Annotated in this window: 55 protein-coding genes (2 of these 55 only partly in view); 26 read left to right on the top strand and 29 right to left on the bottom strand. The window is 71.5% G+C overall.

The window, feature by feature from the left end; genetic code table 11:
- A protein-coding gene (locus IEZ13_RS06665) for a hypothetical protein (RefSeq protein ID WP_183217843.1) crosses the window boundary here: on the bottom strand, positions 1–465 show its 5' portion. The gene continues 132 nt to the left of window position 1, outside the view; the window shows 465 of its 597 coding nt (coding positions 1–465); the start codon lies at positions 463–465; its stop codon lies off the left edge, out of view.
- A 122-nt stretch (positions 466–587) separates the two neighbouring features.
- Between IEZ13_RS06665 and IEZ13_RS06660 the strand changes: the two genes are divergently transcribed.
- From IEZ13_RS06660 to IEZ13_RS06650, 3 genes are read left to right on the top strand one after another with little or no spacing between them, the layout of a single operon-like run.
- On the top strand, positions 588–1,277 hold the full coding sequence (locus IEZ13_RS06660; RefSeq protein WP_183217841.1) for a YbaB/EbfC family nucleoid-associated protein: 690 nt from the start codon (positions 588–590) through the stop codon (positions 1,275–1,277).
- A gap of 20 nt (positions 1,278–1,297) precedes the next feature.
- On the top strand, positions 1,298–1,666 hold the full coding sequence (locus IEZ13_RS06655) for a hypothetical protein (RefSeq protein WP_183217839.1): 369 nt from the start codon (positions 1,298–1,300) through the stop codon (positions 1,664–1,666).
- A 4-nt stretch (positions 1,667–1,670) separates the two neighbouring features.
- A complete protein-coding gene (locus IEZ13_RS06650; RefSeq protein ID WP_183217837.1) occupies positions 1,671–2,459 on the top strand; it encodes a hypothetical protein in 789 nt (262 codons plus the stop codon).
- Positions 2,460–2,516: 57 nt separating this feature from the next.
- On the opposite strand, the gene IEZ13_RS06645 is transcribed toward IEZ13_RS06650, so the two are convergent.
- On the bottom strand, positions 2,517–3,473 hold the full coding sequence (locus tag IEZ13_RS06645) for a sulfite exporter TauE/SafE family protein (RefSeq protein ID WP_183217835.1): 957 nt from the start codon (positions 3,471–3,473) through the stop codon (positions 2,517–2,519).
- Between the two features lie 114 nt (positions 3,474–3,587).
- On the opposite strand from IEZ13_RS06645, the gene IEZ13_RS06640 reads away from it, so the two are divergent.
- Positions 3,588–3,956, top strand: coding sequence for an MmcQ/YjbR family DNA-binding protein (locus IEZ13_RS06640; RefSeq protein ID WP_183217832.1), 369 nt, complete (start codon positions 3,588–3,590; stop codon positions 3,954–3,956).
- Here the strand turns inward: IEZ13_RS06640 and IEZ13_RS06635 are convergent.
- Positions 3,953–4,336, bottom strand: a complete 384-nt coding sequence (locus IEZ13_RS06635; protein WP_183217830.1) for a MerR family transcriptional regulator — start codon at positions 4,334–4,336, stop codon at positions 3,953–3,955. The genes IEZ13_RS06640 and IEZ13_RS06635 overlap by 4 nt on opposite strands.
- Positions 4,337–4,389: 53 nt before the next feature.
- On the opposite strand from IEZ13_RS06635, the gene IEZ13_RS06630 reads away from it, so the two are divergent.
- On the top strand, positions 4,390–4,929 hold the full coding sequence (locus IEZ13_RS06630) for a class I SAM-dependent methyltransferase (protein WP_183217828.1): 540 nt from the start codon (positions 4,390–4,392) through the stop codon (positions 4,927–4,929).
- Here IEZ13_RS06630 and IEZ13_RS06625 read toward each other — a convergent pair.
- Positions 4,905–5,612 (bottom strand): YcnI family copper-binding membrane protein, encoded by a 708-nt coding sequence (locus tag IEZ13_RS06625; RefSeq protein ID WP_183217826.1) that lies wholly within the window; start codon positions 5,610–5,612, stop codon positions 4,905–4,907. The two genes, IEZ13_RS06630 and IEZ13_RS06625, sit on opposite strands and share 25 nt — an antisense overlap.
- A gap of 11 nt (positions 5,613–5,623) precedes the next feature.
- Positions 5,624–6,205 carry a copper resistance CopC family protein gene (locus tag IEZ13_RS06620; protein WP_183217824.1) on the bottom strand — a complete coding sequence of 194 codons (582 nt, stop codon included), beginning with the start codon at positions 6,203–6,205 and terminating at the stop codon, positions 5,624–5,626.
- 122 nt (positions 6,206–6,327) lie between these two features.
- Here IEZ13_RS06620 and IEZ13_RS06615 point away from each other — a divergent pair, with 122 nt between their 5' ends.
- Positions 6,328–7,716, top strand: a complete 1,389-nt coding sequence (locus tag IEZ13_RS06615; protein ID WP_183217822.1) for a PepSY-associated TM helix domain-containing protein — start codon at positions 6,328–6,330, stop codon at positions 7,714–7,716.
- Here IEZ13_RS06615 and IEZ13_RS06610 read toward each other — a convergent pair.
- The 5 genes from IEZ13_RS06610 to IEZ13_RS06590 are packed head-to-tail and all read right to left on the bottom strand — an operon-like array spanning position 7,713 to position 11,886.
- Positions 7,713–8,756 carry a hypothetical protein gene (locus IEZ13_RS06610; protein WP_183217820.1) on the bottom strand — a complete coding sequence of 348 codons (1,044 nt, stop codon included), beginning with the start codon at positions 8,754–8,756 and terminating at the stop codon, positions 7,713–7,715. The genes IEZ13_RS06615 and IEZ13_RS06610 overlap by 4 nt on opposite strands.
- Complete coding sequence (locus tag IEZ13_RS06605) at positions 8,753–9,460, bottom strand: TIGR03943 family putative permease subunit (protein WP_183217818.1); 708 nt, start codon at positions 9,458–9,460, stop codon at positions 8,753–8,755. Before IEZ13_RS06605 ends, IEZ13_RS06610 begins: the two co-directional genes overlap by 4 nt.
- Complete coding sequence (locus IEZ13_RS06600) at positions 9,457–10,434, bottom strand: permease (protein WP_229794519.1); 978 nt, start codon at positions 10,432–10,434, stop codon at positions 9,457–9,459. The genes IEZ13_RS06605 and IEZ13_RS06600 overlap by 4 nt, the downstream gene beginning before the upstream one ends.
- 53 nt (positions 10,435–10,487) lie before the next feature.
- The gene (locus tag IEZ13_RS06595; RefSeq protein WP_183217814.1) at positions 10,488–11,573 is read right to left on the bottom strand and encodes a calcium:cation antiporter; all 1,086 of its coding nucleotides are present in this window, start codon (positions 11,571–11,573) and stop codon (positions 10,488–10,490) included.
- 16 nt (positions 11,574–11,589) lie between these two features.
- Positions 11,590–11,886 carry an Rdx family protein gene (locus IEZ13_RS06590; RefSeq protein ID WP_229794497.1) on the bottom strand — a complete coding sequence of 99 codons (297 nt, stop codon included), beginning with the start codon at positions 11,884–11,886 and terminating at the stop codon, positions 11,590–11,592.
- 69 nt (positions 11,887–11,955) lie between these two features.
- Here IEZ13_RS06590 and IEZ13_RS06585 point away from each other — a divergent pair, with 69 nt between their 5' ends.
- Positions 11,956–12,789, top strand: coding sequence for an SGNH/GDSL hydrolase family protein (locus tag IEZ13_RS06585; RefSeq protein ID WP_183217810.1), 834 nt, complete (start codon positions 11,956–11,958; stop codon positions 12,787–12,789).
- A gap of 154 nt (positions 12,790–12,943) precedes the next feature.
- On the opposite strand, the gene IEZ13_RS06580 is transcribed toward IEZ13_RS06585, so the two are convergent.
- Both IEZ13_RS06580 and IEZ13_RS06575 read right to left on the bottom strand, forming a co-directional pair.
- On the bottom strand, positions 12,944–14,074 hold the full coding sequence (locus IEZ13_RS06580; RefSeq protein WP_183217808.1) for a glycosyltransferase: 1,131 nt from the start codon (positions 14,072–14,074) through the stop codon (positions 12,944–12,946).
- A complete protein-coding gene (locus IEZ13_RS06575) occupies positions 14,064–15,044 on the bottom strand; it encodes a glycosyltransferase family 2 protein (RefSeq protein WP_183217806.1) in 981 nt (326 codons plus the stop codon). Before IEZ13_RS06575 ends, IEZ13_RS06580 begins: the two co-directional genes overlap by 11 nt.
- A gap of 219 nt (positions 15,045–15,263) precedes the next feature.
- On the opposite strand from IEZ13_RS06575, the gene IEZ13_RS06570 reads away from it, so the two are divergent.
- Positions 15,264–17,756 carry an HAD-IC family P-type ATPase gene (locus tag IEZ13_RS06570; protein ID WP_229794496.1) on the top strand — a complete coding sequence of 831 codons (2,493 nt, stop codon included), beginning with the start codon at positions 15,264–15,266 and terminating at the stop codon, positions 17,754–17,756.
- Positions 17,757–17,814: 58 nt separating this feature from the next.
- Here IEZ13_RS06570 and IEZ13_RS06565 read toward each other — a convergent pair whose 3' ends face one another.
- The 3 genes from IEZ13_RS06565 to IEZ13_RS06555 are packed head-to-tail and all read right to left on the bottom strand — an operon-like array spanning position 17,815 to position 20,837.
- Positions 17,815–19,326, bottom strand: a complete 1,512-nt coding sequence (locus tag IEZ13_RS06565; RefSeq protein ID WP_183217803.1) for a CotH kinase family protein — start codon at positions 19,324–19,326, stop codon at positions 17,815–17,817.
- On the bottom strand, positions 19,326–20,003 hold the full coding sequence (locus IEZ13_RS06560; RefSeq protein ID WP_183217801.1) for a DUF4956 domain-containing protein: 678 nt from the start codon (positions 20,001–20,003) through the stop codon (positions 19,326–19,328). The genes IEZ13_RS06565 and IEZ13_RS06560 overlap by 1 nt, the downstream gene beginning before the upstream one ends.
- Before the next feature lie 3 nt (positions 20,004–20,006).
- The gene (locus tag IEZ13_RS06555; protein ID WP_183217798.1) at positions 20,007–20,837 is read right to left on the bottom strand and encodes a polyphosphate polymerase domain-containing protein; all 831 of its coding nucleotides are present in this window, start codon (positions 20,835–20,837) and stop codon (positions 20,007–20,009) included.
- Positions 20,838–21,017: 180 nt separating this feature from the next.
- On the opposite strand from IEZ13_RS06555, the gene IEZ13_RS06550 reads away from it, so the two are divergent.
- Entirely contained in the window at positions 21,018–21,689 is a 672-nt protein-coding gene (locus tag IEZ13_RS06550) for a hypothetical protein (RefSeq protein WP_183217796.1), read from the top strand.
- Between the two features lie 30 nt (positions 21,690–21,719).
- Here the strand turns inward: IEZ13_RS06550 and IEZ13_RS06545 are convergent, their stop codons facing one another.
- Positions 21,720–21,920: a hypothetical protein gene (locus tag IEZ13_RS06545; RefSeq protein WP_372441835.1), complete on the bottom strand. Its 201-nt coding sequence runs from the start codon at positions 21,918–21,920 to the stop codon at positions 21,720–21,722.
- A 221-nt stretch (positions 21,921–22,141) separates the two neighbouring features.
- Positions 22,142–23,002 (bottom strand): ion transporter, encoded by an 861-nt coding sequence (locus tag IEZ13_RS06540; protein ID WP_183217795.1) that lies wholly within the window; start codon positions 23,000–23,002, stop codon positions 22,142–22,144.
- A gap of 288 nt (positions 23,003–23,290) precedes the next feature.
- Between IEZ13_RS06540 and IEZ13_RS06535 the strand changes: the two genes are divergently transcribed.
- On the top strand, positions 23,291–25,795 hold the full coding sequence (locus tag IEZ13_RS06535) for a PAS domain-containing sensor histidine kinase (protein WP_183217793.1): 2,505 nt from the start codon (positions 23,291–23,293) through the stop codon (positions 25,793–25,795).
- On the opposite strand, the gene IEZ13_RS06530 is transcribed toward IEZ13_RS06535, so the two are convergent.
- Both IEZ13_RS06530 and IEZ13_RS06525 read right to left on the bottom strand, forming a co-directional pair.
- Positions 25,792–26,604: a siderophore-interacting protein gene (locus tag IEZ13_RS06530; RefSeq protein ID WP_183217791.1), complete on the bottom strand. Its 813-nt coding sequence runs from the start codon at positions 26,602–26,604 to the stop codon at positions 25,792–25,794. The two genes, IEZ13_RS06535 and IEZ13_RS06530, sit on opposite strands and share 4 nt — an antisense overlap.
- Positions 26,605–26,647: 43 nt before the next feature.
- Positions 26,648–27,094: a cupin domain-containing protein gene (locus IEZ13_RS06525; protein WP_203833673.1), complete on the bottom strand. Its 447-nt coding sequence runs from the start codon at positions 27,092–27,094 to the stop codon at positions 26,648–26,650.
- Between the two features lie 164 nt (positions 27,095–27,258).
- Between IEZ13_RS06525 and IEZ13_RS06520 the strand changes: the two genes are divergently transcribed.
- From IEZ13_RS06520 to IEZ13_RS06490, 7 genes are all read left to right on the top strand, one after another.
- Positions 27,259–28,530 carry a pyridoxal phosphate-dependent aminotransferase gene (locus IEZ13_RS06520; RefSeq protein WP_183217788.1) on the top strand — a complete coding sequence of 424 codons (1,272 nt, stop codon included), beginning with the start codon at positions 27,259–27,261 and terminating at the stop codon, positions 28,528–28,530.
- Positions 28,531–28,635: 105 nt separating this feature from the next.
- Positions 28,636–29,838: a GAF domain-containing sensor histidine kinase gene (locus IEZ13_RS06515; protein WP_229794495.1), complete on the top strand. Its 1,203-nt coding sequence runs from the start codon at positions 28,636–28,638 to the stop codon at positions 29,836–29,838.
- Between the two features lie 138 nt (positions 29,839–29,976).
- Entirely contained in the window at positions 29,977–31,146 is a 1,170-nt protein-coding gene (locus IEZ13_RS06510; RefSeq protein ID WP_183217786.1) for a S8 family peptidase, read from the top strand.
- Between the two features lie 84 nt (positions 31,147–31,230).
- Positions 31,231–32,154, top strand: coding sequence for a 1-phosphofructokinase family hexose kinase (locus tag IEZ13_RS06505; protein WP_229794494.1), 924 nt, complete (start codon positions 31,231–31,233; stop codon positions 32,152–32,154).
- Positions 32,155–32,217: 63 nt separating this feature from the next.
- Positions 32,218–33,585, top strand: coding sequence for a glycosyltransferase family 39 protein (locus tag IEZ13_RS06500; RefSeq protein WP_183217784.1), 1,368 nt, complete (start codon positions 32,218–32,220; stop codon positions 33,583–33,585).
- A 61-nt stretch (positions 33,586–33,646) separates the two neighbouring features.
- The gene (locus IEZ13_RS06495) at positions 33,647–34,177 is read left to right on the top strand and encodes an RNA polymerase sigma factor (protein WP_183217782.1); all 531 of its coding nucleotides are present in this window, start codon (positions 33,647–33,649) and stop codon (positions 34,175–34,177) included.
- Positions 34,174–35,268, top strand: a complete 1,095-nt coding sequence (locus IEZ13_RS06490) for a hypothetical protein (RefSeq protein WP_183217780.1) — start codon at positions 34,174–34,176, stop codon at positions 35,266–35,268. Before IEZ13_RS06495 ends, IEZ13_RS06490 begins: the two co-directional genes overlap by 4 nt.
- A 1-nt stretch (position 35,269) precedes the next feature.
- Here IEZ13_RS06490 and IEZ13_RS06485 read toward each other — a convergent pair whose 3' ends face one another.
- Positions 35,270–35,824 carry a nucleoside/nucleotide kinase family protein gene (locus tag IEZ13_RS06485; protein WP_203833674.1) on the bottom strand — a complete coding sequence of 185 codons (555 nt, stop codon included), beginning with the start codon at positions 35,822–35,824 and terminating at the stop codon, positions 35,270–35,272.
- A gap of 315 nt (positions 35,825–36,139) precedes the next feature.
- Between IEZ13_RS06485 and IEZ13_RS06480 the strand changes: the two genes are divergently transcribed.
- Complete coding sequence (locus IEZ13_RS06480; RefSeq protein WP_183217778.1) at positions 36,140–37,102, top strand: glycosyltransferase family 2 protein; 963 nt, start codon at positions 36,140–36,142, stop codon at positions 37,100–37,102.
- Here the strand turns inward: IEZ13_RS06480 and IEZ13_RS06475 are convergent.
- Positions 37,099–39,363 (bottom strand): FdhF/YdeP family oxidoreductase, encoded by a 2,265-nt coding sequence (locus IEZ13_RS06475; RefSeq protein WP_183217776.1) that lies wholly within the window; start codon positions 39,361–39,363, stop codon positions 37,099–37,101. The genes IEZ13_RS06480 and IEZ13_RS06475 overlap by 4 nt on opposite strands.
- Before the next feature lie 90 nt (positions 39,364–39,453).
- Positions 39,454–40,656, bottom strand: coding sequence for a DUF1444 domain-containing protein (locus tag IEZ13_RS06470; protein ID WP_183217774.1), 1,203 nt, complete (start codon positions 40,654–40,656; stop codon positions 39,454–39,456).
- 120 nt (positions 40,657–40,776) lie between these two features.
- On the opposite strand from IEZ13_RS06470, the gene IEZ13_RS06465 reads away from it, so the two are divergent.
- A complete protein-coding gene (locus IEZ13_RS06465; protein WP_183217772.1) occupies positions 40,777–41,790 on the top strand; it encodes an SDR family NAD(P)-dependent oxidoreductase in 1,014 nt (337 codons plus the stop codon).
- A gap of 4 nt (positions 41,791–41,794) precedes the next feature.
- Here IEZ13_RS06465 and IEZ13_RS06460 read toward each other — a convergent pair whose 3' ends face one another.
- The 5 genes from IEZ13_RS06460 to IEZ13_RS06440 all read right to left on the bottom strand — a co-directional run bounded on the left by IEZ13_RS06460 (position 41,795) and on the right by IEZ13_RS06440 (position 46,580).
- Positions 41,795–42,343 carry a TetR/AcrR family transcriptional regulator gene (locus IEZ13_RS06460; protein WP_183217770.1) on the bottom strand — a complete coding sequence of 183 codons (549 nt, stop codon included), beginning with the start codon at positions 42,341–42,343 and terminating at the stop codon, positions 41,795–41,797.
- Positions 42,344–42,399: 56 nt separating this feature from the next.
- Positions 42,400–42,696 carry a MoaD/ThiS family protein gene (locus IEZ13_RS06455; RefSeq protein ID WP_183217768.1) on the bottom strand — a complete coding sequence of 99 codons (297 nt, stop codon included), beginning with the start codon at positions 42,694–42,696 and terminating at the stop codon, positions 42,400–42,402.
- On the bottom strand, positions 42,693–43,811 hold the full coding sequence (locus IEZ13_RS06450) for a WD40/YVTN/BNR-like repeat-containing protein (RefSeq protein WP_183217766.1): 1,119 nt from the start codon (positions 43,809–43,811) through the stop codon (positions 42,693–42,695). The genes IEZ13_RS06455 and IEZ13_RS06450 overlap by 4 nt, the downstream gene beginning before the upstream one ends.
- A gap of 120 nt (positions 43,812–43,931) precedes the next feature.
- Positions 43,932–44,924: a Ppx/GppA family phosphatase gene (locus tag IEZ13_RS06445; protein ID WP_229794493.1), complete on the bottom strand. Its 993-nt coding sequence runs from the start codon at positions 44,922–44,924 to the stop codon at positions 43,932–43,934.
- Between the two features lie 93 nt (positions 44,925–45,017).
- Positions 45,018–46,580, bottom strand: a complete 1,563-nt coding sequence (locus IEZ13_RS06440; protein WP_183217765.1) for a CocE/NonD family hydrolase — start codon at positions 46,578–46,580, stop codon at positions 45,018–45,020.
- Positions 46,581–46,704: 124 nt separating this feature from the next.
- Here IEZ13_RS06440 and IEZ13_RS06435 point away from each other — a divergent pair, with 124 nt between their 5' ends.
- Complete coding sequence (locus IEZ13_RS06435) at positions 46,705–47,271, top strand: TetR/AcrR family transcriptional regulator (protein ID WP_183217763.1); 567 nt, start codon at positions 46,705–46,707, stop codon at positions 47,269–47,271.
- A 197-nt stretch (positions 47,272–47,468) separates the two neighbouring features.
- Here the strand turns inward: IEZ13_RS06435 and IEZ13_RS06430 are convergent, their stop codons facing one another.
- Positions 47,469–48,482: a DUF2278 family protein gene (locus tag IEZ13_RS06430; RefSeq protein ID WP_183217761.1), complete on the bottom strand. Its 1,014-nt coding sequence runs from the start codon at positions 48,480–48,482 to the stop codon at positions 47,469–47,471.
- 209 nt (positions 48,483–48,691) lie between these two features.
- Between IEZ13_RS06430 and IEZ13_RS06425 the strand changes: the two genes are divergently transcribed.
- From IEZ13_RS06425 to mdlC, 5 genes are all read left to right on the top strand, one after another.
- The gene (locus IEZ13_RS06425) at positions 48,692–49,996 is read left to right on the top strand and encodes a hemolysin family protein (RefSeq protein WP_183217759.1); all 1,305 of its coding nucleotides are present in this window, start codon (positions 48,692–48,694) and stop codon (positions 49,994–49,996) included.
- Positions 49,997–50,163: 167 nt separating this feature from the next.
- Positions 50,164–51,126 (top strand): ABC transporter substrate-binding protein, encoded by a 963-nt coding sequence (locus IEZ13_RS06420; RefSeq protein ID WP_183217757.1) that lies wholly within the window; start codon positions 50,164–50,166, stop codon positions 51,124–51,126.
- Positions 51,123–51,881, top strand: coding sequence for an ABC transporter permease (locus IEZ13_RS06415; protein ID WP_183217755.1), 759 nt, complete (start codon positions 51,123–51,125; stop codon positions 51,879–51,881). The genes IEZ13_RS06420 and IEZ13_RS06415 overlap by 4 nt, the downstream gene beginning before the upstream one ends.
- Positions 51,866–52,618 (top strand): ABC transporter permease, encoded by a 753-nt coding sequence (locus IEZ13_RS06410; RefSeq protein ID WP_203833676.1) that lies wholly within the window; start codon positions 51,866–51,868, stop codon positions 52,616–52,618. The genes IEZ13_RS06415 and IEZ13_RS06410 overlap by 16 nt, the downstream gene beginning before the upstream one ends.
- Positions 52,618–54,183: a benzoylformate decarboxylase gene (gene mdlC, locus IEZ13_RS06405; RefSeq protein WP_183217753.1), complete on the top strand. Its 1,566-nt coding sequence runs from the start codon at positions 52,618–52,620 to the stop codon at positions 54,181–54,183. Before IEZ13_RS06410 ends, mdlC begins: the two co-directional genes overlap by 1 nt.
- Here the strand turns inward: mdlC and IEZ13_RS06400 are convergent.
- On the bottom strand, positions 54,139–54,921 hold the full coding sequence (locus IEZ13_RS06400) for an ABC transporter ATP-binding protein (protein WP_229794492.1): 783 nt from the start codon (positions 54,919–54,921) through the stop codon (positions 54,139–54,141). The two genes, mdlC and IEZ13_RS06400, sit on opposite strands and share 45 nt — an antisense overlap.
- Before the next feature lie 209 nt (positions 54,922–55,130).
- On the opposite strand from IEZ13_RS06400, the gene IEZ13_RS06395 reads away from it, so the two are divergent.
- Positions 55,131–56,098 carry the 5' portion of a serine/threonine-protein kinase gene (locus IEZ13_RS06395; protein WP_183217751.1) on the top strand. Its footprint extends 475 nt past the window's final position, so the window shows 968 of its 1,443 coding nt (coding positions 1–968); the start codon lies at positions 55,131–55,133; its stop codon lies off the right edge, out of view.

Genomic DNA, 56,098 nt, shown 5'->3' with positions numbered 1-56,098 from the left:
ACTGACCATGTCCAGCCTCTCGATCGATACGTCGGGCTCGCCGAATATCTGATCTTTCCGCTGCTCCCCGATCGGGACCAACCGGGCCGCGCTCTCGTCCAACTCGTCCAACGCCTTCTCGTGCGCATCCTGGAGGGCCCCCGGCGTCGTGACCTCCACCGCCACATCCAGGGTCACATCCGCCGCCCCGGCCGTCCGGTACCTGCACGAACTGACGGGTACCGGCACGTCACGGCCTGACGCCGGCTCCTCCGCCCGGGTGGCGACGCCCAGGCGGGCGGCGATCGCCGTGTCCAGAACCGGGCAGCTCTGATTAGCCGCCTCCCATCGGGCACCGCCCTGCAGGCTCGGCAGGACAAGGAACCAGGCCAGGAAACCGCCACAAATAAGGAACAGCGGCAGGAGAGAAATCACGATGATGAAGAGAGGCAAGCCCTGAGATACGGAGCCGGATCGCCGTCGCATCCCGACATTGAATCAGAACGGCACAGCGGCCGTGAGCCGGAGAAAGATCAAAAGCGTATGTCAATGCGTAATGGGCCGGTCATGGTAATTTCCGCGTTGGATGTCATTCGGGGGTGAGGCCGGTGAGCGGCTTGGACGATCTACGGCGATTGCAGGACACTGCCCGGTCGCTCGTTCGCGAACCACGGCCCGCGATCGGCATGGAGGAGACCGGCACGGTGGAGGTGCGGGTCGACGAGACCGGCCGGCTGGACGCCGTGGAGATCCACCGGGACTGGCGCCGTCGATTGTCGCCCGAGGCGGTGGCGCCGGCGGTCCTGGCGGCAGCCGGAGACGCTCTCACGAAGCAGGCAACGGCCTGGGCCGAGGCCATGCAGAGCCCGCCTCCCCCGGTCCGGCCGGCGGCCGGACCGACCGCACCGCCGGTCCGGCCGCGGTTCGAGCAGGCTCCGGACCCCCGCCTGCACGAGCTTCTGTGGACGGTCACCGAGGCCTTCGCCGAGCTCCGCGCCTACACCGAGCACGCGCAGGCCGCCGCCCAGCGCACGACGACCGGCCGGAGCCACTCCGGCCGGGTCACCGTCACCCTGACCGGAAGCCACCTCACCACGGTGGAGATCGACGAGCGCTGGCTGCGGTCGGAAGCCAGTGGCCGGCAGATGGCGGACGAGATCGAGGCGGCCTGTCGGCAGGCCTACCGCGCGATCGCGGCGGACGACGAGGCCGCGGCCGCCGGCACACCGCATCTCAACGAGGTGCGGGAGCTGGCCCGCGACTCACAGAACTTCATCCGCCGTGTGACCGGCGACTGACAGACGAGGAGGTGTCGGGGATGGGAGACATACCCGGTCCCGGCGAGGTGCGGGCCGCGCTCGAGGATCTCGACAGTGACTCCCAGTTCTGGTTCGGCGCCGCCCGGATCGTCGGCGAAACCGCCCGGTCCGCGGAGAGCTTCGGCCTCAGCGGTTTCGAGTTCGGCATCGTCGGCGTCGAGCTCGGTGTCCTCGCCAAGTACGAGGAACTCAGAAGGTTCGTGGCCACCAGTCTCAACGACGGCTACCTCGAGATGGAGAAGCTCTCGCTGGCCCTGCGGAACGCGAGAGACCAGATCGACGAGACCGACCGGGAAGCGGCGACCGGTCTCGGCGCCGTCCTGGGCGAGGCGATCGGCCCGATCCTCAGAAACCCACCAGGGAGGTAGGCAGATGACCGCACCCGGTGCGGGCACGTTCGAGCAGGGATTCCACGCTGCCAACGAGGCGATTTCAAGGGGCATCGAGGACATCCAGAGCAACTTCAAGGTGCTGGAGGAGCGGCTCAATCGAGCCCTCAAGTTCATCTATGTACCGGGAGTCTCCGAGGCCATCATCGCCGGCTTCCGCAAAGCGGCCGAGCTCACCAACGACTTCATGGACCTGCTCCAGAGACTCCTCACAGAACCCGGATATCCGCCCGCGCTGTTCCGCATCGGGGACATGTGGGAGACCGACGTGGGCCAGAAGCTGAGCGAGCTGGGCGCGAAGATGGCGCCGAGCGAGCGTGCCGCCGTCGACAGCTTCTCCGGATCCGCGGCACGGGCCTACGAGCGGTCGGCCGAGGCGCAGCGCCTGGCGACCCAATCGTTCATGCCTCTCTCGACCTCGGTGAAGGGCCAGCTTCACGAACTCGCCCACAGTCAGATCGTGTTCCTTCTCGCCATCGGCGCCGCGGTGGTGACACTCGTCGTGGGGATCGTGGCGGCCGCGGTCTCCGCGGGAACCGGGGTCGGCGCTCCCGCCGCGCCGCCCATCGTCGTCGCCGCGGCGGCCGGGGCGATCACCATGCTGGTGGGCGTCGCGCCGATCCTCTACGACGCGTATTCGCAGTTCGAGATCGCCGTGAACACCTTCAAGTCCGAGTTGGCCGACTCGGAGGGCATGCCGGGAAACAGGTGGCCGAAGGTCGGCGATTCGATCACCGACCCCCGGAGGCCATGGCAGGTGGCCACCGACTGAGCGCATACGAATCGGGTCCCGCCGTGGGGCGGGACCCGGTTTTCGTACGATCGTGGGTCAGGCGTTTGCCGGGGTCTTGTCCTTGTCGTCCGGGGTGTCGCCGGCCGCGGCGATGCCCTCCGCCTCGGCGATGATCTGCGCGTCCTCGGACGAGTGCTTGCGGTACTGCAGCACCGAGTAGACGATCGCCGCCGCCCAGACCACGTAGATCACGCCGTAGACGGCGTAGCGGACGCCGTCGGGGGCGTCGATCCAGTCGCTGCGCAGCAGGGAGCGGGTGTTGGTGAGGATGATGACGCCGCCGACCGCGGCGCCGAGCACCCGCGGCGGGATGTGGCGGACCAGCCAGGCGGCGATCGGCGCGGCGATGACGCCACCGATCAGCAGGGCGAAGGCCCAGCCGTAGTCGATGTTCTCGCTGCCGATGCCGTAGATGAAGCCGATGCTGGCGGCGACGGCGACGAGGAACTCGCTGGTGTCGATCGAGCCGATCGTCTTGCGCGGTTCGAGCCGGCCGCTGGCCAGGATCGCGGGGGTGCCGACCGGGCCCCAGCCTCCGCCGCCGGTGGCGTCGACGAAGCCGCCGACCAGGCCGAGCGGGGTGAGGAACCGCTTGCGCAGCGGCTTGCCGAGCTGGCCCTTGGGCAGGCCCTGGAAGGTGAAGCGCAGGAAGACGTAGAGGCCCAGCGTCAGCAGGATGACCGCCATGAGCGGCGCCGCGACCTCGGTGGAGATGCCGGAGAGGACGACCGCGCCGGCGAAGGCGCCGACCGCGCCCGGGACACCGATCTTGAGGACGACTTTCCAGTCGACGTTGCCGAACCGCCAGTGCGAGAGGCCGGAGACCAGCGTGGTGCCGATCTCGGCGAGGTGCACCGTGGCGGACGCGGCCGCCGGGTTGGTGCCGATCGCGAGGAGGAGGGTGGTCGAGGTGACGCCGTAGGCCATGCCCAGGCTGCCGTCGACCAGCTGAGCGCCGAGCCCGACCAGGGCGAGGAGGATGAGCTTCTGCATGTGCCGACCGCCAGGGGAGGGAGGGTCAATTCCTACTTCTTGGATCGGATAATAGGAGCCTACCTAACCCGTAGGCAAGGCATCCCTTGGGGGCGATGTTGCAGAATGGCCACCGTGAGTGACGCGGATGACGTACGGCGGCTGGCTCTCGCTCTCCCGCAGGTCGAGGAGATCGACAGTGACGGCTTCGACTTCCGGGTCGGCGGGAAGGGTTTCGTCTGGTCATATCCGGAACGTCTACCCGGAAAACCGCGCGTGATCCGTACCGACATCGCGGTGATCTACGTCGGGGACGAGGCCGAGAAGCAGGCGCTGGTGCTCGGCGAGCCGGACATGTTCTTCACCACGCCGGGTTACGACGGCCTGCCGCTCGTCATGGTCCGGTTGGAGCGGGTGTCACCCGATCGGCTGAGCGAGCTGGTGACCGACGCCTGGCGGATGCGCGCCCCCGAGGACGTGGAGGCGGCCTACCGGCCGGGCTAGAGCCGCGCGGCCACCTTCGCCGCGAGGTGCGGGCAGGTGGTGAAGTCGTCGGCGTCGCATTCGGCGGCGTGTTCGACGAGCGCGAGCGCCGCCTCGGCCGCCGCGATGCGCCTGTGGAGGGTCTCGGCGTGGGCCGCGTACAGGTCACGGCGGGACTGCCGGTCGCGGGCGTCGGTGAGCAGCCGCCGGGTCTGCTCCAGGCTGAGGCCGGCCTCCTTGGCGAGCTGGATCAGCACGATCCGGGCGGCGTCCGCCTCGCCGTACAGCCGATGGCCGGCGGTGGACCGCTCCGGGGTGAGCAGGCCCATCTGCTCCCAGTGCCGCAGCACGTGCGTGGGCAGCCCGAACCGGGCGGCCAGATCCCCGATGCTTGACTTCATGTCGACATGAAGATGCAGGGTTCCCGGTGTTGTCAAGCGCATCGGAGGACGCCATGGGCACCCAGATCAGATTCGACCGGCGGGCCAGCGCCGCGTACGACCGGCGGGCCACCCGGCTGCTGCGCGGCTTCTACCGCCGGGTCGCCGGGGAGGTCGCGGCCGTCACCGGACCGGGCGCCGCCGTGCTGGACGTCGGCACCGGGCCCGGCCGCCTGCTGCACGAGCTCGCCGCCCGGCGGCCGGACCTGCGGCTCGCCGGCGCCGACCTGTCACCGGACATGGCGGCGCTGGCCCGCCGCCCGGGCATCCGCGTCGAGGTGGCCGACGTGGCGCGCCTGCCGTGGCCGGACGACAGCCTGGACCTGATCGTGTCGACGCTCAGCGCGCACGAGTGGCCGGATCCGGGGGCGGCCGCCGCCGAACTGTTCCGGGTGCTCAGGCCCGGCGGCCGGATCGTGATCCACGACTTCCGGTTCGCCCGGCTCGGCCGGTTGCGGGACGCCCTCTCCAAGACGACAGCGGGGGTACGGCGTGAGCCGCACCACCCGCTGTCGATCTACACCCGGATTCAGACCGTCGGAAGCTTGGCCTGAGAAGCCTTACGGTAGGCCAGCAGCGACAGAACGATGCCGATCAGGCCCATGATCAGGCCGGCGATGGCGTAGGGCAGCCCGTCGTTGCCCTCCTCCGCCGGGGTGGCTTCGGTGGTGGGCGCCGGGGCGGCCGGGGCGGCGGAGGCGGCGGTCAGCTTGAGGACCGGCGCCGGGCTCTCCGGCTCGGTGCCGTCGGTGGTGGGCTCGTCGATCCAGCGGACGACCGCGCCGTCGGAGTAGTACTGGAGCGCCTTGAAGACCATCTGCTCGGTCTCCGGCAGCGGCCCGAGCGAGACGTCGAACTCCTGGAAGGTGCCCGGCTTGATCTCCGAGCCGGACGCCGCGGTCCAGGTGATCTTGGTGACGGCCTCGCTGATCTCGTGGTCGTGCACCTTCAGCGGGGTGGCCAGCTTCGACTTCTCGGCGACCGCGGTCCAGCCCGGCACCGGCTTGACCGACACCGAACCGACCGGGCTGTCCACCGGCAGGTTGACCTCCAGCTTGGTGGTGGAGGCGGTGTCGCTCTCGTTCGGCACGCGGAACGACACCTTGGCGTACCCGCCCTGGGTCGCGGTGCTCGGGTTGACCGTCACGTGGGCGGCCGCGGGGCCGGCCAGGCCGAGCACGAACGCGGCCGCGACGGCGGTGACGGTGGCGGCACGCCGCAATGCGGTCTGCTTCATCGGGAAACCTCTCATGCCTTGCGGCGACGGATGAACAGGAAGGTGGCGACCGCGGCAAGAGCGACCGCGATGCCGGCGACAAGACCATAGACAGCGGTGTTCGAGGACTCCTCGGCGGCCAGCAGCGGCGGGCTCGCGGCGCTGGTCGTGGTGGCGCTGGCGGTGGGGGCGGGCGCCGCCTCGGAGGGCGCGGCGCTGACCGGCGGCGCCGGGTCGTCGACGGTGAACTCGTACGACCCCTTCACCGGGTGCCCGTCCGTGGAGACCACCTGGTAGGCGACCGTGTAGACCCCGTTGGCCAGGGGCTCGCCGACGGTGACGGTTCCGGTGGCGCCGTTCACCTTCGGCGCCGAGGTGGCCATCTTCGCCCCGCCGGCGTCGCTCACCGTGATCGTGGTGTGGTCCGGGTCCAGCTTCTGCAGGAACCGCAGCCTCACCTCGGCCGGCGACTCCTTCAGCGTGGCGCCCTTGGCCGGGCTGGCCTCGGCCAGCGCGTTGTGCGCCCAGGCCGGAGTGCCGGGCACGAGCACCAGCAGCAGTGCGGCGAGGACGAGCAGCGGCCTCAGGCGAACCCGGGTGGTGACAGTCGACATGCCCGTTAGTCGCCGGATCCCGCGGCCTGGTTCCCGAAGATTTCCTGGGAACTTTCCGGATCCCGCGGTCGACCAACCGGCGACGCTGCCCCACCCCTTCGCCGAATGCCGAGGACAGCCGCATGGCCGTGACCCCCGAACTGACCGAACAGCCGGTTACCCCGCCGGCACCTCCCCGCGAGGCCCGCCGCCCGTCCGCGTTCGGCGCGCTGCTGCTGCGCCTGCACTTCTACGCCGGGGTGCTGGTCGCCCCGTTCCTGGTGGTGGCCGCCCTGACCGGCCTGCTCTACACGGCGACCCCACAGATCGACAGCATCCTGTACGGCGACAAGCTGACCGCCGCAACGACGAGCGGCCCCACCCTCCCGCTGGCCGAGCAGATCGCCGCGGCGCGGGCGAGCCACCCCGACGGCACGATCGCGGCGGTCCAGCCGGCCGAGGGTGACCAGAGCACCCGGGTGGTGTTCGCCCAGCCGGATCTCGGCGAGAACCAGCACACCGTCTACGTCGACCCGCACACCGGCCGGGTCCAGGGACAACTCACCACCTGGTGGGGCTCCACCCCGGTGACCACCTGGCTGGACGATCTGCACCGCAACCTGCACCTCGGCGACCTGGGCCGGCACTACTCGGAGATCGCCGCGAGCTGGCTGTGGGTGCTCACCCTCGGCGGCATCGTGCTGTGGTGGCGGCGCCGCCGCAGCGTCCGCAAGATGCTGGCCCCGGAACTGTCGGCGAAGAAGGGCGTCCGCCGGACCCGGGGCTGGCACGCGGCCACCGGCCTGTGGCTGAGCCTCGGCCTGCTGATCCTCTCGGCGACCGGTCTCACCTGGTCACGCTATGCGGGCGCTTCGTTCGACACGGTGCAGACCGCCTTCGACGCCCAGCGGCCCGGCCTGGAGGTGCCGGGCGTCTCCGCCTCGGCCGGTGGCCACCACGGCGCCGGCAGCGAGGCCCCGGTCGCGATCGACCCGGCGCAGGCCGACACGGTGCTACGGGTGGCCCGGGACAGCGGTCTCACCGGCCCGGTCGAGTTGAGCCTGCCGGAGACCGGGGGCGCCGCCTGGACCGTCGCCGGGATCGACAACACCTGGCCGGTTCGGCTGGACCGGATCGCCGTCGACCCGGCCACCGCGACCGTGGTGGCGCGCAGCGACTTCGCCGACTGGCCGCTGCTGGCGCAACTGTCCAAACTGGGCGTGCAGGCGCACATGGGGATCCTGTTCGGCCCGGTCAATCAGATCCTGCTGGCGGCGCTGGCGATCGGGCTGCTCTGCGTGATCCTGTGGGGTTACCGGATGTGGTGGCAGCGCCGCCCGACCCGGGCCGGCCGTCCGGCCCTGGCCGGCTCCGCACCGGCCCGCGGCGCGTGGCTGGGCCTGCCGGCCTGGGCCATCGCGGCCGGTGTGCCGGTGGTCTTCGCGATCGGCTGGGCGCTGCCCTGGTTCGGCATCCCGCTGGCCGCCTTCCTGCTGGCCGACGCCCTGCTGAGCCTCCGCAGGCGCGCCTAGACCGTACGCAGGTCCAGCGTGTGCCAGACGGCGGCCTCCTGCTGACCGGTCGACCACCAGAGCATCCCGTCCTTGGTGGCGGCCAGGTCGGCGGCGGCCGCCAGGGTCACCGTCCGCCCGGTCGTCAGGTCGTGCACGACGAGGCCGGCCACCCCGGTGAGGTCGGACTCCGGGCCGGGTTCGGAGAGGATCTCGAACCGGTCCAGCACCGCCACGTCGCCCACCGCGGCCTGCGCCTCCGGGCCGGCCATCCGGCGGCGGTCGGCGCCGTCCGGGCGCATCGCGTCCATCCGGGCCAGACCGTCGCCGTTCATCACCATGACCCGGCACCAGACCGGGCTGCACATGGTCCACTCGGCTCCGGAGACCGGCGCCCGCACCTCCTGGCCGGTGGTCATGTTCCGCATCCGGACGGTGCCGGACTGGCTGCCGGTGTCGTCGGTGAGCCAGGGCCAGGCGGACAGCGCCCACTGGCCCTTCTCCTCGCGGATCTCGACCTTGCCGCCGGTCAGCGGGACGGACCGGATCTCGGTGGCCGCGTTGCCCTCGCCGGCCGCCCAGTGCACCCGGCCGCCGGCCACCACCAGGTCGTACTGGTTGCCGTAGAACAGGGTGTTGCCGGTGTCCGCGGTCAGTCTGCGGGGCGCGCCGCCCTCCCGGCGGACCGCCCACACCTCGACCGGCCGGTCGCCGGCCGCCTCGGTCCAGACCATCTCGTCACCGGCGACGGTCAGGCCTTCGAAGCGAGGTTCGTCGGCGGCCGGCAGGCGGCGCAACTCGCGCTCGACGTCACCCTTCACGACCACGAGGTGTACGGCGTCCGCACTCGCCCGCGTGCCGACGACCGTGGTGGCGTCCAGGAACAGCAGCGGCTCGACGGTGAGGCCGGGCAGGTCCGCGCGGGCGGCGTCGGGCCACGCCTGGGCCAGCGAGGGCCGGCCGACCGCGTCCGGGTTGCGGGGCGGCGGCTCCGGGAGGGCGCCGGCCAGCAGGGCGCCGGCCGCGAGCAGGGCCACACCCAGGCCGAGTGCCGTCCTCATTCGTACTGCTGCTTCGGTGGGTCGACCGGTTGCCACTGCTCCACCTCGAGAAACGCGATGTCGGCCTGGTTGACCGGGTCCTTGGCCCGCTTGTCGCCGTACTTCCCGGTGATCCGGAGCCAGGTGCCGGAGGGGACGTCGATGGCCGGGCCGCCGGTGAGGCCCACCTTGATCGGGCGGCCGTCGGCGGCGCAGCAGCTCACCACGATCCGGGCCAGCATCGGTGAGCCGTCCTCGCCGCGGGCGACGAATCCGGTCAGCTGGACGCGGCGGCCGGCCAGGCTGCGGCCGTCCTCGTAGATCGCCCGGGAGGCGTAGTCGATCAGCGCGACCGGGGCCGGGTCCGCGTCGGGCAGCGGCGGGAAGTCGGACTCGGCACTGAGCTGGACCGTGCCGGACTGGACCGCGGTGTACGACCCGAGGGCCGGCGGGGCGACCAGGAGCAGGGCGAACACCGGGAGGACCAGGAGCCAGCCCACCCGCGGCTCGTGGTGGTGTCCATGGTCATCGTCCGGGGACGGGCGGGCGCCGCGGAACTCGTACCAGAGGGTCATGATCGCGGCCGCCACCAGGGCCACGCCGGACGCGATCAGGAACGGTCGCAGGCCCTCCTTCACGTACCGCAGATAGAGGTCGGTGAACGACGCCTTGAGGATCGCGCCGCCGAAGAGGAAGAGGACGACCGCCTGCGCCTGCCGGTTCACAGCAGCACCACGCCCGCCACGACCGCGGCCAGCACCGCCACCGCGAAGGTGGCCGGAGCGAACCGCAGCGCGAACCCGCGCCCGAACACCCCGGCCTGCATCGAGATCAGCTTCAGGTCCACCATCGGGCCGACCACCAGGAACACCAGGCGCGAGGTGAGCGAGAACTGCGACAGCGAGGCGGCGACGAACGCGTCCGCCTCGCTGCAGATCGACAACAGCACCGCGAGGACGGCCAGCGCCAGCACGGACAGCGCCGGGTGGCTCGCCAGCGTCTGGAGCCAGGCCTCCGGGACGATCACGTTGATCGTGGCGGCGGCCGCGGCGCCGAGCACCAGGAATCCGCCGGCGTGCACCACGTCGTGCCGGCAGGCGGCCCAGAACGCCCGGCCCCGGGAGCCGTCCAGGTCGGGCCGGTGCGGCAGCCGGATCCAGTCGGTCTTCCCGAGCCGCAGCCACAGCCAGCCCATCAGCACCGCGACGACCAGGCTGGCCAGGCCGCGGGCCACCACCATCTCCGGGTTGCCGGGGAAGGCGACCGCGGTCGCGGTCAGCACGATCGGGTTGATCGCCGGGGCGGCCAGGAGGAACGCGAGCGCCGCGGCCGGCGTCACCCCACGGCGGATCAGGGACCCCGCGATCGGTACGGCTCCGCACTCGCAGCCGGGCAGCACCACCCCGGCCACGCTCGCCGCCGGGACCGCGAGGGCCGGGTGCCGGGGCAGCGCCTTCGCCCAGAACGAGCGGGGCACGAACACCGCGATGACCGCCGACAGCAGCACCCCGAAGACCAGGAACGGGACGGCCTGCACCAGCACCGAGACGAACACCGTGGTCCAGGTTTGCAGGCGCTCGCCGGAGACCAGGCCGGACAGCCGGCCCCGGAAGATCACCAGCAGGACCAGAACCGCGGCGAGCGCTTCCACCGAGCTGATTCCCCGGTTTCGCCGCTCACCGGCCGGGGCGTCGGCTATCGTCTGGCGCTCCTGCGTTTCGGTCACCGGGGGAATCTACCTTTTCCGGTTGATCACGGACTCGCCGCCAGGAACAGGTACACCGCCAGCATGCCCAGGTGAAGCCCGCCCTGGAGGATGTTGGCCCGCCCGGGCACGATGGTCAGGGTGCCGACCACGAAGGTCAGCGCGAGCAGCACGAGCTGGGTGCCGCCGAGGCCCAGCAGCAGCGGGCCCTCCAGCCAGATCATCGCGACGGCGATCGCCGGGATGGTCAGGCCGATGCTGGCCATCGCCGAGCCGAGCGCCAGGTTGAGGCTGGTCTGTATCCGGTCGCGGGCCGCCGCGCGGACCGCCGCGATGGTTTCCGGCAACAGCACGAGCAGGGCGATCACCACACCGACGAGGGCTTGCGGCAGGCCGTTGCCGGCCACCACCGACTCGATCGTGGGCGAGACCCCCTTGGCCAGGCCGACGACCGCGATCAGGGCGACCAACAGCAGGCCGAGGCTGGCCAGGGCGGTCCGGTTGGCCGGCGGCGCGACGTGCTCCTCGCTGTCGATGACCTCGCCCTCGGTGGTGATCGGCAGGAAGTAGTAGCGGTGCCGGCGGGTCTGCACCATGACGAACAGCAGGTAGAGGGCGAGCGAGACGACGGCCGCGAAGCCGAGCTGGGCGGGCGAGAACTGCGGTCCCGGCCGGCTCGTGGTGAACGTCGGCAGGACCAGGCCGAGCACGGCGATCGCGGCGACCGTGGCGAAGGCGGAACCGGTGCCCTCCGGGTTGAAGACCGCGATTCGCCGGCGGACCGCGCCGACCAGCAGCGAGATCCCGAGGATGCCGTTACAGGTGATCATCACGGCGGCGAAGACGGTGTCCCGGGCCAGCGACTGCGCCTTGTCGCCGCCGCCGATCATCAGCGTGACGATCAGGGCCACCTCGATGATGGTGACGGCGACCGCCAGGATCAGGGAGCCGAACGGCTCGCCGACCCGGTGCGCGACCACCTCGGCGTGGTGCACCGCGGCCAGGACGGCGCCGGCCAGCAGCTGGGCGACGATGATCACGCCTGGTGGCGGGAGGTCACGGCCCCAGGTCAGGACCAGCGTCACGAAGGCGAGGATCGGGACCCAGAGGGCCCAGCGGGAGAGGATCTTCACCCCACAACTGTGACGGTTATTCGGCCTTGTGACCCTCGGAGTGGCCCAGACTCCGCTCCGGAGCGATCCGGTCCCGGACCAGCCGCTTGAGATGCGGCAACTCGGGGAAACCGCCCTCGCCCTTGCGTGACCACAGGGTCTCGGAGCCCAGCCGGACCTCGAAGACGCCGCCGACACCCGGCACCAGGGCGACCTCTCCCAGCTCCGTGGCGAAGGTGGTCAGCAGTTCCTGGGCCGTCCAGGCGGCGCGCATCAGCCACCGGCACTGGGTGCAGTACTCGATCTCCAGGCGGGGTTCTCGCGGCTGCGTCACAGCTCCGCAGTATGCCGGACCGGCCTGATCAGGCATGATCGCGGGGATCAACCGTCTTAAGGAGTCGCATTGAGGGGACGTTGGACCGCGGCCGTCGCCGGTGGCCTGGCGCTACTGACGGCCGTCACCGTCTCGGCCTGTTCCGGCGCGGAGGGTGCCGCCGCCGAGAAGGCCGTGGAGGCCCGTGACTACGTGGCGCTCGGTGACTCGTACGCGGCCGGTGTCGGCGCCGGCAACTACGGCGACACCGAGTGCAAGCAGAGTAAGGACGGCGGCTATCCGCAGCTGTGGGTGAAGGCCCGCGCGGCCACCCCGTTCGGCGCGGTCACCGACGCCACGTGCGGCGGCGCCGTCATCGACGACGTCCAGTTCAACCAGCTCACCGAGCTCGACGAGAACACCGGCTGGGTGACCCTCACGGTCGGCGGCAACGACGCCGGCTGGTTCTCCGTCCTCCAGCAGTGCATGTTCGGTGACGGCGCCACCTGCCGGACGTCGGTGGACAAGGCGGCCACCTCGTTCGAAACCACCATGCCGGCCCGGCTGGACACCCTCTACCAGGCGATCCGCAACCGGGCGCCGAACGCGAAGGTGTACGTGGCCGGCTACCCGCACCTGGTCGCCGACCCCGGTGGAACGGGCGTGTCCTGTGACTCGCTGACCGACGCGCACCGTAAGGCGCTGAACGCCGGCGCGGACACCCTCAACGAGCTGATCAAGGCGCGGGTCGCGGCCCACCAGGGCTTCACCTTCGTCGACGTGCGCGAGGCCTTCAAGGGTCACGAGGCCTGCACCAGGGAGCCGTGGATCCATTCGGTCCGCGACGACCTGTCCGAGTCGTACCACCCGACCGCCGACGGCTACCAGGCGTACCTCAAGGAACTGGTCGCCGTCACCGGCTGATCGCCTGCTGCACACCGGTCCGGGGCCGGATGGGACGTGCACCACGCTCGAACCCGGAACGCGCGCCGCGGCCGTGAGGTCGCGGCGCGCTCGCGTGTGCGCCACGGGGCGGCCATGGTTCGGCGGGGCGGCGCAGGCCGTACCGAAACCGCTGCTAAGGACGACCGGGCAGCGCGGGTGACGTGTGGACGGCCTGGTCGTAGAGGTCTTCCAGGCGGGACGTCTGGGTGTTCAGGTCGAAGTGGGTGGCCACGTGGGCGCGGGCCCGGGCGCCGAGGCGGCGGCGCAGGCCGGCGTCGCCGAGCAGGCGGGCCAGGGCGGCGCCGAGCGATCGCGGGTCGGCTTCCGGGACCAGCAGGCCGGTCTCGCCGTCGACGACGGCCTCGGGGATGCCGCTGTGCCGGGTCGCCACCACCGGCAGGCCGAGGGCGCCGGCTTCCAGGATGGTGGTGGGCAGGCCCTCGGTGTCGCCGTCGGGCGCGGTCTTGGAGGGCGCGGCCAGCATCCGGGACTCGGCGAGGTGCTGCTGGACCGACGCGGGTGGCCGGGCGCCGACGAAGGTGGCGTCGACGCCGAGGCGTTCGGCGAGGGCGCGCATCTCGGGCAACAGCGGGCCGTCGCCGATGAGCAGGGCGCGCGGGCGCGGCGCGGTGAGCGTGGACAGGGCGGTGAGCAGGTCGTCCACGCCCTTCTTGGCGACGAACCGGCCGACGAAGACGACGTCCCAGCGTTTCGGGACGATCGGCGGGGTGTGCGGGACCGGTACGCCGGTGTGGTGGACGCGGATCCGGGCCGGGTCGGCGCCGCACTGCTCGGCGCGGGCGCGGATCACGTCGGAGACGGCGATGACCAGGGCGGCGCGGTCGAAGACGGTCCGCAGGTTGCGCCGGTAGCGCAGCCCGTGCAGTCCGGGGGCCTGCGGCTGCCGCGTGACGTCGTGGCCGTGCACCGTGACGACCAGCGGTCTGCCGAGCCGGCGGGCGCTGTGGCTGATCAGCCAGCCGTCGCCGCCGAAGTGCGCGTGCACCAGGTCGGGACGGACCTCGGCGAGGACGGTACGCAGCCGGGGTGAGGCGCCGGTGAGCCGCAGCCGCAGGAAGTCGCCGCCGCCGTCCGGGAAGGTGATCACGTCGTCCGGGCGGGACAGCGCGGACCCGGCGCGGACGGCGCCGACGTAGGTGGGCGTCCAGCGGGTGAGCGCGTCGCCCTGGGCCCGGATGAACGTCTCGGAGCCGGGCAGCATGGCGCTGCGCCAGATGGCGACCCGGCGGCCGTCAGCCGACATCGACCGGCTCGGCGGCGGTGGCCGGGGCGGGGGCCGGGTCGCGGCGGCCGACGATCAGGTCGCGCAGCCGGCGGCGCAGGGCCGGCGGCAGCGCCCAGATCTGGAGGTGGGTGAGGTAGTCGAGGGCCCGCGGGTCGCCGTGCTCGCGGGCTTCGGCGAGCAGTTCGCGGAAGTGCCGGCCCTCGCGCGACGGCGCGGCCATCGAGCTGATCACGCTGAGCGTGAAGGCGGCGTACGCCCGGGGCGTGAACAGGTGCCGGTTGCCGCGCAGCCAGGCGAGCTGCTGCTCGTACGGGTTCTGCAGGCTGATCCGGTCGCGGTCCTCGTCCTGGTGCCACAGCACGAGCGGCTGCTCGGCGTAGAGCAGTTCCACACCGTCCTCGCGGACCGCCCGCAGCGCCCAGTCGAGTTCCTGCTGGCGGCGCAGCCCGACGGTGAACGGCACCCGGCGCAGCAGCTCGGTGGGCGCCATGATCGTCGACGTCTGGATGAAACCGTCGCCGTAGAACAGTCCGCGCCGGACGCAGAAGTATTCGCTGAGCGGCTCCCCGGCGGCGGGCAGGCGGCGGGGCATGACCGAGTCGGCGCGCGGGGTGCGGTTGATCAGCCGGCTGGCGACCACCGGGTAGCGGGCGGCCGAGCCGGCGGCCAGCGCGAGCTGCACCTCGATCTTGTCGGGCAGCCATTCGTCGTCGTCGTCGAGCAGCGCCGTCCAGCGGCCGCGGGCCTCGGCGGCGCCGACGTTGCGGGCGTTCGGGGCGCGACGGCGCTCCGGGACGACGACCACCCGCAGCCGGGGGTCGCCGATCTCGGCGAGGGCGTCGGTGGTGGCCTGGTCGGGACCGTCCACCACCACGACGACCTCGAGATCGCCGTGGGTCTGGCCGAGGGCGCCGTGGACCGCCCGGGTGGCGAGCAGCGGCCGGTGACAGGTCGGGATGACGACGCTGACGTCCGGTTCAGCAGGCATGTCGACTCGCTTACGCAGGGGGCCGGGCGTATTCGAGCCGACGCTAGGAGCGCCGGGAGACCGGACAGTTAATACCGGGCGGCGGGCCGTGGAACGACCCGCCACCAGTGGAGTCCTCGCGGAACTGCCGGAACCGGACTGATCCCGGCGAAACCGATCGCCGCGGGCCTGCCGAAATGTACGGTCAGGCGCGGGGACTGCGATCGAATGGAACAGCTGATGCTCGCTCCGGCCGAAGGGCTGACCGGGGCGGAGGCCGAGGCACGGCGCCGGCGGGGCGAGGCGAACACCGCCGTACAGGGCGGCTCGCGCGGTTACGCCGAGATCCTGCGTACCAATGTCTTCTCGTTCTTCAATCTGATCCTGTTCGTGATCGGCGCCGCGCTGCTGGTGCTGGGCCGCTACAGCGACGCGCTGATCAGCGTCGGCCTGGGCCTGATCAACGCGGTGCTCAGCGCGGCCCAGGAGATCCGGGCGAAACGCAAGCTGGACCGGCTGCAACTGCTGGACCGGGCCGGGGTGCTGGTGATCCGCGACGGCCGGGAGACCGAAGTCGCCCCGGAGCAGGTGGTCCGCGGCGACGTGCTGCGGGTCCGCCCCGGCGACCAGATCGTGGTGGACGGCCCGCTGCTCGACGGCGGCCGCCTGGAGGCCGACGAGTCGCTGCTGACCGGCGAATCCGACCCGGTGGTCAAGCACCCCGGCGACGACCTGCGCTCGGGCAGCCTGTGCGTGGCCGGCGACGGTCACCAGCTCGCCCGGGACGTGGGCGTGCACAGCTACGCGGGCCGGCTCACCGCCGAGGCGCGGCGGGCCACCACCGACAAGACGCCGTTGCAGCGCAGCATCGAGTTCATCGTGCGGCTGGTGATGGCGCTGGCCGTGCTGATGAGCGGGGCCATCCTGGCGCAGGCGGCGCTGGAGGGGTTCAGCGTGCTGCGGGTCGTGCAGATCACCGCGGTGCTGTCCGGGCTGGTGCCGTACGGGCTGTTCTTCCTGATCGCGCTCGCCTACACCGCCGGCGCGGTCCGGATCGCCCGCACCGGCGCCCTGGTGCAGCAGGTCAACGCGGTCGAGTCGATGACCAGTGTGGACGTGATCTGCACCGACAAGACCGGCACGCTGACCACCGGGCAGCTGGTGCTGGAGGAGATCGTCCCGCTGGGCGATCACGAGTACGGCGAGGCCGCCGGGGCGCTGGGCGGCATGGCCCACAACGCCACCACCCCGAACCTGACGGCCATCGCGATCGCCGGGTCGCTGAGCGGGCCGGTCTGGGAGGTCCGCGACGAGGTGCCGTTCTCGTCGTCGCTGCGCTGGTCGGGCATGGTCGCCGAGGAGGGAACGTGGGTGCTCGGCGCGCCGGACGCGCTGGCCGGGCGGCTGCTCCGGCCGGTGCCGGCCACCGAGATCACCGACCGTACCGGGCGAGGGCTGCGGGTGCTGCTGCTGGCCCGTGCCGAGGATCCGGAGAGCGGGCTGCGCGACGCGGCGGGGCGGCCCGGCCTGCCGGTGCTGGAGCCGGTCGCGCTGGCCGTGCTCGCCGACGAGGTGCGTCCCGAGGTGGCCGCGGCGGTGGCCCGTTTCCGGTCCGACGGGGTGGAGCTGAAAGTGCTGTCCGGCGACGATCCGCGTACCGTCGCCGCGATCGCCGCCCGGGCCGGGATCACCGGGGACGAGCCGGTGATGGGCGCCGTCCTGGACGACCTCGACGACCCGGCGCTGGACCGGCTGGTGGCCCGGACCAGCGTGTTCGGCCGGGTCGCGCCGGAGCACAAGGAGCGGATCGTGCGCTCGCTGCGGCGGCAGGGCCGGTACGTCGCGATGGTCGGCGACGGGGTGAACGACGCCCGCGCCCTCAAACAGGCGCAGGTCGGCGTGGCGATGCGCAGCGGCAGCCCGGTGACCCGGGACGTGGCCGACATCGTGCTGGTCGAGGACGACTTCTCGGCGCTGTCCCCGGCGCAGTACGAGGGCCGGCGGATCATCAACGGGATCGGGATCTCGCTCTACGTCTTCCTGTCCCGGGTCGCCAGTCAGGGGCTGGTCATCCTGTCGGTGACGATGCTGGGGCTGAGCTTCCCGTACTCGCCGACGCAGGTGGGCCTGACCCTGTTCACGGTGGGCATCCCGACGGTGTTCCTCACCTTCTGGGCGAAACCCACCCGGCCGGACCCGCATCTGCTGCGTAACCTGGTGCGGTTCGTGGTGCCGGCCGCGGTGGTCACCGCCGCCTTCGGCACGGCCATCTACGCCGTGTTCTACACGCTCGTCACGCACGGTTTCGGCTCCGGGCGGGCCCCGGAGCGGATCATTCACGAGTTCGAGCGGACGACCGGCCTGACCTACGGCGTCGACGCCGACTTCACCGAGGCCTCCGCCACCATCCTGGCGCAGACCGGGCTGTCGACGTTCTTCTGCTTCGCGTCGTTCCTGCTGATCCTGTTCCTGGCGCCGCGGTCCCGGGTGTTCGCGGCGTGGACCGCGCCGACCGGGGACAAACGGCCGTCGTGGCTGGTGCTGGGGCTGATGGTGGCGTTCGGCGCGGTCCTCTGCGTACCGGTGCTGTGGCAGTATTTCGGGCTGATGGGGCCGTCGAAGGCGGTCTTCTTCGTGGTGATGCCGACGCTGGTCCTCTGGTACCTGACGCTGACCGTGGTGTTCCGGCTGCGCCTGTTCGACCGCCTCCTCGGCCTCGAACAACCCCTTTAGAAGCAGATTTCGTACGCCGAAAGCGCGCTCGAGCCCATGATGGGCCGAGCGCCTTCCGTCAGCCGGTGATGATCTCGTTGGTGACCAGGAACCCGGTGCGCTCCTTGATGAGCGTGCGCAGGTTCTCCGCCTCGGTGGCGGTGGACTCCGCGTTCGCCCCGTCGACCGTGCCGATGACCTCGGTGATCGCGTTGATGGCGTTGAGCGCCGACGCGTTCCCATAGATCTTGTTGAACAGCTCCTTGTAGGCCTTCTTATAGGTGTCCTTGTAGGCGGCACTGGCCAGGAAGCGTTCCTTGAGCTTGTGGCCGCTCATGAAGCCACCACGCCCGCCGGCCGGCATCTGCATGCCCTCGGGCGGCTGGAAGTCACCACCACCGCCCCGCATGCCGCCGCCCATGCTCACCGACTCGGCCGGATCCTGGGTGGCGTCGCCGGACAGGGTCAGGTTGTAGTCCCAGCCGACCACCGAGAACCGCTTGGCGCCCAGGTCGTACCAGAGGTAGTAGTTGCGGCCCGGACCGGCCATGTCGTCGAAGTTGACCAGCAGGTTCTGGATGGCCGCGTACCGGGCCAGCGACGCCACGTCGACGTGCTCGTCCAGGTGCTCGTCGAACTCGGCGTCACCGGCGCCGTTCACCCATTTGATCAGGTCGATGACCGGCTGGAGGTCCTGGCTGCCCTTCTTGTTGATCTGCTTGAAGTCGTCGGCGTACTCCGTCGGGTCGTCGCCCTGATCGGTGAACTGGCTGGACGCCATGCTCTTGTAGAGCACCCCGTTGCCGCCGATCGCGTCGGCGAAGTTCTCGTCCGGGTGCTCGACGATGAGCCGGGCCGTGGTGGGCCGGTCGTTGACGGTGAAGCTGGTGTAGGCGTACCGCTGGGTCACCTCACCGGCCGCGGCCAGCACGTTGAGCGAGACCGCCTCGTTGAGGACCGCCGCGCCGCCGCCCATGCCGCCGACCCGCACCGCGATCTCCCGGTGACCCTGGTAGCGGCGGCCCTCGACGAACTCGTCGAAGCGGATCAGCCACGGCAGGGTCTCCGGCTCCTCGGTCTTGAGCGAGGTACGCCCGCCACCTCCGCCCATCCGGAAGCCGCCGCCCTCCGGGGGCCTGCCCTGCGGCATCGCGCCCTGGGGCATCGCGCCCCGGCCGCCGCCGAATCCGTTCTGCCGGGCCTCGCCGTTGCGGGTGATCCCCTGCAACGTCGAGTTGCCCTTGAGCCGGATGCCCACGCTCGGGACGGTGGTGCCGTCGATGGTGAGGTCGGCCTCCAGGTACTCCTTCTCGCCGTCCTTCCAGAACGAGTCGAGCAGTTCCTCGTACGCCTCGGTCCGGTATGTGATCTTGATGGTGTGCGCCCTGGTCGCGTCGAACAGGTCGGTGGCGCCGGCGATGTTCACCGACACCTCGTCGCCGCTCTCGTCGCTGGCGCTCGTGACCAGCGGAGCCACCCGGACCGTGCTGAACACCACCGTGAACGCGAGCAACGTGGCGGCGCAGGTGGCCAGCAGTTTCCAGTAGTGCCGGACCCGTACCGGAATCCGGTGGACCAGCCGGCGCTTCATCAGAGATCCGTCTGGTCGTACCCGGTCAGGACGGTGACCCGCTGCCCGCCGGTCCGCTCGCCCAGCTTGGTGATCAGCTCGCCCGGCTCGGCGCCCTTCTTCAACCGGACCGTGTACATCAGCTCGGTGAGTGCGCCACCTCGGATCGACTCGATGCTGACCAGCTCGAACTCGCTGGTCAGGGTGATCAGCACGTCCTGGATGTTGTTCGTGTAGTTGCCGTCCGGCGGAACCTGCACCTTGACCACCTGGCGCTGCACGTTGGCGGCGAACCAGTTGAACCGGTACATCACCAGGATGATCAGGCTGATCGCGACCGCGGCCACGACGGCCAGCGTGTAGAAGCGGGTGCCGGCGGCCATGCCGACGCCCATCACCAGGAAGATGAACCCGACGTCGCGGGTCTCCTTGATGGCGTTCCGGAACCGGACCACCGACAGCGCGCCGACCAGCGCGAACGCCCGCGCGATGTTGGAGCCGACGACCAGCATGATCAGCGCGATCAGCATGCCGAGGATGACCAGCGTCTGCACGTACGACTGGGAGTACGACACGTTGCGGTGGGTGAACCGGTAGACCCAGGCGATGAACGCGCTGAGCACGAACGACAGCGACAGCGCGATCGCGATGTCACCGACGCTGAACGTGCCGGACAGATCCTGTACTTCGAATGGCATGGGTCAGACCTCAACGGTTTCGGAATCAGGGCTGGGCTTGCTTTCAGGGACATGGAAGATCGACCGCGGGGCACGGCCGAAGGCCTCGACGCTCTGGCAGTACTTGGAGACCCGGACCACCGACATGTTCAGCCGCGCGGCCAGGTCGGTGAGCCAGTACGGGACACGCTCGTTGGCCTTGAACTCGACCACCGACAGCCGGGCCGGCACGATCAGCCGGTTCTCCGCGTCCGCCGCGAAGTCGAAGTCCCGGTCCCGGCCACGGACCCGGGAGTCGACGGTGACGCGCAGACCCACGTCGGCGTCCCGGCCGACGTACGCCTCCCGCTGGTAACCGGTCATCGCGACCGGCCGCAGGTCCAGCATCGAGATCAGTTCGAGGACCTCTTCGAGGAAGGCGGCCTGCGACGGGTCGTGCTCGACCATCCGCCGGCCGTCGCACAGGTCCCGGGCCAGGTGGTACGGCATCGCCACCCGCCGTTTCTGGGTGACCCGGTTGACCCGCTGCTTGATCTCGACGTGAACGGTGGTGTCGTCGCCGACGTTCGTACGGTCGCCGTAATGACGCACCCGCAGCTTCCGCCGGAACTTGAGGCCCTCGATCTTCTCCCAGTAGAAGCGCAGGTCACGGGTGTCGTAGTAGGTGCTCCACACCCCGTACCCGCCGTCGGCGCCGTGGCTGTCGGAGTCCATCCGCCCGGCCAGCTCCGCCCGTAGCGCGGGCAGCCGCTCACTCGGCACCAGGTACTTGATCTCGTACCGGTTGAACGAGTGCAGCCTGCTGGGAGCCCGCAGAGCGTGACCGGCGTGATCGTCACCGAGCAGTCGATTCATGCCTGTTATCTACGAGGAGCAACGACAGAGCCAGCTCGATGGCCCCTGTGAAGTTCATGGGAACGGCGGATGAACCCCGGATGGACCCGGCCCACTTATGATCATCGACCGGCTTGCCTCCGCGCGACACGGCGTCTACGTTGACGGAACATCGTTTCCCTCAATGGAACAGGGGCACGTATGCTCAGTACGCTCTTCGGCCTGATCACCGTGGCGGAGACGGCCCTGCTCGGCATGGTGATCGCGCTGCGCCGCCGCCGGCCCGACTGGGCGCTCACCCTCCTGATCCTGGTCCTGCTCGGCCTGATCTGGGACAACGCGGTGATCGCGATGGGCGCCACGATCGGCGAGGGCGGCACCCTGGAGGCCCTCTCGTTCCCCCGCTACGCGGCGCACGGCATCCTCGTACCGTTGCTGATCATGGTCGGTGTGGACCTGGCCCGCCGCCACGACGTCCGCCTCTTCACCGGCGCGACCGTACCGGCCGTCCTCGGCGCGGTGACCGTCCTGCTGATCACCATCGGCATCCGGCTCGACATCGTCACCCTCGACCTGGAGCCCACCCGCTACGCCGACACCCTCCGCTACACCAACGCCGCCGCCCACGGCCCCCCGATCCCGGCGGTGGCCACCATCCTCATCCTGATCGCCATCGGTGCCCTCCTGCTGGCCCGCACCCGCCGGCCCTGGCTCCTGGCCGGATCGATCGCCATGTTCGCGGCCGCCGCGGCCGCGGCGGCCGCCTTCTGGATCGGCAACGTGGGCGAACTCATCCTGATCCTGACCATCTGGTTCACCGCCACCCACCGGCCGGCTCTCAGCGCTGCCGCAACGCCCTCGAAACAGCCCTGAGAACCAGCCGGACCCCAGCTGGCTGGCCCGCTATCGGGTCATGATCCAGGTGGGGAACGGGGAGCTGAACTCACTCAGGACCCGCCAGCCCGCCCGGCGATAGAGGTCGACATTGGCGGGCTTGCTGGTCTCCACCACCGCCGGGAGGCCGTCCTCGGCGGCCCTGCGTAGACCGGCCGCCATCACCGCCCCCAGGTCAGCGGGCCGGGCGATGGAGATCTCCTCAGTCACGGAGTCGCATCCTACCGCTCGCGTAAGAGCATCCTAGGAGGCTAGCCATCCGCCGGAGCGGCGCACGCCGAACGTCACCGGCCCACGGCCGGGATGGCCCCGTCCCCTTCGACGGCGTCCAGAAAACGGAACATCCCCGACGACGGATTGTCGCCGGGGATCAGCACATCGTCAGCTTACCCGCGGCCATCATGCGGATAGAGGCCGGTTCTCGTTGGTTCTTAACGAAAACTGCGGGGTGACGGCACCTCGGGCACTCGTTCAAGCTGGCGCTCCAGGGCGTCGAGGGCCTCGCGGAGGACGGCTATCTGGTGCTGGGGGGAGTCGTCGACCGGGATGGGGTCGCCCCGGTGTTTGCCGTCGGCGGCGGCCCGCTCCGCCTCGTGGGCCTCCTGGAGGGCGGTCAGAACCAGGCCGACCAGCAGGTTGGTGAGCAGGTAGCAGGCGGTGACCATGTAGGAGACGTAGTACGGCACCGCCCAGCCGGTGATCTCGCGGCCGGACTGGAGGATGTTGGTGATGTCGTCCAGGGACAGCAGCAGGAAGAGGCTGAGCATGGCCTGGCCGACGGTGCCGTAGCGGTCGGGCTGGGCCGCGCCGAACAGCATCCAGCCGAGCATGGCGTAGGCGTACAGGACCAGGCCGGTGATCAGCAGGAAGCTGCCGAGGCCGGGAAGGCTGCGCCGGATGCCGACCAGGATGACCCGCAGGCTGGGGAAGAGCCGGAAGGCGCGGACGATCCGGGCCAGCCGGAGCAGGCGTAGCAGGGTCACGTTCTCCCGGACGCCGGGCAGCAGCGGGGCGGCCAGGATGAGCATGTCGAAGAGGTTCCACCGGTCGCGGAAGAACGTGGACGGGCGGTCCAGGCAGGCGCCGAAACGGATCAGCAGCTCGACCAGGAAACCCGCGACGCAGAGGTGCTCGATCAGCCGCAGAAGCGGGCCCGCGGCGGCCTCGATCCCGGAGTAGGTCTCCAGGCCGAGGCACGCCGCGTTGAGCACGATGACCGCGAATCCGGCGATGCTGAACCAGGGCGCGCCGACCACGGCGAGACAGCGTGCGGCAAGATCCCGAATCAGCACGGCCGCATCTTATGCGGTGGTTCGTACCGGTCCGTCATGTGGTGGGAATGGTGTGCCCGTTCTCGGCCAGCCACTGGTCGAAGGTCCGTAGGCCGGGGGTGAGGCGGCGGGGCTCGCCGAGGTCGCGGACGCCGGTGAAGTACTCCTCGAACTCGGTGTACCTCGGCGCCGAGCTCGACCAGCTCCTGCGCGCGGGGCGAGGTGGTGTCCCGGGTGAGGGCCCGGACCACGTACTCGCCGCTGGGGTCTCGCTCAGTGGTCGCGCCGGGTTGCCGATCGGGTTCTGTGATGGGGCGTGACAACAAGCCGGTCGCCGCGCCGGGCCGGACCGACGGCCCGGTGCTTGGCACCCCGTACGCCCGGGAGATGGCCGCCCTCCGCGCCGAACGGGACGAGGCCCTGCGCGCCGCGGCCCGCCTGCGGGCGGTCCTGGACAACGCGCACGACGCCTTCGTGTCGATGAGCGCGGACGGCGTGATCATCGCCTGGAATCCGGCCGCCGAGCGGCTCTTCGGCTGGACCGCCGCCGAGGCGGTGGGCCACCGGGCCACCGAACTGATGATCCCGCCGCCGCTGCGGGACGCCCACGATCTGGGCCTGGAGCGGGCCCGCCGGTCCCGGACCTCCCAGTTCGCCGGGCGGCGGCTGGAGTTCACCGTCGTCGACCGGTCCGGCCGCGAGTTCCCGGTCGAGATGACCCTTCAGACGCAGTACGAGCGGGGCGAGCCGGTCCACCACGCCTTCCTGCACGACATCACCGCCCGGACCACCGCGCGGCTCGAGCTCAAGCGGGAGCGCGCCTATCTTCAGGCACTGCTGAACAGCCTGGACACCGGGGTGGCGGCCTGTGACAGCGACGGCACCCTGGCCCAGTTCAACTCCGCGATGTGCGAGATCCACGGGCTCGGGCACCAGCCGATCGGCCCGGAGTCGTGGGCGAGCACCTATCACCTGTTCAGGGCCGACGGCCGTACCCCGATGGCGCCGGAGGAGGTGCCACTGGCCCGCGCCTTCGCGGGCGAGATCGTCTCGCACGAGGAGATGGTGGTCCTGGCCCCGGACCGGCCGCCGCACTGGTTCCTCACCAACGCCCGGCCGATCGACTCCGCCGACGGTCACCGGCTCGGGGCGGTGGTGGCGATGCACGACGTCACCGACGCGCACCGGGCCGAAGTGCTGCAACGCTGCCGGTACGCGGTGGCCCGCGCACTGTCCGAGGCCACCTCGGCCCGGGACGCCTCGATCGCCGCCGCCGCCGCGATCGCCGCCGAACTGGACTGGTCCTGCGCCGAGTACTGGGAGGTCGACGAGGAGCAGGAATACATCGCCCGGGTCAGCTCGTGGGTCCGGCCGGGGGTCGATCTGGCCGAGTTCACCGGTGACACCCCGCTGGCGTTCGGCATCGGGCAGGGACTGCCCGGGGCGGTGTGGGAGACCGGGGCCGACATCTGGAGCAGCGACCTGCTCAACGAGCTCACCGAGGTGAAGCGGCTGCCACTCGCGTACCGGCTGGGGTTGCGGGCCACGATCGGCATGCCGGTGCACAGCGGCGCCCGGGTGGCCGGCGTCCTGGCGTTCTTCACCGACACCGACAGCGCCCGCGACGACGACATCCTGGCCATGCTGCGCGACGTCGCCACCCAGATCGGCCGGTTCGTGGAACGTCGCCGCGCCGAGGACCTGACCCTCGCCCTGGCCGCCGCCCGGCGCGCTTTCAACCGGGTGATCGAGCAGGTCAACGACTGCTTCTGGACGGTCGAGATGATGCCGGACGGCACGGTCCGGTCGGTCTACTCCAGCCCGGGGGCCACCGGCGTCTTCGGTGGCACCCTGCCCACCGACGCCGACATGGCCGAGACCCTGGCCGAGCGGATGCACCCCGACGACAGGGCGGCGTTCTTCGCCTACCACGAGCGGATCGGCACCGGCGAGCCGGCCGAGTTCGAATGCCGGATCATCGGGTACGACGGCCGGACGCGCTGGGTGTGGACCCGCGGCGTCACCCGGCACGAGGACGGCCATCTGTACGTCGACGGGATCAGCACCAACGTCACCGAACGGCGGGAGCTGGCCGACCAGCGCGAGCTGCTGCTGGCGAAGGAGCAGGAGCAGGTCCGCCGGCTGCGCGAGCTGGACCGGATGAAGGACGAACTGGTCGCCGTGGTCAGCCACGAGATGCGCAACCCGATCGCGATCATCGCGGCCCAGACCGACTCGCTGCTGGAGGAGCCGGAGTTCGCCGGCCGCACCGAGCTGGTCTCCATCGAGCGGACCAGCGGCCGCCTGATGCGCCTGGTCGAGGATCTGCTCGATCTGGCCCGTTTCGAGAGTGGACCGACCGTGCTGGACCCGCGGCCGATGCGCCTGGACCGGCTGCTGCGCCAGGCCGTCGAGGAGCACAGGCTCAGCGCGCCGGTGGACCTGGTCACCGAGATCGCCGGCCTGCCGATGGTGGCCGGGGACGCCGCCCGGCTCCGGCAGGTGCTGGACAACCTGCTGTCCAACGCGATCAAGTACACCCCGCCGGGCGGCACGGTCACGGTCACCGCCCGGGACACCGCCGACACGGTGACGGTGACGGTCACCGACACCGGCATCGGGATCCCGCCCGAGCAGTACCCGAAGCTGTTCACCCGCTTCTTCCGGGCCAGCACCGCGATCGACCACAAGATCAAGGGCACCGGGCTGGGCCTGGCGGTCACCAAGGCGATCGTGGAGGCGCACGGCGGCACGATCGCCGCCGAACCGGGGCCGGCGGGCGGCACCCGGTTCACCGTGACGCTGCCCCGCTAGGAGGGGGCCGCGTGGCCCTGTCGCCAGTAGCCGATGAAGTCGACACTCCCCTTCGGGACGCCGCGGTCCGCGACGAGATGCCGCCGGCCGCCGGTGACCAGCGCGGACTCACCGACCAGGTAGGCGTAGACCGGCCCGGACGGCAGCGTCGCCGTACGCAGGGTCGCAAGCGCCTGCCGTCCCGGGATGTCGCCGGAGCCCTCCCGGGCCACCCAGTGCAGGGCGATCCCGGGCGGCACCCGGAACTCCTGCCGGTCCGCCATCGACGGCAGCTCGACGATCGCCACCCCCTTGGCGTCCTCCGGCAGGGACGACAGCACGCCGGCCACCGCCGGCAGGCCGGTCTCGTCGGCCACCAGCAGCGTCCAGTCGTGGTCCTGGCGTGGGTGGTAGCCGACGCCCTGGTCGAGCAGGCCGACCTGGGCTCCCGGATCGGCGGAGAGGGCGAACGTGTTGGCCGGCCCGCTGTGGCCGTGCTCGTCGGTGTGCACCACGAAGTCGATGTCGAGCCCGTCCGGCCGGTACGCCCGGACCGTGTAGTTGCGCACGAACGGCCGCTTCGGCTTGGCGGTGGCGAGGTACTGCGCGTACCACAGCCCCGAGGTGCGGGTGGGCAGCTTGAGCGTGTCCTGTCCGGGGCGGGGCAGGAAGAGCCGGAACCACTGGTCGAAGCCGAGCGGGGTGAACCGGTCGAGGCCGTCGCCGCCGAGCGTCACGCGGACCACGTTGGGCGAGATCCGCTCGCTCTTGGTCACCTCGAGCAGCAGGACGTGGGGGTCGACCGGCTTGCGGAGCTTGAAGTTCGCCATAGTTAGGCGAACCTAACCTAAGTAACTCCGCGCGGTCCAGGGGCTATCGCGCGCAGCCGGGGTCCGGGGCGTCGGTGGAGAGCGGGACGCCCTTCGGGGAGACGTAGACGACGTCCAGGATCAGCGGCTCGCTCCCCCGGTTCTCACCCAGGTGGGCGCGCGGCTCCTCCGGGGCCTCCATGAGATCCTCCCCGGCCCGGTACCGGTGCACCGTGACGCAGTCGGACATCCGGTGGGTGAGGGTGCCGGCGCGCACGTTCGCGAAGACCAGGCCGGGGTGCCGGTGCCAGCCGGTGGCGCCGCCGGGCCGGATGGTGATCTCGCGCAGCACGTAGTCGGTGTCCTTCACGGTCCACTGCCCGATCACCTTGACGGTCACCCCGTGCCCGGGTGTGGCGTACGCCGGGCTCGCGGTCATCACCGCCCCGACCACGACGACACCGCCCAGGCCGACCCTGATCAAACCGCGCATCTCCACCACCCCTGTCACGACAGCCACCTGGAGGGAGAACGAGCAAGTTGATCATCGGTGGCGGGGGCGGTTTCTTTCCTGCGCCTTAAGCCTCAGGGAGCATCGATGATTTTGTGAACGATCCGGGCGACTCCCCCGTACTCGGTGGCGGCACCATCACCGAGGGGTTCGGGAGGACTACTGTGGCACGGACCGGAATCGATACGTCGATGCTGCACAAGGGCTCACACAGCGCGTCGTACTTCGACGTCTCCCGGGCCGCCGGCGAGGGTGTGGAGATCGTCGACTTCTGCATCCCGTGCAACCCCTACTTCCCCACACCGGAGATGTTCGACGAGCTCACCCGGGACCTGAAGAGCATCCTCAAGTACTACCCGAGCGACTCGGCCACCATCACCAAGAAGCTGGCCAGCGTGCTCGGCCTGCACCCGCAGACGGTGGCCATGGCGAACGGCTCGACCGAGCTGATCACCTGGATCGACCACCTGATGATCAAGGAGAGCGTGGCGATCCCGATCCCCACCTTCGGCCGGTGGACCGACCAGCCGATGGAGACCGGCAAGCGGGTGGACATGTTCCCGCTCCAGGAACGCGACGGCTTCCGCCTCGACCTGGAGGAGTACGTCGAGTTCATCCGGGAGCGCAAGTCGCGGGTCGCGGTGGTCTGCAACGTGAACAACCCGGACGGCCACTACATCCCGCGGCGCGACGTGATCCGCTTCATGGACGCGCTCAGCGACCTGGACCTGGTCGTGGTCGACGAGTCGTTCATCGACTTCTCCGACGCCGAACGCTTCCCCTCGGTCGGCCCGGACGCGGTGATCCGCCCCAACGCGGTGGTGCTCAAGAGCCTCGGCAAGAACTTCGGCCTGCACGGCATCCGCTTCGGCTACATGCTGGCCAACCCGGCGATCTCCGGCAAGATCGCGAAGATGCTGCCGAAGTGGAACCTCAACTCCCTCGCGGAGAAGGTCGTCCACATGATCCAGGAACACGAGATGGAGTACGAGGAGAGCCTGCGCCTGCTCAGCCGGGACCGCCGCTCGATGGGCCGCGAGCTCCAGCGCATCCAGGGCATGACGGTGTTCCCGTCGCAGGGCAACTTCTTCCTGGTCAAGCTGCCGAACGAGTGGTCCGGCGTGGCGCTGCGCGACTACCTGGTCGCCAACCACGGCATCATGACCCGCGAGTGCGGCAACAAGCTCGGCATGACCAGCCAGTTCATGCGCCTCGTGGTGCGCCCGGCCGCCGACGTGGACCGCCTGGTCGACGGCATGATGGAGTACGCGCAGCGCTTCCACAGCCGGTCCGCCTACGACAGCGACCCCCTGGAGAGCGCCGGCCGCCGCTGGGCCGAGCCGGCGTACGAGGAGCAGCCGGACAACCTGATCCCGTACCCGAGCCACCGCGGTGGCGGCGGCGAGTACACGGCACGCCGGGCCGCCGTCGGCTGAGACCCGGAACGGACGTCACGCCCGCCGTGATCACTGTCGTGGTGAACACGGCGGCGCGGACGCCCCGAAAGCTCAACTCAGCCGGCCCACCGCCGACTGACAGGCGTGCGCCACGAATCCCCCGTTGAGGACGAAAAGGCCAGGCTGACCGCGCTGCGCTCGTACGGCGTGCTGGACCGGCCCCGCCCCGCCGTGCTGGACGACCTCACCCGGCTGGCCGCATCGATGTTCGGCGCCCCGATGGCCGCCGTCACGCTGGTCGACCGGGACCGGCAGTGGTTCGCCGGCAGCACCGGCCTGGCCGACGAGCAGACCTCGCTGGACCTGTCGTTCTGCAAGCACGTGATTCCGGCCCGCGCCCCGCTGGTCGTGCCGAACGCCACCCTCGACCCCCGCTTCGCGACCGTTCCGAACGTGACCGGGGCGCCGAACATCCGCTTCTACGCGGGCGCGCCGATCATCGACGCGGACGGGCACACACTCGGCGTCATGTGCGTCATCGACGACCGGCCGCGCGTGATCCACGACCGCGAGGTGGAGAACCTGATCACCCTCGCCGGGCAGGCGGCGGTCCACCTGACCTCGATCCGGGACCGGATGCGGATGGCGGACCTGGGCGACGAGCTGTCCCGTGTCTTGCGGCGCGAGGACGACCTGGTCACGGCGATCAGCCACGAGCTGCGTACGCCGGTCACCGCCATCCAGGGCTATCTGGAGATCCTCGGCGACCAGGAGGAACTGGCCGCCTACCGCGGGCTGATCGAACCGATCCACCGCAACGGCGAGCGCCTGGTGCGCATGGTCGACCACCTGCTGGCCGGCACCCGGCCGGGGGAGGCGCCGCTGCCGCCGCCGGTCGGCCGGGCCGAGCTGGACACCGTGGTGCAGGCCGCGGTCCGGTCCTGCCAGTCCTTGATCGCGCTGCGCGCCGAGCCGCCGCGGTGGCACGCCGGCGCGGCCGTACCGGTCCGGGCGGACCTGCCCCGGCTGGCCGACGCGATCACGCAGGTGCTGCGCAACGCGCTGCTGTTCACCCCGGCGGACCGGCCGATCACGGTCCGGACCGGCGCCACGCCGCAGCCGTACGTCGAGATCGCCGACGCCGGCGTCGGCATCCCGGAGCACGAGCTGCCCTACGTCTTCGACCGCTTCTATCGCGGCCGCCACGCCCGCGATCAGGCCGTACCCGGGGTGGGTCTGGGTTTGACGATCGCCCGCAACATCGTCGAGTCGCATCGCGGCACGCTGACCGTCACCGGCATGCCGTCCGGCACGGTCGCCCGGATCGTGCTGCCCGCCGTCGGCTGAGGACACCACGGCCACAAGATATATACATTTCAATATCTAGGTGTGAACGCCTGACGCCCGTACGCTCACCGAAGAAGTCGAGCGATGGGCATCGATCCCTCGGTTGCTCGCCGCCGGCGCGCGCGAGAGAGGAAGATCATGGCGATTCGACGCAGTGGCGGCCGCATCCTGGCCGCTGGTCTGTTCGCATTGGCGACGGCGGTCGTGGCGACGGGAACCCCGGCCGCGGCCGCACCGGCGACCGGCACCATCCGGCTGGCCGGAACCGCCGACGCTGTCCCCGGCAGCTACATCGTGGTGCTCAAGTCCGGCGCGGTGGAGTCCGGCCTGACGAAGTCGTACGGCGGCACCGTGCGGCGCAGCTTCGGCAAGGCGCTCAACGGCTACGAGGCAAGCCTCACCGAGGCCCAGGCCAAGCGGCTGGCGGCGAACTCGAAGGTGGCCTACGTCGAGCAGAACCAGGTGGTCTCGCTGGCCGCCACCCAGAGCAACGCGCCCTGGGGCCTGGACCGCATCGACCAGCGGGCCCGGCCGCTGAGCACCACGTACACCTACCCGGTCACCGCCTCCAACGTGACCGCCTACATCATCGACACCGGCATCCTCTACACCCACAGCCAGTTCGGCGGGCGGGCCACGGCCGGCTACGACGCCGTCGGCAGTGGCGCGGTCGACTGCAACGGCCACGGCACCCACGTCGCCGGCACGGTCGGCGGCAGCACGTACGGCGTGGCCAAGGCGGTCAGGCTGGTCGGCGTACGGGTGCTCAACTGCTCCGGCTCCGGAACCACGGCCGGGGTCATCGCCGGCGTCAACTGGGTGACCAGCAACGCGGTCAAGCCGGCGGTCGCCAACATGAGCCTCGGCGGCGGCGCCAGCACCTCCATCGACACGGCGGTGCGCAACTCCATCGCGGCCGGCATCACCTACGCCGTCGCGGCCGGCAACTCGAACGCGAACGCCTGCAACTACTCGCCGGCCCGCGTACCCACCGCCATCACGGTCGGCGCCACCACCAGTACCGACGCCCGGGCCAGCTACTCGAACTACGGCAGCTGCCTGGACATCTTCGCGCCCGGCTCGTCGATCATCTCGTCCTGGTACACCAGCACCACGGCCACCAACACGATCAGCGGCACCTCGATGGCGTCGCCCCACGTGGCCGGCGCGGCGGCCCTCGTGCTGTCCCGCAACCCGAGCTACACCCCGGCCCAGGTCTCGTCGGCGCTGACCACCAACGCCACCCCGAGCGTGGTCACCAGCCCCGGCACCAGCTCCCCGAACCGCCTGCTCTTCGTCGTCCAGTAAGACGGTCGAACGGCGGGGGACGCCCGTCCCCCGCCGTTCGCGGAATCCGAGGTTGACCGGCACGGCCCCGGGTACGCGACCCGGATGCCCACCATCATGGTCTTCGCACCGGTCCCGCAGCTCACCGTCACCGTCGAGGAGCCCTCCGGCCGGCATCCGGAACTGCACGTGCACCCCGGCGGGCAGGGTGTCTGGCAGGCCCGGATGTGTGCCGGACTGGGCGCCGACGTCACCCTCTGCGCGGCGGTCGGCGGGGAGATCGGCGAGGTGGTCGCGGCGCTCATGCGCCACGAGAACATCGAGGTACGGACGGTGCGCCGCGACGGGGGCAGCGGCTGGTACGTGCACGACCGGCGGGACGGCTCCCGGGACACCGTGGCCGACTACGCCGGCGCCCCGCTCGGCCGGCACGACCTCGACGAGCTGTACAGCACGACCCTGGCCGCCGGGCTGCTCGCCGACGTCAGCCTGCTCAGCGGCCCGGCCGCCCCCGAGGTGGTGCCACCGGAGGTGTACCGGCGGCTCGCCGCCGACCTGGGCACGCACGGCGGCACGGTGGTCGCCGACCTGTCCGGGGACCACCTGACCGCGGTGCTGGACGGCGGTGTCGACTTCCTGAAGGTGAGTCACGAGGAGCTGCTCGACGACGGGCGGGCCGCCGGCGACAGCGACGAGGCGCTCGTGGAGGCCGCCCGGGAGCTGCGGAGACAGGGCGCCGGGTCGGTGCTGATCAGCCGCGCCGACCGGCCCGGGATCGCCCTGCTCGACGACGAGCCGCTGCTCGTCGACCTGCCGCCGCTCCAGGTGGTGGACCATCGCGGGGCCGGTGACTCGATGACCGCCGGGGTGGCCACCGTGCTGGCCCACGGCGGGGACCTGCGCGAGGCGGTGCGTACCGGGGCGGCGGCCGGGGCGCTCAACGTCACCCGGCACGGCCTCGGCACCGGCCGTCGCGAGGCGATCGCCGAACTGGCCCGGCGGGTCGACCTCACCCCGGCGCCCACCTGACGTTCACGGACTGTTCGGGTGGCGATCGTCGTGCCGCCGGGCGGCCGCTCCTAGGGTCGTCCGGTGAAACGCGTGACGACCCCGCTGGTGTGGGCCCTTCCGGCGGTGGTCACGGCGGTGCTCGGCGGCTGGCGGCTGACCGGGGCGGCGCTCTGGGCGGACGAGCTGGCCACCTGGGGAGCGGTCCGGCTGAGCTGGGAGCGGCTGTGGCGGCTCGCCGATGCGGTTGACGTGGTGCTCACGCCGTACTATGCGGGTTTGAAAGCCTTTGCCGTGATTGCCGGAACCGGCACGACGGCCCTGCGCCTCCCCTCACTGCTCGCCATGATCCTTACCACCCTGGTGGTGGTGGCGCTCGGCCGCCGGGCCGGCGGGGACACGGCCGGGCTCGGCGCCGGGCTGCTCTTCGCGGTCCTGCCGGTGACCTCCCGGTACGCGCAGGAGGCCCGGCCCTACGCGCTCGCCATGCTCGGCGCGGCGCTCGCTCTGCTGGCGCTGGTCCGCCTCCTGGAGCGGCCGACGGCCGGGCGGGCCGCGCTCTATGCGGCGGCCGTCGCGGCGACCGGCCTGTGCCATCCGCTCAGCGGCCTGCTCATGATCGCCGGGCACGCCCTGGCCGGGTGGCGCCTGCCTCGGCTGTGGCCGCCCGCCGCGCTGGCCGGGAGCCTTCCGGCGCTGGCCCTCTGCCTGTCGGCCGCCGGACAGTCCGCGCAGATCTCCTGGATCACCCTGGTCGGCGCGCAGACCGTACGCAATCTCCCGCAGCAACTGTTCGCCTCGGCCGTGGTCGGCGGCCTGATCCTGGGACTCGCGATCCTCGGTTCGAGCACCGGGAAAGCCCTGGCAGGCGCCGGTTTCGTCCCGATCGTGCTCCTGCTCGCGGCCGGACTGCTCACCCCGGTCTGGGTGGCCCGGTATGTGCTGATCACCGTCCCCGCCCTGGTGGTGCTCGCGACCTGGAGTCTTTCCCGCGCGCATCTCGCCGCCGTCGTGGCGCTCGCCGCATTCCTCGGCTACCCGGCCCAGCTCGACATCCGCGAACCGGCCGGCCACGGCCAGGACTCCGCCCGCATCGCCGCGGTGATCCGCCCCCTCTACCGGCCCGGCGACGTGGCCGTCTTCCCCGACGCGCACTACAGCATCGCCTGGGCGCCCCGCGACCTCTACCAGCGCTACCTGCCTACCCCACGCCCACCGGACGTGCTCGCCACCACCGGCCAGCGGCTGACCGGGCGCCTTGCGGCCCGGGAGTGCCCGGATGCCGCCTGCCTCGGCGCCCCCGACCGCATCTGGGTGATCCGGGTGGACAGCCCGGCCGACCCGTTGCAGGACATGACGGCCGCGAAACGGGACCGGATCGCCGACGGCTACCGGATCGCCCGGCGATGGAGCTACCCGCTGCTCGGCATCACGTTGCTGGAACGCCGGTAATCTCTCGCCGCCTGCCGGACACCTTCGGTGGTGAGAGCCATCGACGACCGGGGAGGCAGGAGTGGGCGACGACGCGCCCGACGAGGAGAGATTCGACCGGCTGTGGCGCGACCACGCCGCGGCCGTGCTGGCCTACGCGCGCCGCCGGGTCGACGGCGACCAGGCCGACGAGGTGGTCGCCGAGACGTTCGTGGTGGCGTGGCGGCGGCTCCGCGAGATCCCGGAGGCGACCCGGCCCTGGCTGTTCGGGGTGGCCCGGCGGGTGAGCGCCAACGTGCGCCGGTCCGAGCAGCGGCGCGAGGCCCTGCACGACCGGCTCGCCGCCCAGCCCCGGCCCAGCACCGGGGATCCGTCCGGCCTGGTCGGGCGGGCCCTGGACCGGCTGCCCGCCGACGACCGGGAACTGCTGATGCTGCTCGCCTGGGACGGATTGACCCGGCCCGAGGCGGCGGCCGCGCTCGGATGTTCCCGGGGCGCGCTGGCCGTACGCCTGCATCGTGCCCGCCGCCGCCTGAAGACCGTCATGACCGACCTGGCCGGGGAGTCCGGCCCGGCCCTTCTGCCCGCCACCGTTCCGGGAGGCCTGCGATGAACCGCAACGATCTGCCGTCCGCCCTGCTCGCGGCGAACCCGGCGCCGGATGCCGAACCCGGTGACGCCGAGCGGCTCGCCGCGATCCGCGCCGCCGTCGACCACCGGCGGCACTCGGTCGCCGTCAGCTCCGCGCCACGCCGCCACGGCCGCCGCCTGGCCGTACTGGCCGGGCTGACCACCGCCGCCGTGGTGGTGACGGTCGCCGGGACCCGCCTGTGGTCACCCGAGCCGGACCCCCTGATCTCCGCGGCCATCGCCATGGACGGCTCGCTGAGCTGCGGATCCACCATCGAGGGGTACGCCGACCCGATCCGCCCCGACAAGGCGAGGGTGCGACTGTTCCCCACCGTGATCCCGGACGGCTGGCGGCTGGTGAACGTGTTCGCCCGCTCCTCCACCTGGCCGGCCGCGTGCACCGTCCCGTCGCTGATGGCCGCCGACCTCGACGAGGAGGGCGTGATGCGGGGCGGCCTGTGGGTGAACGGCCCGGTCGACCGGATCTCCTACGAGGAGGACGGCGTCGAGGTGAACCCGAAGCCGGTCCGCTCCGACGACACCCTCAACGGCCGCCCGGCCGTGCGCTACGAATGGCGGGACTCGATCTCCTGGGTGTGGCCCGACGAGCGCGGAAAGTACTGGCAGGCGACCGTCTCGGGCTACCCCCTGGACCAGGCCCGCAAGATCATGTCCGCCGTCCGCACCGACGGCGACCAGGTCGTCTGGTCCGGCGAGCAGGCCCCCCGGTTGCGGGTGCTGCACCAGCGGACCGGACCGCGCTACCCGGCGGAGACCCCCACCGAGGACTGGTACATCACCCTCACCGACGGCCACGGCGACTGGATCGTCAACGTCCGCAGCGGCCGGCTGGAGCCGCTCGCCGCGGATCTGAAGACCGGCCTACGGCTGGAGTCCCTGAACGGCCACCCCTTGATCAACTGGAAGTCGAGCCTCTCCTACGAGGCACAACCGGGCAGTTGGGCCGACACCGAGGTCCACGGCGACCCGGCCGCCGTCCGCGCCCTGCTGGCCGGCCTGCGCCAGCTCCCCGCCGACGACCCCCGCCTGGACGAGTACGCCATGAAGGAGTGAGTCAGCACGTCTCGATGAGCAGGTCCGCTCGGGCGCGGACCTGCTCGGCCGTGTGGAAGGCGGCCTCCTGCGCGGCCCACCGGTCCCAGTGCGGGGCATAGGTGGCGCCGTCCCGGGCGAGCGCGCGCCGCTTGCGCTCCGCGGTGGGGCACTCCAGCCAGACCAGACCGATGAGGTACGGGGTGAGCACCCGCGCCCCCGTGCCGACCCCTTCGACGATCAGCCACCCGCCCGGCGGCACCCGGTGTTCCTCCGCGTAGGCGCCGGCGGTCCAGTCCCAGCGCCGCCACACGGCAGGCTCTCCGGCGGCGAGCGGTTCGAGGATCCACTCGCGCAGGGCCGTGACGCCGGGGCGGAGCCCGTCCCATCCGGTGTAGAGATCATCCATGTGGATGGTCGGCGCCCCCGTTCGGTCGGCGAGGGCCGCCGCGAGGGTGGTCTTGCCTGATCCGGAACGGCCTTCTATCGCGAGGATCCGCCGGTCCACGATCGGCGGGCGCCGGGCTTCCGCCCACGCGACTATGCGCTCAGCCGCACCCGTTTCCGCCACCACCATGGGTGATCATCCTATTTCGCTCGCTCCCCGTCCGGACGGGGAGCGACCGGGCTCACATCGCCGTCGACGCGGGTTTCCCGAATCCACAGGCTCACCACAGGATTCTCGGGAAAGCTCCTGCCACCGGCCCTGCGGGGTGCTGGACATCACCTCGACCACCCTCGTCACCAACGCGTAATTGGTTCGCCTTTTACGCGTAGGATGCTGCATTCCGAGGCCCCGTCTGCGCCCCGGATCCCTTTCCCCCTTGTCCGCACCCGTAACGCAAATCGCGCCCCCCACCGCGTCATGCGCCGTCGCCCAGGAGCAAACGGCTTGGAGCACAACAGCAGTTCCGACGTCAGCATCGTCATCCCGACACACAGTGAGAAGCGGTGGGCGTCGCTCACCCGTACGATCACCTCCGCCCAGACGCAGACGCACCCGGCGGCCGAGATCGTGGTGGTCGTCGACCACAACCCGGAGATGGCGAACCGGGTGAAGCTCACGTTCTCCGGGGTGACCGTGCTGGAGAACGCGTACGCGCGGGGCGCGTCCGGCAACCGCAACACCGGGGCCTTCCACACCCGTACGCCGTTCATCGCGTTCCTCGACGACGACACCGTGGCCAGCCCCGAGTGGCTGGCGCACCAGTTGACGCCGTCCGCCGACCCGTCGGTGGTCGGCACCGGCGGCGGCATCATCCCGGCCTGGGCCGGACCCCGCCCGGCGTGGATGCCGGACGAGCTGCTCTGGGCGGTCGGGGTCTCCTACACCGGGATGCCGACGAGGACCGCGCCGATCCGCAACGTCTGGTCCGCGAACATGATCGTGCGGCGGGACGCGTTCCTGGCGGTCGGCGGCTTCCGTACCGGGTTCGGCAAGCTGGGCGACCAGAACCGGCCCGAGGACACCGAACTGTGCCTGCGGATGAGCGCGGCGGCCGGCGGCCGGTGGATGTACGTGCCGCACGCCACCATCGACCACGAGGTGCCGGCCGACCGGTCGACGTTCGGGTTCCTGATCCGGCGCTGCTACGCCGAGGGCCGCGGCAAGGTGCAGATGGCCGGCCTGATGCCGAAGGACCAGGAGCTCGGCGCGGAGAAGGACTACCTGCGGCGTACGCTGCCGCGCGCCGTGGGCCGCAACCTGACGCGGGCGATGACCGGCCGCGGGGCCGCGCACGCGCTCCAGGCGATGGCCGTGGTCGCCGCCGTCCTGGCGGCCGCCTGGGGTGGCGGGGTGGAGACCCTGGCCGGGATCTTCGAGAGCGCCCCGGCCACCACCGACAACGTCTAGGTCCGGATCCGTTCCAGACGGACCTGCACCCATTTCGACGTGGGCGTCCCGCTCTCCTCGGCCTGCGAGTCGAGCGGGACCAGCGGGTTGGTCTCCGGGTAGTAGGCGGCCACGCAGCCCTTGGGGGTGTCGTAGGCGACCAGCCGGAACCGCTCGGCCCGCCGCTCCGCGCCGTCGGCCCACTCGGAGACCAGGTCCACCACGTCACCGTCGGCGAATCCCAGCTCGGTGAGGTCGGCGTCGCTGATGAACACCACCCGGCGGCCCTGGCTGATCCCCCGGTACCGGTCGTCCAGCCCGTAGATCGTGGTGTTGAACTGGTCGTGGCTGCGCAGCGTCTGAAGTACGAGCCGGCCCTCCGGCACGGTCATCACCTCGACCGGGCTGACCGTGAAGACCGCCTTCCCCTCGGCTGTCGGGAAGGTCCGTGAGTCCCGCGGCGGGTGCGGCATCGTGAACCCGCCGTCACGGATCTTCGCGGCGTAGTCGTCGCAGCCCGGCACCACTCGCCCGATCCGCTCCCGGATCTGTTCGTAGTCGGCGGCGAACCCGGCCCACGGGATGCCGTGCCGGTCGCCGAGGGCGGCGGCCGCGATGCCGCAGACGATGTCCACCTCGGAGCGCAGCAGCGGCCCCACCGGCGCGGACCGCCCCCGGGACGCGTGCACCGCCGACATCGAGTCCTCCACGGTGACCCGCTGCACCCGGCCGCCGGTCAGGTCCTGCTCGGTACGCCCGAGCGTCGGCAGGATCAGCGCGGTCCGCCCGGCCTCGACGTGGCTGCGGTTGAGTTTCGTGGAGATCTGCACGGTCAGCGCCGCGTCGCGCATCGCGGCCGCGGTCACCTCGGTGTCCGACATGGCGCCGACGAAGTTGCCGCCCAGGGCGATGAACACCTTCGCCCGGCCGTCCCGGAAGGCGCGCACCGTGTCGACGGCGTCGTGGCCGTGGGCACGCGGCGGCTCGAAGCCGAACTCGTCGCGCAGCCGGTCCAGGAACACCGCGGGCGGCTTCTCCCAGATGCCCATGCTCCGGTCGCCCTGCACGTTGGAGTGCCCGCGCACCGGGCAGAGCCCGGCCCCCGGTTTGCCGATCATGCCCTGGAGCAGGGCGACGTTGACGAACTCCTTGATCGTGGCGACGGCGTTGCGGTGCTGGGTGATGCCCATCGCCCAGCAGTGCACGATCCGTTTCGCGGAGGCCAGCATGTCGGCGGCGGCCTCGATCTCGTCCCAGCTCAGCCCGGTCGCGGCGAGCACGGTGTCCCGGTCCACGGCGGCGACGTGCTCGGCCCAGGCGTCGAACCCGACCGTGGACGACGCGATGAACTCCCGGTCGGCGACACCTTTCAGGAGCAGCAGGTGGCCGATGGCCTGCCAGAGCGCCAGGTCGCCGTTGGAGCGGATCCGCAGCAGCCGGTCGGCCAGCGGGGTGCCGGCGCCGACCAGGCCGCGCACGTTCTGCGGGTTGTCGAAGCGGATCAGCCCGGCCTCCGGCAGCGGGTTGATCGCCAGGATCTTCGCGCCGTCCCGTTTGGCGATCTCCAGCGCGGTGAGCATGCGCGGGTGGTTGGTGCCCGGGTTCTGCCCGGAGACCACGATCAGGTCGGCCTGGTGCAGGTCCTCCAGGGTGACCGAGCCCTTGCCCATGCCGATGGTACGCATCAGGGCGGTGCCGGTCGACTCGTGGCACATGTTGGAGCAGTCCGGCAGGTTGTTGGTGCCGAGCGCCCGGGCCAGCAGCTGGTAGACGAACGCCGCCTCGTTGCTGGCCCGCCCGGAGGTGTAGAAGGCCGCCTCGTCCGGGCTGTCCAGGTCTTTCAGGAACGAGCCGATCAGGGTGAACGCGTCGTCCCAGGAGATCGGCTCGTAGTGGGTGCCGCCGTCGCGGCGCACCATCGGGTGGGTGAGCCGGCCCTGCTTCTCCAGCCAGTGATCGGTCCGCCCGGCCAGGTCGGCGAGTCCGTGCGCGGCGAAGAACTCCGGCCCGACGGTGTCCCGCTGGCCCTCCCAGGAGACCGCCTTCGCCCCGTTCTCACAGAACTCGGCGGTGTGCCGGCGGCCCTGCGGGTCCGGCCAGGCGCAGCTCATGCAGTCGACGCCGTCGTGCTGGTTCAGGGTGCGCAGGTTGCGCACCGTCTTGCGCACACCCATCTTGCGTACGGCGTTGGCGAGGCTCAGCCGGACCGCCTGGAGACCGGCCACGTGATCGGCCGGTGGCCCCACCCGAAGACGGGCCTCTTCCTCGTCGAAGGCTGTCATCGGACCCTCCCCATCGCGGCACCCCTTCGGGGTGCAGTCTCCCTCGACCACCGTGCGCCTCGCCGTGCGGGATCGGCAACCTGAGGATGCTCAGTCGAGACGGTGCCGGCGCATCCCGTCCAGCACGTCGGCGGACGGCCACGTCTCGACCCGGTAGCGGGCCGGGGCGAGCAGCGGCTCCGGGCACAGGCCGGCCTCCAGTTCGGCGATCCGCCACGGCACCCGGAAGTCGATGCCGTCGCCGGCCCGGGCGAACGCCACCGAGTCGGCGCGGGGCAGCAGCGTGCTGACGCCGTCGGTCCAGGTGGCGATGGTCTCGACCGGGCCGCCGCCGGACGGCTCGACCGCGATCAGGCTGCCCACGTGCACGTCGACGCCGGCTTTCGCGTACTGGTCGGCGAGCCATTCGGTCTGGTTCGAGTACTCGGTCAGCGCCAGCACCGCGTCGGCGCGGCGGGCCGGCCGGTGGTGCGGATGCCCGGGCGGCGGAGCGTACGGCACCGACCGCCCGTCCGGCCCGGCCACGTAGCCGACCGGGGAGAGGTAGCGGACCGCCTCGCCGAAGGAGTGCTCGACGGCGGCGTAGATCTGCTCCGCCCCGGTGTCCGGCAGTGGGGTGACCAGCAGGGTGTTGCTGTCCGGCACGAACGCCAGGGCCGGGCCGCCCATCCGCTCCCCCACCTCGGACAGCCAACCCGGCGACAGCAGCAGCGAGGTGAAGTAGCCGTCGCCGTCGTCGAGGATGCTGATCGCCGTGCCGTCGCGCCACGGCCGGTCCAGGGCTCCGCGGGCGATGACGGCCAGGTTCTCCCGGGCCACCGCGAACACCTCGTCGACCGGTACGCCCCACGTCTCCAGGCGATCCGGCGACACGTACGCCATCGCCTCCGGGGTATCGATCACGACGAGCTCGCGCAGGTGCGGCATGGCCGGGCGGGACAGCGGCGGGCGCATCCCGGTCGGCCCGGCCGCGCCGAACGTCACCGGGCGCAACACCGGGCGCAGCTTTGCGCGTACCGCCTCCCAATCCTCTTCCGGAAGCGGCGCGATCAGCCGGATGAGGCGCTCGAGCTGCTGGCGGCGTTCCGCCGGGGAGGCGCCCGCGGTCTCCCGGAAGACGTTGGAGAGGTAGAGGTGGGCCGGTCCGGTCGCACCGGTCCGGTGGATCGCGATGGCGAAGTCGTCCGGCTGGTAGACCGCACGCTCCACGCCGGGGGTACGCCGGGCCACCCGGAGAGCGAGCTGGGCGAAACGGCGCCGCGGCGAACCGGCGAACCTGTCCAGCAGTCCCATTGGTGGACCGTAGCGTGTTTCGCCCTGTCGGATCGCTCCTGGTCCGCGCTCGCCGGGCGAGCCGAAGTAAACTAAGTTGACTTCCGCCCCCGCTCCCCCCGACCGAAGGGAAACCACCCTATGACGACCGCGCCGAAGCCCCTGACCGCGGCGAACACCGTCGGTGAATGGCTCGACCACCCGGTGGGCGGCCCGGCTCTGGGCGAGCTGCTCGCGGCGGGCGGCGCCGACGCCTCCTCGCTCGCGCCGGTCCGCGGAATCCCGCTCCAGCAGCTGGTCGCCCTCAGCCAGGGCAAGATGCCGCAGTCGGTGATCGACGACCTGGTGCTCCAGGTCAACGGCGGCGTCGCCCCGGTCGAGTCCGGCGAGAGCGCCGGCTGGCAGGAGCGGATCACCGCCGGCCGGTTCGACGGCAGGACGGTCATCGTGACCGGCGCCGCCTCCGGCATCGGGCGGGCCACCGCGTCCCGCATCGTCCGCGAGGGCGGCCGGGTCATCGGCGTCGACATCACCGCCGAGAAGCTCAAGGAGGCCGAGGCCGAGCTGGGCGAGTCGTTCGTCGCGGTCGCCGGGGACATCACCCGGTCGGGCGACATCGAGCGGATCGTGGCCGCCGCCGGCGACCGCATCGACGGCCTGGCCAACATCGCCGGTGTGGTCGACGACTTCAGCCCGGCCCACGAAACAGCCGACGCCGTCTGGGAGAAGGTCTTCGCGGTCAACGTGGACGGTGTCTTCCGCCTCACCCGCGCGGTTCTGCCGGCCATGCTCTCCGCCGGGCGCGGCGCGATCGTCAACGTCGCCTCCGAGGCGGCGCTGCGCGGCAACGCCGCGGGCGTCGCCTACACGGCGTCCAAGCACGCGGTCGTCGGCATCACCAAGAACACCGCGTTCATGTACGGGCAGCAGGGCATCCGGACCAACGCGGTGGCGCCCGGCGGGGTGGCCACCGGCATGGCCCCGGTGAACACCTCGGAGTTCGGGCGCGGGCGGACCGGCCCGTTCCTCCAGCTCATCCCGGGCGTGGCGATGGCCGAGCACCTGGCCGCGTCGATCACCTTCCTGCTCAGCGACGACGGGGTGAACCTCAACGGCGTGGTCCTGCCGTCCGACGGCGGCTGGTCCGTGCAGTAGCCGGTCACCCGCGCGGGGTCAGGGCCTGCTGCAACAGCGCGCCGTAGCGCGCCACCAGGACCGGCCGGTCGGCGGTCACCAGATGCTCGTCCTCCACCACCCAGAGGGCGTAGAGCAGACCGCCGACCACCGCGGCGGCCAGACGTGCCCGGATGTCGGCGTCCGGGCCGGTGAGGCGGGCCCGGACGGGCTCGACGAAGGTGCGCTCGTGGATGTCCTGGAGGCGGGCCTGGATCCGCTGCTCGTTGCTGCCGTGCACCAGTGCCAGGTAGACGCCGCGGATGTCGTCGTCGGCGAGCAGCACCTCGACGAACCGCTCACCGAACCGCTCCAGCGGGACGTCGAGCAGCGGCTCGTCGTCGATGGTCAGGTGCATGGTGTCCAGGAACAGCAGCTCCTTGGTCCCGAAGTGCCGGATCACCAGCGCCGGGTTGGTGGCGGCCTGCGCCGCGATGTCGCGCACCGACGTGCGGGCGAAGCCACGCTCCCGGAAGAGACGGGTCGCCGCGTTACGGATCTCCTCGCGGGTCGCCTCCCCGGTACGCCTGGCCATGCCCCCGATCGTATGCCGCCACCAGCATCGACGATCCCGGCAGGCCGGGGGCCGGGTCAGCCGCCGGCCATCGCGCCGACCACCATGAACGGCTCCTCACCCTTGACCACCCGGTCCGGCAGCGGATCGTCCGGCGACTCGTTGGACAGGTCCTCCTCGCAGGCGAAGAAGCGCACCAGCGCCCTCCGCTTGCCGGTGGCCCGGTCCCGCATGGTGCCGCGCAGCATCGGATAACGCTCCTCGACCGCGTCGAGGACGTGCCGCTGGGTCACCTCCCCGGGCACCTCGACCCGCACCTCCCCGGTCACGTGCGCGAGATTGCGCAGGTGCGGCGGGAGGACGACACGGATCACGGCAGCACCTGCACTTCCACGGAGAGCACCGGAGGCAGGTCGCGGACGACGGCGCGCCACGTGTCGCCGCTGTCGGCGGAGGCGTACACCTGGCCGCCGCTGGTGCCGAAGTAGATGCCGCAGGAGTCGAGCGTGTCGACCGCCATCGCGTCACGGAGCACGTTGACGTAGCAGTTCTCCTGGGGCAGGCCGGCGGTGAGGGCCTCCCACCGCTCGCCCCCGGTCCGGCTGCGGTAGACGCGCAGCCGGCCGTCCATCACGAAGTGCTGCTGGTCGCTGGTGATCGGCACCACGTAGATCGTCTCCGGCTCGTGGGCGTGCACCGCGATCGGGAAGCCGAAGTCGGTCGGCAGGTCCCCGCTCACCTCACGCCAGTTGGCGCCGGCGTCGTCGCTGCGCATCACGTCCCAGTGCTTCTGCATGAACAGCGTGTCCGGGCGGGACGGGTGCATGGCGAGCCGGTGCACGCAGTGGCCCACCTCGGCGTCCGGGTCGGGCAGCTCCATGTTGCTCTGCAATCCCCGGTTGACCGGCTGCCAGGTCTCGCCGCCGTCGTCGCTGCGGAACACGCCGGCCGCCGAGATCGCCACGTAGATGCGGTCCGGGTTCACCGGGTCCAGCAGGATCGTGTGCAGGCACATGCCGCCGGCGCCGGGCTGCCACTTGGGTGCCGACGGATGGGTACGCAGGCCGGTGAGCTCCACCCATTTCTGGCCGCCGTCGGTGCTCTTGTAGAGGGCGGCGTCCTCGACCCCGGCATACACCGTGTCCGGGTCGGTGCGGGACGGCTCCAGGTGCCAGACCCGTTTGAACTCCCACGGGCGCGGGGTCCCGTCGTACCAGAGATGGTCTCCGACGTCGCCGGCGTAGGTGAAGTCGTTGTCCACCGTCTCCCAGTTGGCGCCGCCGTCGTCGGAGCGCTGGATGATCTGGCCGAACCAGCCGCCGGACTGCGACACGTAGAGCCGGTCGGTGTCCACCGGCGAGCCGTTGGCGTGGTAGATCTCCCATCCGGCGAAGTGCGGGCCGTCCACCTTCCAGTCCTCGCGCTTGCCGTCCGAGGTCAGGATGAACAGTCCCTTACGTGTCCCGACCAGCAATCGAACACCGCTCACGTTCCACTCCCCTCCTGTCGACCCATAGACGCATGATGGTGCGCGTCACATCACCCTGGGGAGTCTAGGACGAATGTTCGACCGATAGGGGACATCCCGTTTCGATCCGGCGTGACGTTCTCAGTCCCAGGGCACCCAGGCGGCGTTGCCCAGCGGAACCTGCCGGGCCTCCAGTTCGCGCAGCAGGATGCCCTCGCGCAGGCCCCACGGGCAGATCCGCAGCGACTCGACGCCGAGCCGGCGCATCACCTCGTGCGCCACGATGGCCCCGGCCAGAATCTGCCGGGCCCGGTGCGGCGACACACCGGGCAGCCGGGCCCGTTTCGGGCTGGGCATCGCGGCCAGCCGCTTGATCCAGGGCCGCAGCGCCCGGGCCGTCAGCTCGCGCGGCACGAACGGGCCGAGCCGCAGCGGCGGCGCCCCGGTCAGCCGGGCCAACTGCTGGAAGGTCTTCGAGGCGGCCACCGAAGTCCGCGGCGACTCCCAGGAGGTACGGGCGGCGACCTCGGCGAACCGGTCCCGCACATGCCGCCGCAGCCGTTCGACGGCCCGCGGCGAGGGCGGATCGCCGTCGCGGAGGAACTCGCGGGTCAGCCGGCCGGCGCCGAGCGGCAGGGACATCGCCGACTCGGGCAGCCGGTCCCGGCCGAACGCCACCTCGAGGCAGCCGCCGCCGATGTCGACCATCAGCATCGGGCCGGCCTGCCAGCCCAGCCAGCGCCGGGCGGCCAGGAAGGTGAGCCGGGCGTCCTCGACGCCGGAGAGCGTGCCGAGGCGTACGCCGGTCGCCTTCTCGACCGCGACCAGCGCCTCGTCGCGGTTGGGCGCGTCCCGGACCACCGCCGTGGTGTAGGCGAACATCCGGTTCACCCCGGCACGGCGGGCCTCACCGGCCGCCTCGCCCACCGCGTCGATCAGGCGCCGCATCGCCTCGTCGCCGATCGTGCCGTCGGCCGGCAGCCGGTGCGCCAGCCGCGGCCGCCGCTCCCACGTGTGGACCGGCAGCGGCAGCCCCGACTCCGCGTCGGCCACCACCAGATTGACCGTATTCGACCCGACATCGAGCACACCCAGGCGCATGTGCCGCCGCATACCCAGAAACTCCACCGTCATGGCCGGATTGTCGCGCGGCCGGCCAGGCCCCGTGGAGGACCGCCGAGTATGGATCACCGGCCGGGCCGCCGGTGATCCATACCCGTGGTCCGGTCAGCCGATCGGCACGTCCAGGTAGGACCCGCCGCCGATGGTGATCGAGTCGCCGGCGGCGTTCTCGTCGTAGTAGAGCGGGTCGACGGTGTCCACCACGAGGGTCAGCGAGTGCCCGGCCGGCACGTCGTAGGCGGCGGCCGGCAGCTTCAGGTCGATGCTGCGGGCGCCGGCCGCGCCGGTCAGCCAGGTGGCCGGGGCGTGGGTGATCAGCTTGGCGTTGCCGATCGCGTCCAGGTCGTAGAGGTAGGCGACCACGGTGCCCCGGGCCTCGGTGCCGGACAGTTCCAGGTGCAGCTTCGGCACCCCGCGGATCCGCTGCACCGTCGACGGCCGCTCGGCCGCCCAGACGCCGGCCTCGCCACGGTCCACGAACGGCAACCAGATCTCCGGCTGTTCGCCGGTGATCGCGGCCGCGCCGTTGGTGAGCAGCACGACGCCGCCGCAGGCGACCGTGTCCTCGTCGGTGGGGATCTGCTTGGTCCAGCCGCTGCTGACCGCGCCGCCGAGCAGGCCGGTCCCGTCGAGCGTGCGGATCCGGCCGAGGCCGTGGCGGACCGTCGAGGTGGTCTGCGCCGACCAGCTCGGGTACGTCTCGCCGGAGGCGTTCAGCGGCTTCAGGTAGATCGGGTTCGCCCGCGTCGCCCCGGTCGCCAGGTGCTCGTCGAGCCAGGAGTAGAGGCTGGTCCAGACGTCGTTGGGCAGGCCCAGCACGCCGGACAGCTCGGCGATCGCGTGGTCGCCGGGCCGCAGTTCGAGCCGCTTCGGGGTGGTCAGCTTGCCGTAGAAGTCGACCAGCTGGTTCGGCGGGAAGAAGGTGTCGCCCCAGCCGTTGGCGATCAGCACGGCCGGCCGGTTCGCGTTGATCGCGTCGATGTAGGTGGCCGCCGAGCGCACCTTCGCCCAGGCCATCACCGAGGCGACGTCCTGGTTGCCGTTGAACCTGCCCAGCATGGTGGTCAGCTCGGCGCTCGGCTTGCCGACGATCTGCGCGGCCAGTTCCAGCAGGCCGGCCGACTGCCGGTGCCGGGTCGAGTCGGCGTACAGCGAGTAGGCCAGATCGGTCCAGCCGGAGAGCACCCCGACCGCACGGATCCGGCTGTCGAAGGCGGCGCCGAGCAGACTGATCCCGGCCCCGTACGAGATGCCGGCCGCCCCGATCCGGGCCGGGTCGGCGGCGGTGTTCGCCATCGTCCAGTCGACCACCCTGGACAGATCGGCCATGTCCTTCGGCCCGGCGGTGTCGATCTCGCCGCCGGACAGCCACCACCCGCGCGGCGTGTACGACACGACGACGTAGCCGCGGCCGGCGAGCACCCGGGCCTGCGCCAGGTACTCCAGATCGTTGAGGCCCCAACTGGACGGCAGGATCACGGCCGGGTGCCGCCCGGCCGCCGAGGGCGCGATGACGTTGGCCTTGAGGACGACGCCGCCGTCACCGGCGATGTCGACGGCGCTGAAACCGGTCGTAGCCACGGCGGCGTGGGCTGGCGACGTGATGACCGAAGTGGACGCAACCAGAGCGAACGCGGTGAACAACGTGATCAGACGACGAAGCGCCATCAACACTCCTCGATGGTCGGAGCGAACGTGGCGGCAGCGTAGAAACCGGTTCCGAGAATTTGAAGATGGTGACATTCTCGTTACCGGCTAGTAACGTAACTGGTCGGTAGCAAGGGGGGCGCGAGTGATCTACGGAACCCCGACAGCGCGTCGCCGCGACGCCCAGCGCAACCGTGCGGCCATTCTCAAGGCCGCGAGCGCCGTGCTGGCCCGCGACGAACCGGGCGCCCTGATGCCGGAGATCGCCCGCCGGGCCGGAATCGGACAGGCCACCCTCTACCGGCACTTCCCGGACCGCACCGCGCTGACCGTCGCGGTCATCGCCTATCAACTGGAGATCCTAGAGGCCCGGGTCAACACCCACTCCACACACCCGGCCGGTTTCCGCGACCTGCTCCGCGAGGTGCTGCACTCACAGATCGAGATGCGCGGCCTGATCCGGCTGGCCCGCCGGTTCGACGTCGGCACCCAGCAGCGCTACATGCGGCGCCTGATCGCCGCCTTCGCCACACCGATGCGCCAGGCCCGCGAGCACGGGCACGTCCGCGCCGACCTCACCCCGGCCGACCTGACCCTGCTCTTCACCATGGTGCAGAGCGTCGTGGAGGCCACGGGCGACGCGACGGCCGCCCGCACCGCCGCGGACCGCGCCGTCAGCCTGATGCTCGACGGCGTCTTCCTACCGGACTGAGCGGACCCGTTCCACACGTTCACGGGGAGTTCCGGCCGACCCGGGGCTTTCGGAGGTGAGCGCACACGAAAGCCGCAACGTGGGTGGCCAGGCAGGCTATATGCCATGTGGGCGCACACGACACCGCCGCCGTGTGCGCCCACCCGCCCTCGGGCGAGCGCGGGCGACCGGTCGGCACGAGCCGGACCACGATTTCTCTAGAAGACGACCGTCCAGCCCTCGCGCCGGCCCTGATCGCCGGTCCAGGCCACGCCGTCCACCTTGAGCCCGCGACCGTCCAGCAGGGTGAGCGTGCCGCCCCCGTTGCCGAGCTGGGCCGGCGCCACCCCGACCTGGATCACCGCTCCGGCCGCCAGCCGGCCGCTCAGCGGATGCCGGGCCCCGGCCCGGTCGGCCAGCGACCAGCCGGCCAGGTCGATCTCCCGCGGCGTGGTGTTCAGCAGCGTCACGCTCTCCGGCTCGGGCGCCGGGCCGGGCGGGTTGACCAGCGCCGCGACGATCCGGACGAGGTGGTCGGGCTCCTCCGGCGACGGGGCGGGCGCCGGGCCCGGCGACGGGATCCCCGGCAGCCGGTGGCCGGTGATGTCGTCGGTGTGCCAGGCCTGCGACTGGAAGGCCAGGAAGATCGCCACCCAGTCGTCGGCCGCCGGGAAGTGCAGCAGCAGCGCGCCGTCCTGGAAGACGCCGTCGTCACCGGCGAACCGGCCGTTGTTGCCCTGGTTCATGTGCACGTCGTGGATGCCGTTGCCGGGCCGGAAACCGAACACCTTGTCGGCCTTCGGCTCCGGTCCCCAGGCCTCACCGAAAACGTACGCCCGGGCGTCCAGGTCACCCAGCGCCCGCCGCACATGATGATCGAGAAAATCGCCGAGATCATTATCGGGCCCGGGCGCCGCGGTCGGAACCGGGCGCATCACGGTCCGGTCGAAAAGATTTCCGCGAATGTAGTCGATCGCCGCCGTGCCGGGCCGGCTCTCGATCTCGGTGAAGCCGTCCGGAAATGCGCGAACCCGGTCCAGGATCGGGTGCCGGAAGTCGTCGACGCCCAGGTAGAGCAGGTCGGGCGGGCTCTGCTGGGAACGCACGTTGACAGCCGCCCGGAAATCCGTCCCGGCCGCCCGAAGATGAATCTGATAATGCGGCGTTCCGGTGGTCTCCACGCGGCGGTCGACGACGGCGGCGCGCAATACCCCGTATCTCTTCAGCGGCATGAACCGGATTCGACACCCGGCCTCCGCGGTAGTCAAGGAAAACAATCGGACATTGCCCCGGAATGTGATCTTGGCTATTGCGGTCGCGGGACGCCTCGGACGTACCGGCGCAAAAGGGTGCAATAGTTCCGCTTAACGCCCGATCTCGCTGGGAATGTTCTCAGGGTCTCCGGATAGCCTGGGACCTTCGCCTCTTCGTGAAGGAGTTGATGTCCGCCGTGGGCGGATACGGCTGGCAAGTCGTCCTCGTCGTGGTGCTGGTGCTGCTCAACGCGGCGTTCTCAGGAAGCGAGATGGCGCTCATCTCGCTGCGGGAGAGCCAGTTGCAGCGTCTCGAGAAGCAGTCACGCACCGGACGGACCCTCGCCAAGCTGGCGCGGGACCCGAACCGGTTCCTCGCCACCATCCAGATCGGGATCACCCTGGCGGGTTTCCTCGCCTCCGCGGCCGCGGCCGTGTCGCTGGCGCAGCCGCTCATCGAGCCGCTGAGCTTCCTCGGCGGCGCCGCCGAACCGGTGTCGATCATCCTGGTCACCATCGTCCTGACGTTCTTCACCCTGGTCGTCGGCGAGCTCGCGCCCAAACGCATCGCCATGCAGCGCGCCGAAGGCTGGGCGATGCTGGTGGCCCGGCCGCTCGACATACTGGCCACCCTCTCCCGGCCGGTCGTCTGGCTGCTCGGCAAATCCACCGACCTGGTCGTCCGCCTCGCCGGCGGCGACCCGTCCGCCGGCCGCGAGGAGGTGAGCACCGAGGAGATCCGCGACATGGTCGCCGCCCAGCAGGACATCACCGCCGAGCAGCGCACCATCATCAGCGGCGCCTTCGAGATCGCCGACCGCATCCTGCGGGAGATCCTCGTCCCGCGCCGGGACGTGCTGATCCTCCCGGCCGGCCTGCCCGCCACCGAAGGCCTGGCCCGCCTCGTCGAGGCCGGGCACTCGCGGGCGCCGGTGACCGGCCCGATGGGTCTCGACGACGTGCTCGGCGTGGTCCATCTGCGCGACCTGATCGCCGCCGACGGATCGGTCAGCGATCACATGTTCACCCCGCTGTTCCTGCCCGAGACGCTGAAGGTGTCCGACGCCATGCGCCAGCTACGCCTCCAGCGGCAGCAGTTCGCCATGGTCGTCGACGAGCGCGGCGCCATCGACGGCATCGTCACCATGGAGGACCTCGTCGAGGAGGTGGTCGGCGAGATCTACGACGAGACCGACCGCGACGTGCAGTCGGTGATCCACGAGGACGACGGCGCCATGCTGCTGCCCGGCACCTTCCCGATCCACGACCTGCCGGACATCGGCGTCGAGATCGAGGAGACCGACGCCGGCGACTACACCACGGTGGCCGGCATGATCCTGGCCCGCCTCGGCCACATCCCCACCGTCCCCGGCGAGACCGTCCGCATCGACGGCCACACCGCCGAGGTCGTCGAGATCACCGGCCGCGCGATCACCAGGCTGCGGCTGCGCTCCCTCACCGACCACCGCAGCGAGGAACAGGCCCAGGTCTGACCCGGGCCACCCCATCCCGTCCAGCCGGTCTCCGCACCGGCTGGACGGCGCACCGCTTCCCCACGCGTGCGGGGCGGGCAAGGTGGCCGGCCGGGGCTTTCGGGCCGGGCTCGGCGGGGTGGGGCCGAGGCGGGGCATAGATCGACAATCTGCTATATGGTGCGGGGATGGGCCGGTTCCGGAAGTTGCTCGGCATCCCGCTCGTTCTCGCCCTGCTGAGTGCCTGCGGGGGTGATCCCGCGCCCCGGCAAGGTGGGGGCGGGCTGGAGCGGCCGACCATCAACGTGGCGATGTTGTCGCTGGTGGTGAACGCGCCGTACTACATCGCCGTGCGGGAGAAGCTCTTCGAGGCCGAGGGGCTGACCGTGCGGACGCAGCCGGTGCAGCAGAGCACGCAGGCGTACCCGGCGCTGAAGACCGGGGATGTGGACATCGTCTTCGCCAACAACGCGTCGATGCTGTTCGGGCACGACAAGGGTGACCTGCGGATCAACCTGGTGGCCGAGGGGACCCGGCTCACGCCGAAGTTCATGGGCGTGCTGGTGATGCCGGAGTCGCCGATCACCGACGTCAAGGGGCTGGAGGGGCACAGCCTGTCGGTGCACGTGCTCAACAACATCCAGGCGATCACCTTCGACGCGATCGCCGGGCAGAGCGGGGCCGACCCGTCGAGGATCGACTACCGGCAGGTGGTGTTCCCGCAGATGGCGGCCGCCCTGCAGAAGGGCGACCTGGACGCGATCCACAGTCAGGAGCCGTTCCTCACCGACGCGGTCCGCAAGCTCGGCGCCCGGATGGTCGCGGACGGCGGCGCGGCTCCGGCCACCGATCTGCCGCTGGACGGCTACTTCTCGCTGGAGACGTGGACGAAGGAGAACCCGAAGACCGCGGCCGCGTTCCAGCGGGCGCTGCGCAAGGCGTCCGCGATCGCCACCGACCGGGCGAAGGTGGAGGCGATCCTGCCGACCTACGCGCGGGGCATCGACCCGGAGGTGGCGAAGGTGATGACCATGCCGCACTTCGCCACCACCAGCGACCCGGCCGGTGTGCAGAGTCTGATCGACCTGATGGTCGAGCAGAAGCGGCTGACCAACCGGATCGACGCCGGAACGATCGTGTTCCAGTCTTGACGAAGTCCGGGTTGATCCTCGGCACCGCCGGGATCGCGCTGGTCGTGGCGGCGAGCGAGGCGCTCGGCCGGGCCGGGATCGTGCACCGGGACTTCCTGCCGCCGGCGTCGGTGATCCTCACCCGGGCCGGGGAGCTGGCGCTCGACCCGCTGTTCCGGGCCGACGTGGCGGCCACGCTGACCGCCTGGGGGCTGGGGCTGCTGATCGCGGTCGGCCTGGCGGTGCCGCTCGGGCTGCTGCTCGGCAGTGTGCCGCCGGTCGGTCGGGCGGTCACCACGATCGTCGAGTTCCTCCGGCCGATTCCGTCGGTGGCGCTGATCCCGCTGGTCGCGATGATGCTCGGGGCCGGGCTGGGGATGCGGCTCACGGTGATCGTCTACGCGGCGGTCTGGCCGATCCTGTTCAACACGGTGTACGGCCTGCGCGAGGTCGACCCGCTGGCCAAGGAGACGTTGCGGGCCTTCGGGTTCGGCGAGGCGAGCGTGCTGCTGCGGGTGTCGTTGCCGGCCACGCTGCCGTTCGTGGCGACCGGGGTGCGGATGGCCGCGGCGGTGGCCCTGATCCTGGCGGTGACCGCGGAGATGTTCGGCGGGTTCGGCTCCGGGATCGGGATCTTCATCGCTCAGGCGGCGAACTATCCGGGCGGCGTCGACGACACGCTGGCCGCGACGGTCTGGGCCGGGCTGATCGGGCTGGCCGTGAACGGTCTGCTGGCCGGTGGCGAACGACGGTTGTTCCGGTGGGCGTACCGATGAGGGGTTTCGCGCAGCGCTGGCTGCTCTTCGCCGCCTGCGTGGTGGCCTGGCAGGTGGTGGCGGCCGCGTCCGCGGATCCGTTCTTCCCGCCGCCGTCGGTGATCGTGCGGCAGATGTACGGCCTGGCCCGCGACGGCGTCGGCACCGAGGACGTGCTGCCCAGCATGCTGCGGCTGGGCGTTGGGTTCGTGCTGGGCTCGCTGGCCGGCGCGGTCCTCGGGCTGGCGATCGGCCGGTCCCGGTGGGCGTACCAGTTGCTGGATCCGGTGTTGCAGTTCTTCCGGGCGATCCCGCCGCCGACGCTGGTGCCGGTGTTCGTGGTGCTGTTCTCGATCGGGCCGCGCGCGCAGATCGCGTCGATCGTGTTCAGTGTGCTGTGGCCGGTGCTGCTGAACGCGGCCGACGGCGCCCGCCGGGTGGAGCCGCTGCATCTGGAGACGGCCCGGGCGTTCCGGCTGACCGGGCCGGAGCGGCTGGCGTACGTCATCGTCCCGGCCAGCCTCCCGAAGATCTTCGCCGGTCTGCGGCTGGCGCTGTCGCTGTCGCTGATCCTGATGGTCTTCTCCGAGTTGCAGCCGGGTGCGGCGAACGGCATCGGGTTCCGGTTGCAGGAGGCGACGACCAGGTTCGACTACGAGACCGTGTGGGCGGCGATCGCGCTGCTCGGGATCCTGGGCTACGCGCTCAACGCGGGCCTGCGGGTGGTGGAGCGACTCCTCTGGAGGGGACAGCCGTGATGTCGGTACGGGAGTCGTTCTTCGAGGTGTGCCGGACCGCCGGGATGACCACCTGGTTCGGCAATCCGGGCTCGACCGAGCTGCGGATGCTGCGGGACTGGCCGGACGACTTCGATTACGTGCTGGCGTTGCAGGAGGCGTCCGCGGTCGGGGCGGCCGCCGGGTACGCGGTCGCCACCGGCCGGGCCGCGCTGGTCAGCCTGCATTCGGCGGGTGGGGTGGGGCATGCGCTCGGTGCGGTGTTCAACGCGTACCGGGACCGGGTGCCGCTGGTCGTGGTGGCCGGCCAGCAGACCCGGGCGATGCTGCCGACCCGGCCGTTCCTGTCCGCGGACGAGCCGGCCGCCTTTCCCCGCCCGTACGTCAAATGGAGTCATCAGCCGGAGCGTGCCGCGGCCGTGCCGACCGCCCTGGCCGAGGCGCACCGCGTCGCGATGACGCCGCCGCGCGGCCCGGTCTTCCTCTCCGTTCCCGAGGACGACTGGGAGGCGCCCGCCGACCCGGTGCCGCGACGTGCCGTGCGGGCGGCCTTCACGGCCGGCCCGGAGGCGCTGCGGGAGATCGCCGAGGCCCTGGACGCGGCCCGCGCCCCGGCGATCGTGGCCGGTCCGGGTATCGACGAGGACGGCGCGTGGGCCGCCACGGTGGTGCTGGCCGAGACGGTCCGGGCGGTGGTGTGGGCGGCGCCGATGCCGAGCCGGGCGGCGTTCCCGGAGGATCATCCGCTGTTCGCCGGCTACCTGCCGCCGGTCCGGTCGGCGGTCGCCGGGCTGCTCGCCGGCAACGACGTGGTGCTGGTGATCGGCGCGCCGGTCTTCACCTACCACGTGCACAGCGAGGGGCCGTTCCTCGTCGACGGCGCCCGGCTGTTCCACATGGACTGTGATCCGGCGGCGGCCGCGTGGGCGGCCGCCGGGACCAGCGTGCTCACCACGGTCCGGGCCGGGGTGGAGGAGCTGGCCCGGCTGGTGAAGCCGGGCGCCCGCCCCGATCCGCCGGTCCGCGCCCGCACCCCGGCGCCGCCGCTGACCGACCCGCTCGGCGCCGACGCGGTGCTCGGTGTGCTGGACCGGCTGCGGCCGCCGGACGCGGTGCTGGTCGAGGAGGCGCCGTCGCACAAGGACGCGTTCCACGAACGGATCCCGGTCACCCGGCCGAACGGCTACCTGACCACCGGCAGCGGGGCGCTCGGCTGGGGGCTGCCGGTGGCGGTGGGCCGGGCGATCGCCGGGGAACGGGTGATCTGCGTGGTCGGTGACGGGTCGAGCCTCTATTCGATCCAGGCACTGTGGACGGCCGCCCGCCGCCGGGCACCGCTCACCGTCGTGGTGCTGAACAACCGGCGGTACGAGGCGGTGTCCGCGCTCGGCCGCCGGATCGGCATCCCGGCGGTGCCCGGTGTGGACCTGCCGGAGCTGGATCTGGTGTCGCTGGCCCGGGGCTTCGGGTTCCCGGCCGAGCGGGTCACCCGGGCCGCCGAACTGCCGGCCGCGCTGGACCGGGCGCTGGACGGCCCGTGCCTACTCGACGTCGCGGTCTCCGCCGGTGCGGGGAGCCTTTATTGACCGGCCCACCTCGGCGCGCAGTTGCACGAACCCGGGCAGCGTACGGGTGGTGATCTGCTCGCGCGGGGCGGGCAGGGTGACCGGCAGGTCGGCGCGGATCCGTCCCGGCGACCCGCCGAACACCACCACCCGGTCGCCGACGTAGACGCTCTCGTCGATGTCGTGGGTGACCAGCAGGATCGTCATGGCGTACGAGCCGCGCAGGCCGAGCAGCAGGTCCTCCAGGTCCTCCCGGGTCTGCGCGTCCACCGACCCGAACGGCTCGTCCATGAGCAGCAGCCGGGGCCGGTAGGCAAGCGCCCGCGCGATCGACACCCGCTGCTGCATGCCGCCGGACAGCTGCCACGGGTACTTCCCGGCCGATCCGCCGAGCCCGACCGACTCCAGCGCCCCGGTGGCGGCGGCGCGCCGCTGCGGACGGGCCAGCCCGCGGCGGCGCAGCGGGAGGGCGACGTTGTCGCGGACGGTCAGCCACGGGTAGAGGGAGCGGCCGTAGTCCTGGAAGACGACGGCCAGCCCGTCCGGCACGCCGTCGATGGGCCGGCCGTCGAAGCGGATCTCGCCGGCGGACGGGCGCAGCAGGCCGGCGACGCAGCGCAGCAGGGTGGACTTCCCGCAACCGGACGGGCCCACGATGCTGACCAGCGCGCCCTCGGCCACGCTCAGGTCGATGCCGGAGATCGCCGGGTGGCCGTCGGGGTAGGTGTGGGAGAGCCCTCGGACATCGAGCATCGCCATTCGGTCGATGGTAGTTGCCCGCTTCGCCCCATCACTCGGGATCCGGGTAAACACCGTCTCCGCTCCTCCGCGTGGCGGATGGAAGACAGTCATCCCGCTGGTCACAGTGGATAATCAGGCGACTCCCGAGAGTTACGTCACGCGGTTTCGAGTGGCGGCTCAGCGGTAGCGTCGAGGCTGCTTCCGACCAGGCATACCGAGGTGACTGCATGGCGACGGTGGGAGAGGTCGTTGCCGGGCGCTACCGTCTCGTCCGCCCGCTCGCCGGTGGCGGCATGAGCCGGGTCTGGCTGGCCACCGACGAGTCCGGCGACGACGCGGGGCCCGAGTTCGTGGTCGTCAAGCACTGCACCGTCCCGGCCGGGCTGCCGCCGGCGCAGCACGAGCTCATCCGCCGTCTGGCCTACCCCGAGGCCGAGGCCGCCGCCCGGGTCACGCACCCCAACGTCATCCGCACCCTGACGGTGCTCCCGTCGTGGGACGGTCCGTGGCTGGTGATGGAGTACCTTCCGTCCAAGTCCCTGCACCAGGTGGTCCGCGAGTCCGGTCCACTCACACCGGCCCGGGTCGCGGCCATCGGCCTCGCCGTGCTGGGCGGGTTGCGGGCCGCCCGCGAGGCCGGGGTGCTGCACCTCGACGTCAAACCCGGCAACGTCCTGATCGGGCTGGACGGCCGGGTCGTGCTCACCGACTTCGGCCCGGCGGTCACCCCGGCCGGGGTGCGGCGGCTCTCCGACGCCGGGGTCATCCTCGGATCCCCGAAGTACATCGCCCCGGAACGCGTCTTCGACCACGTCTCCGACGAGCGGTCCGACCTGTGGTCGCTCGGCGCGACGCTCTACCAGGCGGTGGAGGGCCGGCCACCGTTCCAGCGGGAGACCACCACCGAGATCCTGCGTGCGGTCGGCGCGGACCGGCCACCGCCGCCACGCCGGGCCGGTCCGCTCACGCCGGTGCTGGCCGGGCTGCTGCGGCGGGAGCCGGATCGCCGGATGCCGGCGGCCGAGGTGGAGGCCCGCCTCCGGCGGATCGTCGAGGCCGGGCGGGAGCGGTCACGCTCGCGGTTCCGCCGCCGGGTTCCGGCGATCGCCGCGGCGGTCACGCTGGCCGCCACCCTCACGGCCGTCGCGGCCAACGCCGAGGGCGGAGAGCGCTCGGGTACGCCGTCCGCGGTCCC

Origin of the sequence: Actinoplanes campanulatus, from assembly GCF_014647795.1 — a bacterium.
GTDB classification, from domain to species: domain Bacteria; phylum Actinomycetota; class Actinomycetes; order Mycobacteriales; family Micromonosporaceae; genus Actinoplanes; species Actinoplanes campanulatus.
Note: the sequence above shows the minus strand (reverse complement) of the source record. Positions and strands in the feature narration are given on the sequence as shown.

Coding starts and splice junctions, on each gene's coding strand:
- IEZ13_RS06635 (WP_183217830.1), bottom strand. CDS start 4,336: ATGAAGTCAAGCATCGGGGATCTGGCCGCCCGGTTCGGGCTGCCCACG.
- IEZ13_RS06530 (WP_183217791.1), bottom strand. CDS start 26,604: ATGGCGAACTTCAAGCTCCGCAAGCCGGTCGACCCCCACGTCCTGCTG.
- IEZ13_RS06445 (WP_229794493.1), bottom strand. CDS start 44,924: ATGACGGTGGAGTTTCTGGGTATGCGGCGGCACATGCGCCTGGGTGTG.
- IEZ13_RS06630 (WP_183217828.1), top strand. CDS start 4,390: ATGGGCACCCAGATCAGATTCGACCGGCGGGCCAGCGCCGCGTACGAC.
- IEZ13_RS06425 (WP_183217759.1), top strand. CDS start 48,692: ATGTCCGCCGTGGGCGGATACGGCTGGCAAGTCGTCCTCGTCGTGGTG.
- IEZ13_RS06440 (WP_183217765.1), bottom strand. CDS start 46,580: ATGGCGCTTCGTCGTCTGATCACGTTGTTCACCGCGTTCGCTCTGGTT.
- IEZ13_RS06465 (WP_183217772.1), top strand. CDS start 40,777: ATGACGACCGCGCCGAAGCCCCTGACCGCGGCGAACACCGTCGGTGAA.
- IEZ13_RS06645 (WP_183217835.1), bottom strand. CDS start 3,473: ATGCAGAAGCTCATCCTCCTCGCCCTGGTCGGGCTCGGCGCTCAGCTG.
- IEZ13_RS06490 (WP_183217780.1), top strand. CDS start 34,174: ATGAACCGCAACGATCTGCCGTCCGCCCTGCTCGCGGCGAACCCGGCG.
- IEZ13_RS06550 (WP_183217796.1), top strand. CDS start 21,018: ATGCTCAGTACGCTCTTCGGCCTGATCACCGTGGCGGAGACGGCCCTG.
- IEZ13_RS06580 (WP_183217808.1), bottom strand. CDS start 14,074: ATGTCGGCTGACGGCCGCCGGGTCGCCATCTGGCGCAGCGCCATGCTG.
- IEZ13_RS06535 (WP_183217793.1), top strand. CDS start 23,291: ATGGGGCGTGACAACAAGCCGGTCGCCGCGCCGGGCCGGACCGACGGC.
- IEZ13_RS06505 (WP_229794494.1), top strand. CDS start 31,231: ATGCCCACCATCATGGTCTTCGCACCGGTCCCGCAGCTCACCGTCACC.
- IEZ13_RS06560 (WP_183217801.1), bottom strand. CDS start 20,003: ATGCCATTCGAAGTACAGGATCTGTCCGGCACGTTCAGCGTCGGTGAC.
- IEZ13_RS06460 (WP_183217770.1), bottom strand. CDS start 42,343: ATGGCCAGGCGTACCGGGGAGGCGACCCGCGAGGAGATCCGTAACGCG.
- IEZ13_RS06610 (WP_183217820.1), bottom strand. CDS start 8,756: ATGAGGACGGCACTCGGCCTGGGTGTGGCCCTGCTCGCGGCCGGCGCC.
- IEZ13_RS06575 (WP_183217806.1), bottom strand. CDS start 15,044: ATGCCTGCTGAACCGGACGTCAGCGTCGTCATCCCGACCTGTCACCGG.
- IEZ13_RS06620 (WP_183217824.1), bottom strand. CDS start 6,205: ATGTCGACTGTCACCACCCGGGTTCGCCTGAGGCCGCTGCTCGTCCTC.
- IEZ13_RS06565 (WP_183217803.1), bottom strand. CDS start 19,326: ATGAAGCGCCGGCTGGTCCACCGGATTCCGGTACGGGTCCGGCACTAC.
- IEZ13_RS06615 (WP_183217822.1), top strand. CDS start 6,328: ATGGCCGTGACCCCCGAACTGACCGAACAGCCGGTTACCCCGCCGGCA.
- IEZ13_RS06655 (WP_183217839.1), top strand. CDS start 1,298: ATGGGAGACATACCCGGTCCCGGCGAGGTGCGGGCCGCGCTCGAGGAT.
- IEZ13_RS06510 (WP_183217786.1), top strand. CDS start 29,977: ATGGCGATTCGACGCAGTGGCGGCCGCATCCTGGCCGCTGGTCTGTTC.
- IEZ13_RS06475 (WP_183217776.1), bottom strand. CDS start 39,363: ATGACAGCCTTCGACGAGGAAGAGGCCCGTCTTCGGGTGGGGCCACCG.
- mdlC (WP_183217753.1), top strand. CDS start 52,618: ATGTCGGTACGGGAGTCGTTCTTCGAGGTGTGCCGGACCGCCGGGATG.
- IEZ13_RS06400 (WP_229794492.1), bottom strand. CDS start 54,921: ATGGCGATGCTCGATGTCCGAGGGCTCTCCCACACCTACCCCGACGGC.
- IEZ13_RS06555 (WP_183217798.1), bottom strand. CDS start 20,837: ATGAATCGACTGCTCGGTGACGATCACGCCGGTCACGCTCTGCGGGCT.
- IEZ13_RS06570 (WP_229794496.1), top strand. CDS start 15,264: ATGCTCGCTCCGGCCGAAGGGCTGACCGGGGCGGAGGCCGAGGCACGG.
- IEZ13_RS06430 (WP_183217761.1), bottom strand. CDS start 48,482: ATGCCGCTGAAGAGATACGGGGTATTGCGCGCCGCCGTCGTCGACCGC.
- IEZ13_RS06420 (WP_183217757.1), top strand. CDS start 50,164: ATGGGCCGGTTCCGGAAGTTGCTCGGCATCCCGCTCGTTCTCGCCCTG.
- IEZ13_RS06650 (WP_183217837.1), top strand. CDS start 1,671: ATGACCGCACCCGGTGCGGGCACGTTCGAGCAGGGATTCCACGCTGCC.
- IEZ13_RS06625 (WP_183217826.1), bottom strand. CDS start 5,612: ATGAAGCAGACCGCATTGCGGCGTGCCGCCACCGTCACCGCCGTCGCG.
- IEZ13_RS06470 (WP_183217774.1), bottom strand. CDS start 40,656: ATGGGACTGCTGGACAGGTTCGCCGGTTCGCCGCGGCGCCGTTTCGCC.
- IEZ13_RS06485 (WP_203833674.1), bottom strand. CDS start 35,824: ATGGTGGTGGCGGAAACGGGTGCGGCTGAGCGCATAGTCGCGTGGGCG.